51 protein-coding genes, 1 tRNA gene and 1 pseudogene (1 of these 53 cut by a window edge) are annotated in these 57,671 nt (G+C 67.1%); 25 read left to right on the top strand and 28 right to left on the bottom strand.

The genetic code is table 11. The features are described 5' to 3' along the window. Positions 1–90: 90 nt before the first annotated feature. The 6 genes from A5688_RS10650 to clpB all read right to left on the bottom strand — a co-directional run bounded on the left by A5688_RS10650 (position 91) and on the right by clpB (position 6,887). On the bottom strand, positions 91–738 hold the full coding sequence (locus A5688_RS10650; RefSeq protein WP_067839007.1) for a TrmH family RNA methyltransferase: 648 nt from the start codon (positions 736–738) through the stop codon (positions 91–93). Then, positions 735–1,637, bottom strand: a complete 903-nt coding sequence (locus A5688_RS10655; RefSeq protein WP_067839005.1) for a hypothetical protein — start codon at positions 1,635–1,637, stop codon at positions 735–737. The genes A5688_RS10650 and A5688_RS10655 overlap by 4 nt, the downstream gene beginning before the upstream one ends. A gap of 228 nt (positions 1,638–1,865) precedes the next feature. Beyond that, positions 1,866–2,405, bottom strand: a complete 540-nt coding sequence (pyrE, locus tag A5688_RS10660) for an orotate phosphoribosyltransferase (RefSeq protein WP_067914099.1) — start codon at positions 2,403–2,405, stop codon at positions 1,866–1,868. After that, entirely contained in the window at positions 2,392–3,168 is a 777-nt protein-coding gene (locus tag A5688_RS10665) for an SDR family NAD(P)-dependent oxidoreductase (protein WP_067914052.1), read from the bottom strand. Before A5688_RS10665 ends, pyrE begins: the two co-directional genes overlap by 14 nt. A 57-nt stretch (positions 3,169–3,225) precedes the next feature. Further along, a complete protein-coding gene (ttfA, locus tag A5688_RS10670) occupies positions 3,226–4,104 on the bottom strand; it encodes a trehalose monomycolate transport factor TtfA (protein WP_067838999.1) in 879 nt (292 codons plus the stop codon). Positions 4,105–4,340: 236 nt separating this feature from the next. Further along, complete coding sequence (gene clpB, locus A5688_RS10675; protein WP_067838996.1) at positions 4,341–6,887, bottom strand: ATP-dependent chaperone ClpB; 2,547 nt, start codon at positions 6,885–6,887, stop codon at positions 4,341–4,343. 133 nt (positions 6,888–7,020) lie between these two features. Here clpB and A5688_RS27725 point away from each other — a divergent pair, with 133 nt between their 5' ends. Genes A5688_RS27725 through A5688_RS10690 form a run of 3 tightly spaced genes read left to right on the top strand, consistent with a single transcriptional unit; the run spans position 7,021 to position 9,574 of the window. Next, positions 7,021–7,461, top strand: a complete 441-nt coding sequence (locus tag A5688_RS27725; RefSeq protein ID WP_067914049.1) for a DUF3060 domain-containing protein — start codon at positions 7,021–7,023, stop codon at positions 7,459–7,461. 32 nt (positions 7,462–7,493) lie between these two features. Then, positions 7,494–8,669 (top strand): FAD-binding oxidoreductase, encoded by a 1,176-nt coding sequence (locus A5688_RS10685; protein ID WP_067914046.1) that lies wholly within the window; start codon positions 7,494–7,496, stop codon positions 8,667–8,669. Positions 8,670–8,671: 2 nt separating this feature from the next. After that, positions 8,672–9,574, top strand: coding sequence for an aldose 1-epimerase (locus A5688_RS10690; RefSeq protein WP_067914043.1), 903 nt, complete (start codon positions 8,672–8,674; stop codon positions 9,572–9,574). A 145-nt stretch (positions 9,575–9,719) separates the two neighbouring features. On the opposite strand, the gene A5688_RS10695 is transcribed toward A5688_RS10690, so the two are convergent. The 5 genes from A5688_RS10695 to A5688_RS10715 form a co-directional block, all read right to left on the bottom strand. Further along, the gene (locus A5688_RS10695) at positions 9,720–10,103 is read right to left on the bottom strand and encodes a heat shock protein transcriptional repressor HspR (RefSeq protein ID WP_067838984.1); all 384 of its coding nucleotides are present in this window, start codon (positions 10,101–10,103) and stop codon (positions 9,720–9,722) included. Then, a complete protein-coding gene (dnaJ, locus tag A5688_RS10700; protein ID WP_067838981.1) occupies positions 10,103–11,281 on the bottom strand; it encodes a molecular chaperone DnaJ in 1,179 nt (392 codons plus the stop codon). Before dnaJ ends, A5688_RS10695 begins: the two co-directional genes overlap by 1 nt. 49 nt (positions 11,282–11,330) lie before the next feature. Then, entirely contained in the window at positions 11,331–11,990 is a 660-nt protein-coding gene (grpE, locus tag A5688_RS10705; RefSeq protein WP_067914040.1) for a nucleotide exchange factor GrpE, read from the bottom strand. Then, a complete protein-coding gene (dnaK, locus tag A5688_RS10710) occupies positions 11,987–13,858 on the bottom strand; it encodes a molecular chaperone DnaK (RefSeq protein ID WP_067838975.1) in 1,872 nt (623 codons plus the stop codon). The genes grpE and dnaK overlap by 4 nt, the downstream gene beginning before the upstream one ends. Positions 13,859–14,025: 167 nt before the next feature. Then, positions 14,026–14,931, bottom strand: coding sequence for a LysR family transcriptional regulator (locus tag A5688_RS10715; RefSeq protein WP_067838972.1), 906 nt, complete (start codon positions 14,929–14,931; stop codon positions 14,026–14,028). 87 nt (positions 14,932–15,018) lie between these two features. Here A5688_RS10715 and A5688_RS10720 point away from each other — a divergent pair, with 87 nt between their 5' ends. The 3 genes from A5688_RS10720 to A5688_RS10730 all read left to right on the top strand — a co-directional run bounded on the left by A5688_RS10720 (position 15,019) and on the right by A5688_RS10730 (position 18,197). Beyond that, entirely contained in the window at positions 15,019–16,503 is a 1,485-nt protein-coding gene (locus tag A5688_RS10720; protein WP_067914096.1) for an aldehyde dehydrogenase family protein, read from the top strand. A 5-nt stretch (positions 16,504–16,508) separates the two neighbouring features. Beyond that, entirely contained in the window at positions 16,509–17,459 is a 951-nt protein-coding gene (locus A5688_RS10725; RefSeq protein WP_068268148.1) for an amidohydrolase family protein, read from the top strand. A gap of 150 nt (positions 17,460–17,609) precedes the next feature. After that, a complete protein-coding gene (locus A5688_RS10730) occupies positions 17,610–18,197 on the top strand; it encodes a hypothetical protein (protein ID WP_068268150.1) in 588 nt (195 codons plus the stop codon). Between the two features lie 39 nt (positions 18,198–18,236). On the opposite strand, the gene A5688_RS10735 is transcribed toward A5688_RS10730, so the two are convergent. Then, complete coding sequence (locus A5688_RS10735) at positions 18,237–18,767, bottom strand: DUF488 domain-containing protein (RefSeq protein WP_067910717.1); 531 nt, start codon at positions 18,765–18,767, stop codon at positions 18,237–18,239. Positions 18,768–19,010: 243 nt separating this feature from the next. Between A5688_RS10735 and A5688_RS10740 the strand changes: the two genes are divergently transcribed. From A5688_RS10740 to A5688_RS10750, 3 genes are read left to right on the top strand one after another with little or no spacing between them, the layout of a single operon-like run. Continuing rightward, on the top strand, positions 19,011–20,219 hold the full coding sequence (locus A5688_RS10740) for a hypothetical protein (protein WP_067910720.1): 1,209 nt from the start codon (positions 19,011–19,013) through the stop codon (positions 20,217–20,219). Positions 20,220–20,230: 11 nt separating this feature from the next. Further along, entirely contained in the window at positions 20,231–20,791 is a 561-nt protein-coding gene (locus A5688_RS10745) for an LpqN/LpqT family lipoprotein (RefSeq protein WP_067910723.1), read from the top strand. Beyond that, the gene (locus tag A5688_RS10750; protein ID WP_067838959.1) at positions 20,791–21,519 is read left to right on the top strand and encodes a hypothetical protein; all 729 of its coding nucleotides are present in this window, start codon (positions 20,791–20,793) and stop codon (positions 21,517–21,519) included. The genes A5688_RS10745 and A5688_RS10750 overlap by 1 nt, the downstream gene beginning before the upstream one ends. A 41-nt stretch (positions 21,520–21,560) precedes the next feature. On the opposite strand, the gene A5688_RS10755 is transcribed toward A5688_RS10750, so the two are convergent. Both A5688_RS10755 and A5688_RS10760 read right to left on the bottom strand, forming a co-directional pair. Beyond that, positions 21,561–23,009 carry a sugar porter family MFS transporter gene (locus tag A5688_RS10755; protein WP_431602645.1) on the bottom strand — a complete coding sequence of 483 codons (1,449 nt, stop codon included), beginning with the start codon at positions 23,007–23,009 and terminating at the stop codon, positions 21,561–21,563. 308 nt (positions 23,010–23,317) lie between these two features. After that, positions 23,318–23,971: a DUF1345 domain-containing protein gene (locus A5688_RS10760; protein ID WP_067909016.1), complete on the bottom strand. Its 654-nt coding sequence runs from the start codon at positions 23,969–23,971 to the stop codon at positions 23,318–23,320. A gap of 72 nt (positions 23,972–24,043) precedes the next feature. Between A5688_RS10760 and A5688_RS10765 the strand changes: the two genes are divergently transcribed. The 5 genes from A5688_RS10765 (at position 24,044) to A5688_RS10785 (ending at position 32,348) form a co-directional block, all read left to right on the top strand. Further along, positions 24,044–24,622: a hypothetical protein gene (locus tag A5688_RS10765; RefSeq protein ID WP_082951351.1), complete on the top strand. Its 579-nt coding sequence runs from the start codon at positions 24,044–24,046 to the stop codon at positions 24,620–24,622. A 133-nt stretch (positions 24,623–24,755) separates the two neighbouring features. Beyond that, positions 24,756–26,438, top strand: a complete 1,683-nt coding sequence (locus A5688_RS10770; RefSeq protein WP_067909013.1) for an Hsp70 family protein — start codon at positions 24,756–24,758, stop codon at positions 26,436–26,438. Positions 26,439–26,698: 260 nt separating this feature from the next. Beyond that, positions 26,699–29,722 carry a heterodisulfide reductase-related iron-sulfur binding cluster gene (locus A5688_RS10775; protein WP_067838945.1) on the top strand — a complete coding sequence of 1,008 codons (3,024 nt, stop codon included), beginning with the start codon at positions 26,699–26,701 and terminating at the stop codon, positions 29,720–29,722. Between the two features lie 32 nt (positions 29,723–29,754). Then, on the top strand, positions 29,755–31,047 hold the full coding sequence (locus tag A5688_RS10780) for a pyridoxal phosphate-dependent aminotransferase (protein ID WP_067838943.1): 1,293 nt from the start codon (positions 29,755–29,757) through the stop codon (positions 31,045–31,047). 32 nt (positions 31,048–31,079) lie between these two features. After that, the gene (locus A5688_RS10785) at positions 31,080–32,348 is read left to right on the top strand and encodes a YibE/F family protein (RefSeq protein WP_067909010.1); all 1,269 of its coding nucleotides are present in this window, start codon (positions 31,080–31,082) and stop codon (positions 32,346–32,348) included. Here A5688_RS10785 and rfbA read toward each other — a convergent pair. From rfbA to A5688_RS10800, 3 genes are read right to left on the bottom strand one after another with little or no spacing between them, the layout of a single operon-like run. Continuing rightward, positions 32,290–33,165 (bottom strand): glucose-1-phosphate thymidylyltransferase RfbA, encoded by an 876-nt coding sequence (rfbA, locus tag A5688_RS10790; protein ID WP_067909006.1) that lies wholly within the window; start codon positions 33,163–33,165, stop codon positions 32,290–32,292. The two genes, A5688_RS10785 and rfbA, sit on opposite strands and share 59 nt — an antisense overlap. Before the next feature lie 26 nt (positions 33,166–33,191). Beyond that, positions 33,192–33,563, bottom strand: coding sequence for a nuclear transport factor 2 family protein (locus A5688_RS10795; protein ID WP_067838933.1), 372 nt, complete (start codon positions 33,561–33,563; stop codon positions 33,192–33,194). A gap of 28 nt (positions 33,564–33,591) precedes the next feature. Beyond that, positions 33,592–34,347, bottom strand: coding sequence for a maleylpyruvate isomerase family mycothiol-dependent enzyme (locus tag A5688_RS10800; RefSeq protein ID WP_068268157.1), 756 nt, complete (start codon positions 34,345–34,347; stop codon positions 33,592–33,594). A gap of 119 nt (positions 34,348–34,466) precedes the next feature. On the opposite strand from A5688_RS10800, the gene A5688_RS10805 reads away from it, so the two are divergent. Next, positions 34,467–35,003, top strand: coding sequence for a hypothetical protein (locus A5688_RS10805; protein WP_067910590.1), 537 nt, complete (start codon positions 34,467–34,469; stop codon positions 35,001–35,003). Positions 35,004–35,031: 28 nt separating this feature from the next. Next, complete coding sequence (locus A5688_RS10810; protein WP_067833444.1) at positions 35,032–35,337, top strand: hypothetical protein; 306 nt, start codon at positions 35,032–35,034, stop codon at positions 35,335–35,337. Here A5688_RS10810 and A5688_RS10815 read toward each other — a convergent pair. Next, entirely contained in the window at positions 35,334–36,659 is a 1,326-nt protein-coding gene (locus A5688_RS10815) for a UDP-glucose dehydrogenase family protein (RefSeq protein WP_067833447.1), read from the bottom strand. The two genes, A5688_RS10810 and A5688_RS10815, sit on opposite strands and share 4 nt — an antisense overlap. A gap of 92 nt (positions 36,660–36,751) precedes the next feature. Between A5688_RS10815 and A5688_RS28545 the strand changes: the two are divergent. Then, a pseudogene (locus A5688_RS28545) lies at positions 36,752–36,852 on the top strand (hypothetical protein); the annotation flags it as partial. Between the two features lie 8 nt (positions 36,853–36,860). On the opposite strand, the gene A5688_RS10820 reads toward A5688_RS28545, so the two are convergent. From A5688_RS10820 to A5688_RS10845, 6 genes are all read right to left on the bottom strand, one after another. Beyond that, entirely contained in the window at positions 36,861–38,315 is a 1,455-nt protein-coding gene (locus A5688_RS10820) for a DUF7159 family protein (protein ID WP_431602661.1), read from the bottom strand. Positions 38,316–38,479: 164 nt separating this feature from the next. Then, positions 38,480–39,625: a DUF7159 family protein gene (locus A5688_RS10825; RefSeq protein ID WP_067910595.1), complete on the bottom strand. Its 1,146-nt coding sequence runs from the start codon at positions 39,623–39,625 to the stop codon at positions 38,480–38,482. A gap of 143 nt (positions 39,626–39,768) precedes the next feature. Then, positions 39,769–41,238: a DUF7159 family protein gene (locus A5688_RS10830; RefSeq protein ID WP_082951185.1), complete on the bottom strand. Its 1,470-nt coding sequence runs from the start codon at positions 41,236–41,238 to the stop codon at positions 39,769–39,771. A gap of 244 nt (positions 41,239–41,482) precedes the next feature. Next, positions 41,483–43,630, bottom strand: coding sequence for a DUF7159 family protein (locus A5688_RS27900; protein ID WP_068268152.1), 2,148 nt, complete (start codon positions 43,628–43,630; stop codon positions 41,483–41,485). Positions 43,631–43,738: 108 nt separating this feature from the next. Then, the gene (gene dcd / locus A5688_RS10840) at positions 43,739–44,311 is read right to left on the bottom strand and encodes a dCTP deaminase (RefSeq protein WP_067833459.1); all 573 of its coding nucleotides are present in this window, start codon (positions 44,309–44,311) and stop codon (positions 43,739–43,741) included. Between the two features lie 29 nt (positions 44,312–44,340). Then, positions 44,341–44,976 carry a hypothetical protein gene (locus A5688_RS10845; RefSeq protein WP_067907312.1) on the bottom strand — a complete coding sequence of 212 codons (636 nt, stop codon included), beginning with the start codon at positions 44,974–44,976 and terminating at the stop codon, positions 44,341–44,343. A 213-nt stretch (positions 44,977–45,189) separates the two neighbouring features. On the opposite strand from A5688_RS10845, the gene A5688_RS10850 reads away from it, so the two are divergent. The 3 genes from A5688_RS10850 to A5688_RS27545 all read left to right on the top strand — a co-directional run bounded on the left by A5688_RS10850 (position 45,190) and on the right by A5688_RS27545 (position 46,755). Beyond that, a tRNA-Gly gene (locus A5688_RS10850) sits at positions 45,190–45,263 on the top strand. Between the two features lie 152 nt (positions 45,264–45,415). Beyond that, the gene (locus A5688_RS10855; protein WP_131812109.1) at positions 45,416–45,703 is read left to right on the top strand and encodes a hypothetical protein; all 288 of its coding nucleotides are present in this window, start codon (positions 45,416–45,418) and stop codon (positions 45,701–45,703) included. Further along, the gene (locus tag A5688_RS27545) at positions 45,700–46,755 is read left to right on the top strand and encodes an LPO_1073/Vpar_1526 family protein (RefSeq protein WP_131812110.1); all 1,056 of its coding nucleotides are present in this window, start codon (positions 45,700–45,702) and stop codon (positions 46,753–46,755) included. Before A5688_RS10855 ends, A5688_RS27545 begins: the two co-directional genes overlap by 4 nt. A 605-nt stretch (positions 46,756–47,360) precedes the next feature. Here A5688_RS27545 and A5688_RS27550 read toward each other — a convergent pair. From A5688_RS27550 to A5688_RS10880, 4 genes are all read right to left on the bottom strand, one after another. Beyond that, the gene (locus A5688_RS27550; protein ID WP_131812444.1) at positions 47,361–48,818 is read right to left on the bottom strand and encodes a hypothetical protein; all 1,458 of its coding nucleotides are present in this window, start codon (positions 48,816–48,818) and stop codon (positions 47,361–47,363) included. 17 nt (positions 48,819–48,835) lie between these two features. Continuing rightward, positions 48,836–49,954 (bottom strand): caspase family protein, encoded by a 1,119-nt coding sequence (locus A5688_RS10865; RefSeq protein ID WP_082954988.1) that lies wholly within the window; start codon positions 49,952–49,954, stop codon positions 48,836–48,838. A 12-nt stretch (positions 49,955–49,966) separates the two neighbouring features. Continuing rightward, positions 49,967–51,220, bottom strand: a complete 1,254-nt coding sequence (locus tag A5688_RS10870; RefSeq protein ID WP_131812445.1) for a hypothetical protein — start codon at positions 51,218–51,220, stop codon at positions 49,967–49,969. A gap of 630 nt (positions 51,221–51,850) precedes the next feature. Next, entirely contained in the window at positions 51,851–53,179 is a 1,329-nt protein-coding gene (locus A5688_RS10880) for a lipase family protein (RefSeq protein WP_067907330.1), read from the bottom strand. Between the two features lie 554 nt (positions 53,180–53,733). On the opposite strand from A5688_RS10880, the gene A5688_RS28325 reads away from it, so the two are divergent. The 5 genes from A5688_RS28325 to A5688_RS10900 form a co-directional block, all read left to right on the top strand. Beyond that, the gene (locus A5688_RS28325) at positions 53,734–53,859 is read left to right on the top strand and encodes a hypothetical protein (RefSeq protein WP_278184155.1); all 126 of its coding nucleotides are present in this window, start codon (positions 53,734–53,736) and stop codon (positions 53,857–53,859) included. A gap of 36 nt (positions 53,860–53,895) precedes the next feature. Next, positions 53,896–54,651, top strand: coding sequence for an SDR family oxidoreductase (locus tag A5688_RS10885; RefSeq protein WP_067907332.1), 756 nt, complete (start codon positions 53,896–53,898; stop codon positions 54,649–54,651). Between the two features lie 80 nt (positions 54,652–54,731). Next, positions 54,732–55,340, top strand: a complete 609-nt coding sequence (locus tag A5688_RS10890; protein WP_067907338.1) for a nitroreductase — start codon at positions 54,732–54,734, stop codon at positions 55,338–55,340. Between the two features lie 184 nt (positions 55,341–55,524). Then, on the top strand, positions 55,525–56,328 hold the full coding sequence (locus A5688_RS10895) for a mycofactocin-coupled SDR family oxidoreductase (protein ID WP_067833481.1): 804 nt from the start codon (positions 55,525–55,527) through the stop codon (positions 56,326–56,328). 148 nt (positions 56,329–56,476) lie between these two features. Further along, positions 56,477–57,671 carry the 5' portion of a serine/threonine-protein kinase gene (locus tag A5688_RS10900; protein ID WP_067907335.1) on the top strand. 2,009 nt of this gene lie beyond the right edge of the window, so the window shows 1,195 of its 3,204 coding nt (coding positions 1–1,195); the start codon lies at positions 56,477–56,479; its stop codon lies beyond the right edge, outside the window.

Below are 57,671 nucleotides of genomic sequence, written 5' to 3' on the forward strand. Positions count from 1 at the left end.
CTCGATGCCTCCGAGTTGCACTCACCCCTTGAGCCCAAGCCGCGCGAGGCCGCCGTCGGTGCACAGTCAAAGCCGTGGGCTCACACTCGATCACCAAGCGCGGGACAGATCGGCGTGCTGCTGGACCCAGGCGTGCATGGCGATCCCGGCGGCGACGCCGGCGTTGATGCTGCGCGTCGAGCCGAACTGCGCGATCGACACCGTCAGCCGCGCGCCAGTGCGGGTGTCGTCGGTGATGCCGGGCCCCTCCTGACCGAACACCAGCAAGCACTCGCGCGGCAGCGCGGCCCGTTCCAGGCGTGCCGCGCCCGGGACGTTGTCCACGGCGACCACGGTCAGCCCGGCGTCCGCCGCGAAGTCCAGCAGTTCGGCGGTGCTGTCGTGGTGGCACAGCCGCTGATAGCGGTCGGTCACCATGGCGCCGCGGCGATTCCACCGTCGCCGACCCACGATGTGCACGGTGTGCACCGCGAAGGCGTTGGCGGTGCGCACCACCGAACCGATGTTGGCGTCGTGCCCGAAGTTCTCGATCGCCACGTGCAGGGGATGCCGGCGCCGGTCGATGTCGGCGATGATCGCCTCCCGCGTCCAGTACCGGTAGGCGTCGACGACATTGCGAGTGTCGCCCTCGCGCAACAGGACTGGGTCATACCGCGGATCGTCGGGCAACTCGCCCGGCCACGGTCCGACGCCGGCCGGCGGCGTCACCGCCCACTCGGTGGGCCCGGGCCCGCTCATCGCTGGGTCCACACCCCGGCGTGCGTACCGTCGATCGCCAGCGTGGCGTACAGCAGCGCGTCGTTGATCTCGCCCTGGGTGCACAGCGACGCGTTGACGTGCACGGCGTCCAGTGAGGCGTCGGGCAGGATCAGCACCGACGACCCGTACGTCGCGCAGGCAGGATTCAACCCCGGGGCGGGCAGGGTCGGCGACGCCAGCAGCATCATCGGGCCGCCGCGCTTGGCGGACTCGTCGCGATAGCGGGCCGCGATGGCGGTGGCTTCCAGCCCCAGCAGCATGTAGCCGTTGCCGGTGAACGCTCCCGGATCCCCCAGCTGCATCTTGGTCACCGGGATGCCGTCGGCCCGCCACGCCGACAGGCTGGCGGTCTTGACCGCCAGGCCGCCGCTGTCGTTGGCGTTGGTCGGCAGCAGGCCCACCGGGAAGGCGACCGGGTAGGCCGACGAACTGTCCGGGATCCGGTCGCGCGGCGAGTAGACGTAGACACCGCGCGCCTGGCTTCGATCCTTCAGCGGCCCAAGGCAAACCGTGCCGGTGAGCCGGTCGCGCGGCGCCGAGAGCGGTGCGGGGATGTCCCGCACGCTGGCCTTCGCGCTGTCACAGCTGCCCAGGCCCGCGGTCTCTATCGGGTGTGCCAGTGCGCCGTAGAGCCCGAAGCGGATGTCCTCGGGTTTGGCGTGCGGCTCCTTGGCCGACGCCGGGCTCGCGTCGACGTCGACCAGCACAAAGTCGCCGTCCCAGCGCAGATTCGACACCGACATGTTCCAGCCCAGCAAGGCCAGCGACTCGCCGAGTCGCGCACCCTGGGCGCCGTAGGGACGCACGGGTTGGTTCGGGGACGAGCAGCCGGCCACGCACAGCGTCAAACAGGCTGCTATCGCAAGGAAGGTGCGCATAGTTCAGCGACTCGCGGTCGGGCCGGGACTCCCCTGCCACGCCGGCCACATCCGGCACAGCAGCCCCGGGCCGAAGGGAGGGACGAATTGCCCGCCTTTCAGCGACAACTCGGGCGCCCCCGTGCTGCGGCGCTCTTGTCGCTGTGAGGCGGGCACAATGAACATCGCCCGCGCCAGGGATTCCTGCGGCCTATGTGACAACGGGTGCATACGAGGACTCGCCGGCAACTAGCTCAGCCCCAGATCGGCGAGGCCGAGCACGCTCCGGTAGGGCAGCCCCTCGGCCTCGATGGCCTCGGCGGCGCCGGTGGCGCGGTCCACCACGGTGGCCACCCCCACCACGTCGCCGCCGGCCTCCTGGACGGCGCGCACCGCGGTCAGCGCCGAATTGCCGGTGGTACTGGTGTCCTCGACGACCAGCACCCGCTTGCCGGAAACCTCTGATCCTTCGATAAGACGTTGCAGCCCATGGGTTTTCGCCGACTTACGCACGACAAAGGCGTCGATGGGACGGCCCGGCGCGTGCATGACGGCGGTGGCCACCGGGTCCGCGCCCAGCGTCAGGCCGCCGACCACGTCGTAGTCCCAGTCGCTGGTCAGTTCCCGCATCAACGTGCCGATCAGCGCCGAGGCGCGGTGGTGCAGGGTGGCCCGGCGCAGGTCGACGTAGTAGTCGGCCTCCTTGCCCGAGGACAGCGTGACCCGCCCGTGCACCACCGACAGCCGCCGCACCAGCTCCGCCAGCTCTTCGAGGTCAGGTCCGGCCACGGCCACTCCCGATTCGTTTGGTGACCGCTCGCATCAGGCTCCGCGGCATCAGGCGCTCGGCGGCGATGATCGCCTTGTACTGCAGGCCCGGAATGCTGATCACCTTGCCGCGGGCGACATCGGCCAGGCTTTGGCTGACGACGTCGTCGACCTCGAGCCACATGAACGACGGTGACTTGGCCATGTCGATCCCGGCGCGGTCGTGAAATTCGGTGTGCACGTAGCCCGGGCACACGGCGTGCACGGAAACCCCGGTGCCCTGCAGGCCGACGGCCAGGCCCTCGCTGAACGAGATCACCCAGGCCTTGGACGCCGAATAGGTCGACCCGCGCCCGGGCACCAGCCCGGCGACGCTGGCGATGTTGATGACGGTGCCGGCGCCGGCCTCGAGCATGGCCGGCAGGGCCGCCCGGGTCAGGTGCATGACCGCGGTGACGTTGACGTCGAGCTGGGACTGCAGCAGCGCGGGGTCGGCGGACCAGAAGTCGCCGGAGGTGCCGAAGCCGGCGTTGTTCACCAGGACGCGCACTCCCCCGGCGGCGAGCCGGTCGCAGACCCGTTGGCGGCCGACGGGATCGGCCAGGTCGGCGGGCAGGATCTCGACGGCACCGGCGTGTTTTTGCAACTCGGCCGACAGCCGGCTCAGGCGGTCGACGTCGCGGGCGACCAGCACCAGGTCGTAGCCGTCGCTGGCATAGCGTCGCGCGAATCCGGCGCCGATTCCCGACGTTGGCCCAGTGATCAGGGCGACGGGGCGAGGCATGAGCGACATCTTAATGACGGCGGCCGCACCGGCCTCTGGGCTACCCGGGGCCCGCCGTCAGCGCTGATAGTTGCTGGCCTGGTGGCCGTTGCGTCCGGAGGGCGGTGGGCGGCGGATGGTCTCCGGGCGCCCTTCGGGTCGCGGCTGCTCCCGGCGCAGCGGCTCGGCGGCGCGGCGACCCGGCGCAAGATCGGGGCCCATCAGCCCCGCCACATCCTGCTGCGGACGTCGGGGCGGCAGCTCGGCGCGGCCCGCGGGCGCCAACGGCCGGCTGGGCGAGGCGTTGCGCGGTCCCGACGGCGCCCCGGTTTCCTGGGGGGCCTCTTCGGGCAGCGGCGGCAGCACCCGCAACAGGTCGTTGAACTGACGTACGGTGCGCAGACCCTCGTCCCACTGGGTGCGGGTGCTGGTGATCGGCATGGCGACCAGCGTCCAGTTCTGTTCGTTCCACATGATCTCGGCGCTGTCCGGTGCGGTGTGCGCGAAGGTGACCATGCGGCGGTCGCAGGCCCGGCGGGCGGCGTCCAGATTGGTGGAGTAGACCATCCGCGGCCCGATCGCGCCCAACAGCCAAATGTCGCTCTCCCGAGGCTCTTTCAGTCCCTTGAGCCGCAGGTCCACCACAACGTTCGTGCCCACCTTGCGGTGCAGTGCGATGACCGTCGCGACCTCTTCCAGGTCGAAGATGTAGACGGCCTCGCCACGGATCTGACCCAGCACCACGTTCTGGGCGGTGACGTCGCCCACCGTGGACATCACGCCGCGCTTCCAGCGCTTGAGGATGTCGGTCGATTCACGCTCGTAGTCGAACCCGTGCGATCGCGCCCACGACTTGCGGCGCCTGCTGCGCCCGCGCCGCCGATCGATGTCGACGTACAGCAACACCCCCGCGCCGACGAAGCACAGCGCGGAGAGCGTGAACCAGAGGGGGACCATCCAAAACAGGGTATCTGCTATTGGCCCGGAACACAGAAGGCGACCAGGTCACAACCCCATCACAGCTGGCTGGCCCCGGATCGGCGAGCCGGCGTTCGGGGGTGACGCGCCGAACGTGCGCTCAGTGCGAACAAATCGCTCGATTTTCACCGTGAGTGCACGTTCGGCGCCGGCGATCTGGCTAGGCCGACGGTGACGACCCGCTTCGCCCGGCTACGCCGCGCTCGCGATCGTCACTAGCCCAGAATCAGCGAGTCGCCGTCGGGGCTGACGTTCACCGGGACGGTGTCGCCGTCGTGCACGTCGCCCGCCAGCAACAGCTTCGCCAGCTGATCGCCGATGGCCTGCTGCACCAAGCGGCGCAGCGGCCGGGCGCCGTAGACCGGGTCGAACCCGCGCTGCGCCAGCCACTGCTTGGCCGGCAGCGACACCTCCAAGATGAGGCGGCGCTGCGCCAGCCGCTTCTGCAGCTGGGCCAGCTGGATGTCGACGATCGACACCAGCTCGCCGGGCTCGAGGCCGTGGAAGATGATCACGTCGTCGAGCCGGTTGATGAACTCCGGCTTGAACGCCGAGCGCACCGCGGCCATCACCTGCTCCTCGCTGCCACCCGATCCCAGGTTGGACGTCAGGATCAGGATGGTGTTGCGGAAGTCGACCGTGCGGCCCTGCCCGTCGGTGAGCCGGCCCTCGTCGAGCACCTGCAGCAGCACATCGAACACGTCCGGGTGCGCCTTTTCGATCTCGTCGAACAGGATCACCGTGTAGGGGCGCCGGCGCACCGCCTCGGTCAGCTGGCCGCCCTGGTCGTAGCCGATGTACCCGGGCGGGGCGCCGACCAGGCGTGCCACCGAGTGCTTCTCGCCGTACTCGCTCATGTCGATGCGGACCATCGCGCGCTCGTCGTCGAACAGGAACTCCGCCAGCGCCTTGGCCAGCTCGGTCTTACCGACACCGGTCGGCCCGAGGAACATGAACGACCCGGTCGGCCGGTTGGGGTCGGCGACCCCGGCCCGGGAACGGCGCACCGCGTCGGACACGGCCGTCACCGCCTTCTTCTGGCCGATGACGCGCTTGCCCAGCTCGTCCTCCATGCGCAGCAGCTTGGCGGTCTCGCCCTCGAGCATCCGCCCGGCGGGGATGCCGGTCCACGCCGACACCACGTCGGCGATGTCGTCGGGTCCGACCTCCTCCTTGAGCATCACGTTCTCGCGGGCCTCGGCGTGCGGCACCGCGGCGTCGAGCTTCTTCTCGATCTCGGGAATGCGCCCGTACCGCAGCTCGGCGGCCTTGGCCAGGTCACCGTCGCGCTCGGCGCGCTCGGACTCGCCGCGCAGCGTGTCCAGCTGTTCCTTGAGTTCGCGGACCACGTCGATGGCGCTCTTCTCGTTCTGCCAGCGGGTGGTCAGCTCGGACAGCTTCTCCTTCTGGTCGGCCAGCTCGGAGCGCAGCTTCTCCAGCCGCTCCTTGGACGCCTCGTCCTCCTCCTTGGCCAGCGCCATCTCCTCGATCTCGAGGCGGCGCACCAGGCGCTCGACCTCGTCGATCTCGACGGGCCGCGAGTCGATCTCCATCTTCAGGCGCGACGCGGCCTCATCGACCAGGTCGATGGCCTTGTCCGGCAGGAAGCGGGCGGTGATGTAGCGGTCGGACAGCGTGGCCGCGGCCACCAGCGCGGAGTCGGTGATGCGCACACCGTGGTGCACCTCGTAGCGGTCCTTCAGGCCGCGCAGGATGCCGACGGTGTCCTCCACCGACGGTTCGCCGACCAGCACCTGCTGGAAGCGGCGCTCCAGCGCGGCGTCCTTCTCGATGTACTTGCGGTACTCGTCGAGCGTGGTGGCACCGACCAGCCGCAGCTCGCCGCGGGCCAGCATCGGCTTGATCATGTTGCCGGCGTCCATCGCGCCCTCGCCGGTCGCGCCGGCGCCGACGATGGTGTGCAGCTCGTCGATGAACGTGATGATCTGCCCGGCGGAGTTCTTGATGTCGTCGAGGACGGCCTTGAGGCGCTCCTCGAACTCGCCGCGGTACTTCGCGCCGGCCACCATCGAGCCCAGGTCCAGGCTGATGACGGTCTTGTCGCGCAGGCTCTCGGGCACGTCGCCGGCGACGATGCGCTGGGCCAGGCCCTCCACGATCGCGGTCTTGCCGACGCCGGGCTCACCGATGAGCACCGGGTTGTTCTTGGTGCGGCGCGACAGCACCTGCACGACGCGGCGAATCTCGTTGTCCCGCCCGATGACCGGGTCGAGCTTGCCCTCGCGGGCCCGTGCCGTCAGGTCGGTCGAGTACTTCTCCAGCGCCTGATAGGTGGCCTCGGGCTCGGGGCTGGTGACGCGGGCGCTGCCGCGGACCTTGACGAAGCCGTCGCGCAGGGCCTGCGGCGACGCGCCGTGGCCGGTCAGCAGCTTGGCGACGTCGGAATCCCCGGTGGCGAGGCCGACCAGCAGGTGCTCGGTCGAGACGTACTCGTCGTCCATCTCGGTGGCCAGTTGCTGTGCGGTGGTGATGGCGGCCAGCGATTCGCGCGACAGCTGGGGCTGCGAGCTGGCGCCGCTGGTCTGGGGCAGCCTTTCCACCAGGCGCTCCGCCTCGGTGCGAATGGTCGCGGGCTGGACGCCGACAGCCTCCAACAGCGGCCCCGCGATCCCGTCCGCCTGGGTCAGCAGGGCCATCAGCAGGTGCGCGGGCCGGATTTCGGGGTTGCCGGCGGCCGAGGCCGCCTGCAGCGCCGAGGTCAGCGCCGCTTGCGTCTTGGTTGTCGGGTTGAAAGCGTCCACGACGACCTCCGTTCGGTTCCAAAAGGTTGGGAAAAATGCTCGTCCGCTTGTTCAACGTCGTCAAGGTTGAGTCTGTTCCGCTCAACCCTATCGAGTTTTGGGCGATTCCGGCGTACGGGGTACCCCCCTATCGATGACGCAGACGACGCAGCACCCCGACCAGGCCACCGCCGACCCCTCCAAGCCCCGGCGCCGCGTTCCCCGGATCTTCTGGCCGGCCGCCGTGGCCGTCGGACTCGCGCTGGCGGGCCTGGTCGCCGTCGGGTCGCGCACGGACCTCGGCGGCGACAGTCAGTCGGCGGTTCCGGAGTCCGGCACGCTGCAGGTCAGCGGGACCGGTGCGACCAAGACGATTCCCTGTCACGACGGCTATCTGTCGGTGAGTGGGAAGCAGAACACCATCACCCTGACCGGGCACTGCACCAGCGTCAGCGTCGCCGGCAGCGGCAATCACGTCGCGGTCGACAGCACGGACGCGGTGAGCGCGTCCGGGACCGGCAACGTCGTTCTCTATCACTGGGGTTCACCCAAGATCGCCAACGCCGGGACGGCCAACATCGTCCGGCAAGGCTGAGTCGCCGGCCGCCGAGCCTAGAATCGGGGCCCGTGAGCCTGGAGGACGTCGAAGCGCTGCGGGTGCTGCGCGATGCCTTCGCACCCGACGGCCCGGTCGGCGAATCCGAGGAACTCGTCCATCGCTTCTACACCCAGTGGTTCGCCCTCGACGGCTCCGTGCGCGACCTGTTCCCGCCCGAAATGAGCGCCCAACGGCTCGCTTTCGGCCACGCGTTGCACTGGGTGTACGGCGAGCTGGTCGCGCGGCGCGCCCAGGAACCGGTGGCCTTCCTGGCCCAACTCGGCCGCGATCACCGCAAGTACGGTGTGCTGCCGCACCATTACGAGACGCTGCGGCGAGCGCTGTTGACCACACTGCGCGCCCAGTTGGGTGCGGCCTGGACGGGCGCGGTCGACGAGGCGGCCCGGCAGTCGCTGAACCTGATCACCGGGGTGATGAGCGGCGCCGCGGACGCCGACGAGGGACCCGCCTGGTGGGACGGCACCGTCATCGAGCACATGCGGGTGTCCCGGGATCTGGCGGTGGTGCGGCTGCAGCTCGATCAGCCGATGGACTACCACGCCGGTCAGTATGTCAACGTCCATGTGCCCCAATGCCCGCGCCGCTGGCGGTATTTGAGTCCGGCCATCCCGGCCGACCCGGGCGGCGGGATCGAGTTTCACATCCGGTTGGTCCCCGGCGGTTTGGTCAGCACCGCGATCGTCAACGAAACCCGCATCGGCGACCGGTGGCGGCTGTCGAGCCCGCATGGCGGCCTACGGGTCGACCGCGAAGGCGGGGACGTGCTGATGGTCGCCGGCAGTACGGGTCTGGCACCGCTGCGGGCGCTGATCATGGACCTGTGCCGGTACGCGGTCAACCCGCGGATCCATCTTTTCTTCGGCGCCCGGTATCGCTGCGAACTCTACGACCTGCCGACCCTGTGGCAGATCGCCTCGCACAATCCGTGGCTGTCCGTATCGCCGGTCTCGGAATACAACAGCGACCCGTCGTGGGCCGTCGACTATCCCGACGTGACGCCACCGCGTGGCCTGCACGTGCACCAGATCGGCCGGCTGCCCGAGGTGGTGACCAAGTACGGCGGCTGGGGCGACCGGCAGATCCTGGTCAGCGGCGGGCCGGCGATGGTCCAGGCCACCAAGGCCGCCCTGATCGCCAAAGGGACTCCACCCGAACGCATTCAGCATGACCCGCTATGGAGGTAACCATGCATGTCGTCACCCTGCGCGATCCTTCTTCGCCGGTGGTCGCGCAGTTCGTCCCCGAGGCGGGGATGATCGGCACGTCGCTGCGCGACGCCGGTGTCGAGCTGCTGGGCCAGCGCCGCGGTCTGGACGCCTACATCTCGGACGGCAAGACGATGGGGATCCCGATTCTGTACCCCTGGGCAAATCGGTTGGGCGGCAACACCTATACCGCGCAGGACGTCGCCGTGACCCTGACGCCGGGAGAAAACGGGGTGCGCGCCGACCCCAACGGGCTGCCCATCCACGGTGTCCTGGCCGCCTACCCGGGATGGCGGACGACGGCCGGGACCGCCCACGAGCTGACCGGCGAACTGGATTTCGGTGCGGATCCCCGACTACTGGCCAGCTTCCCGTACCCGCATCTGCTGACGGTGGCGGTGCGGCTGGCCGACCGGACGCTGACGGTGCGGACGACGGTCACACCGACCGGTGACCGCGCGGTGCCGCTGTGCTTCGGGTTTCATCCCTACCTGCGGCTGCCCGACGCGCCGCGGGCCGACTGGATCATCGAGACGCCGCCGTTGCGGCATCTGGGCCTCGACGGCAGCGGGCTGCCGACCGGCGACTCCAAGCCGGAGTCGGCGCGGCGAGAAACGTTGGACAACAAGTCTTTCGACGATGCCTACGACGAAGTGGCCGAAGGCGCGGTGTTCGCGGTGTCCGGCGGCGGGCGCCGCATCGAAGTGCATTTCGAGCACGGCTATCCGGCGGCACAGATTTTCGCGCCACCGGTCGAGGACCCCGCGAAGGCGATCGTGTGCTTCGAGCCGATGACCGCACCGACCGACGCGCTGCGCCGGGGCGGCTACCGATGCGCGCGGCCGGGCGAACCGGCGGTCACGCAGTTTTCCCTTCGGGTCTGATCACAGTGACCACTGGGGTCACTGCAGCCGCCGCCTGGTGGCCATTAGGTGAATGCGAAAAGCGCTAGCAAATGCGCTAGCGCTTTTCGCGAACTTTGAATGCCTCCGGAGACAAGAACCCTTGGGGAGGAAGTAAACCGGCGGCCTAGCGTCCCCGGCGCGGCTGCCACACCACCACGGCGGTGCTCTTGGGCACCACCGCCAGATCGCGGCGCTGGCTGGCACGCGTCTGCGCCAGTTCCTCGGTCAACTCCTTGATCCGGGCCTGCAGCGCGTCGACCTGGTTGGTCAGCTCGATGATGCGCTTGATGCCGGCGAGGTTGACCCCCTCGTCCTGGGAGAGCCGTTGCACCTCGCGCAGCAGGTTGACGTCGTTCTCCGAATACCGCCGTCCCCCACCGGAAGTCCGGCGCGGGCTGACCAGGCCGAGGCGGTCGTAGGTGCGCAGCGTCTGGGCGTGCATGCCGGCCAGCTCGGCGGCCACCGAGATCAGAAAGGTCCGCGCATCCTCTTTGCGGTTCTTGGCCATCAGCGGTTACCCGCCCATCCGGCCCGGGGATCGAAGCCGCTGGAACGCTCGGCGGCGGCGTACGCCTCCAGCGCCTCCTGGGCGGCACCCTCCAAATTCGGTGGCACGGCGACCTTTACGGTCACCAGCAAGTCCCCGTTGCCGCCGCTGCGCTTGGGCACACCTCGTCCGCGCACCCGCAGGATGCGGCCGTCGGCGGTGCCCTTGGGCACCCGAACCCCGACCTTGCCGTCCAGCGTGGGCACCGAAATGGTTGAGCCCAAAGCCAACTCGGTGAAGCTGACCGGGACGGTCACGGTGAGGTCGTCGCCGTCGCGGCCGAACACCTTGTCCGGGCGCACATGCACGGTCACGTACAGGTCACCCGACGGCGCACCGCGCAACCCGGCCTCGCCCTGGCCGGGCAGCCGGATGCGCTGTCCGTCCTCGACGCCGGGCGGGATCCGCACGTTGATGGTGCGGGTCCGGGTGGTGACGCCGGTGCCCTTGCACTCGTCGCAGGGGTGCTCGATGATCGAGCCGCTGCCCCGGCAATCGGTGCAGGGTTCGGAGAAGCCGAACGCGCCCTGGTTGCGGTTGATCACCCCGGAACCGTTGCAGGTGGGACACACCTTCGGGCTGGTGCCCGGCCGCGCACCACTGCCGTGGCAGTTGGTGCACGGCGCCGGACTGGTCAGCCGCAACGGCATCGCCACACCCTTGGCGGCCTCGACGAAATCCAGCTGGGTTTCGGTCTCGAGGTCGTTGCCGCGGCGCGGCCGGCTGGGACGGGCACCCGCACCCCGGCCGAACAACCCGCCGAACAGGTCACCGATGTTGGTGCCGCCGCTGCGGCCGGCGGCGTCGAACAGATCGTTGAGGTTGAACTCAGCGCCGTCACCGCCGACGTTGAAGCCCCCGAACCCGCCTGTGTCGAACCGGCGCCCGCCAAAACCACCGCCGGCGAACAGCCTTCGGGTCTCGTCGTATTCCTTGCGCTTGGCCGGATCCGACAAGACGTTGTGCGCCTCGGAGACCGCTTTGAATCGTTCGCCCGCGGCGGGGTTGTCGGGATTGGCGTCCGGGTGCAGATCGCGCGCCAGCTTGCGGTAGGCGCGTTTGATCTCTTCGGGACTGGCGTCAGAGGAGACGCCCAGCTCCTTGTAGAAGTCCTTTTCGACCCATTCACGCTGGGCCATGTCGCGTCACCTCCTTACCCTCTCTCTTCTGTTGTGCTGATTGTGTGGGCTAGTCACCGGGTGTGCCGGCGTTATCGTCCGATTCGGCCGACTCGGTTTCCCCGGCCGCCGCGGCGGGCTCACCGGCAGTGGGCGCCGCGTCGCCGTCCCCGTCGACCGTGTCGACGACGCCGACCAGAGCGTGGCGCAGCACCTGCTCGCCCAGCTTGTAGCCCTGCCGCATGACAGTGCCGATCACCGGCCGGGAGCCGTCGCCCTCGTGCTGGACGGCCTCGTGCAGCACCGGGTCGAAGTCCTCGCCCTCGGCGCCGAACGCCGACAGGCCCAAGCCGGTCAGTGCGCTTTCCAGCTTGTCGGCCACCGACTTCAGCGGTCCGGACTCCAGGTCGCCGTGCTTGCGTGCCCGGTCGAGATCGTCGAGCACGGGCAGCAATTGGTTGACGACGGCGGCCTTGGCCCGGTCCGCCGCGGCCTGCTGATCGCGCAGCGCCCGCTTGCGGTAGTTGGCGAAGTCGGCCTGGACGCGTTGCAGATCACCCAGCAATTCGGCGGCCTTGCCGGCCTCCTCGGGAGATTCGCCCTCGAAAGGCCCGGCCGCAGCCCCTCCCGGCGTGCCGCCGGGAGGGACCTGCCGAACTTCGCCGGTGTCAGGATCGATTCGCCGCTTGTCGGTGACTGTCACCTGTTCGTGTGGGTTGCTTTCCGTCACTTGGACTCCCGGTCATCGTCGACCACCTCCGCGTCCACGACGTCGTCGGCGGACCCCGCCGACCCGGACGCGCCGCCGGCCGCACCGGCACCGGCCTGCTCGCCGGAGGCCTGGGTGGCCTCGTAGATCGCCTGTCCGAGCGCCTGAGACTCCTGGCCCAGCTTCTCCATCGCCGCCTTGATCGCGGTGATGTCGGTGCCGCCCAGGGCCGTCTTGGCCTCGGCGATCGCGGCGTCGACCTTGCTCAGCGTGTCCTCGGGGACCTTCGAGCCGCCTTCGGCTTCGCGCTGTTCGGTGACGAACTTCTCCGTCTGGTAGACCAGCGATTCGGCCTGGTTGCGGACGTCGGCCTCTTCCCGACGCTGACGGTCCTCCTCGGCGTGCGCCTCGGCGTCCTTGATCATCCGGTCGATCTCCTCCTTGGACAGGCCGGAGCCTTCCTGGATTTTGATCGTGTTCTCCTTGCCGGTGCCCTTGTCCTTGGCCGTGACGTGCACGATGCCGTTGGCATCGATGTCGAACGTGACCTCGATCTGCGGGACGCCGCGCGGAGCCGGCGGGATGCCGGTCAGCTCGAAGGAGCCGAGCAGCTTGTTGTGCGAAGCGATTTCGCGCTCACCCTGATAGACCTGAATCTGCACCGATGGCTGGTTGTCGTCGGCCGTGGTGAAGGTCTCCGACCGCTTGGTGGGGATGGTGGTGTTGCGTTCGATGAGCTTGGTCATCACGCCGCCCTTGGTCTCGATACCCAGGCTCAGCGGCGTAACATCAAGCAGCAGAACGTCTTTCACCTCACCCTTCAAGACACCTGCCTGAAGAGCCGCTCCGACCGCTACAACTTCATCGGGGTTGACGCCCTTGTTGGGCTCCTTGCCGCCGGTGAGTTCCTTGACCAACTCGGTGACCGCGGGCATGCGGGTGGAACCACCCACCAGGACCACGTGGTCGATCTCGGAGACCGAGATGCCGGCGTCCTTGATCACGGACTGGAAGGGCTGACGGGTGCGGTCCAGCAGATCCTGTGTGATGCGCTGGAATTCGGCGCGGGTCAGCTGCTCGTCGAGGAACAGCGGGTTCTTGTCCGCGTCGACGGTGATGTAGGGCAGGTTGATCGAGGTGCTCTGCGAACTCGAGAGCTCGATCTTGGCCTTCTCGGCGGCCTCACGCAGCCGCTGCATCGCCATCTTGTCCTTGGTCAGGTCGATTCCGCTGGTGCCCTTGAACTTGTCGACCAGCCACTCGACCACGCGGTCATCCCAGTCGTCCCCACCGAGGTGGTTGTCACCACTGGTGGCGCGGACCTCGACCACGCCCTCGCCGATCTCGAGCAGCGAGACGTCAAAGGTGCCGCCACCGAGGTCGAAGACCAGGATGGTCTGTTCCTTCTCGCCCTTGTCCAGGCCGTAGGCCAGCGCGGCTGCGGTCGGCTCGTTGACGATGCGCAGCACGTTCAGGCCGGCGATCTGGCCGGCCTCCTTGGTCGCCTGACGCTGGGCGTCGTTGAAGTACGCCGGCACGGTCACGACCGCGTCGGTGACGTCCTCGCCCAGGTACGCCTCGGCGTCGCGCTTCAGCTTCATCAGCACGCGGGCGCTGATCTCCTGGGCGGTGTATTTCTTGTCGTCGATCTCGATGGACCAGTCGGTGCCCATGTGCCGCTTCACCGAACGGATGGTGCGGTCGACGTTGGTGACCGCCTGGTTCTTGGCGGGCTGGCCGACGAGCACCTCACCGTTGCGCGCGAAGGCGACGATGGATGGGGTGGTCCGCGAACCCTCGGAGTTGGCGACGACGACCGGGTCGCCGCCCTCGAGAACTGCGACGACGGAGTTGGTGGTCCCGAGGTCGATACCGACCGCACGAGCCATAGTGATTCCTCCTGAATATGTAGAGCTTGTCTGGTGCCACTATGCTGAGTGAACCTCGCTCAAGCCTGCCCTTTGGGCCGGTGGGCTGTCAACCCAGTATTGAGTGTGCTTCGCTCAACTTGTCGATCATGTTAACGGCGGTTGATCCCGCCTTGTTCCCGGGGTGGCTAAATATTCTTGGCCTCGCCGGCGACTTCCTCGATCAGCGCGAGCAGCGCCCGGGTGGCCGCGCTGGCCTGCCGGGTCGCCGAGGTCGCGACATAGAGCCGCCACTGCAGATCGTGGCCGGTGATCCGGACGCTGACCAAGTCCGAGCTGTCGATGCCCTCGAGGATGGACCAGCTCAGAAAACCGATCCCCAGCCCCTTGCGGATGCAGGTCGCCGCGGTGCCGATGTCGGCAACCTCCACCGCGACGGTCCGCTCGACACCCGCGGCCGCAAACGCGTTGTCGACCACGGCGCGGTTGCCGTATCCCGGCGGCCCGTCGACGAAGGACATGCCCGCCAGGTCGGCCAGCGAAACCGCCTTGCGCCGGGCCAGCGGGTGCTCGGCGGGGACGACCAGCAGCAGGGGCACCGAGGCGACGAGCCGGGTGTGCAGGTCAGCCGGTGGCGGGCCGGTGAAGACCAGGAAGGCGACGTCGAGGTCGCCGTCGCGAAGTTGACCGGCCAGACCGGCCGACCCGGCGCTGGCCGCGCGCAGGTGAACCACGACTTCGGGGTGGCGGGCGTGCAGCTCGGCGAGCACGGTCGGCACGTCGATGACGCTGACCGACGTCAGCGTCCCGACCGTGACGGTGCCGCGCACGGTGCCCCGGGCGGCGCCCACGGCGTCCTTGGCCGCGCGGGCGGCGTCGAGCGTGGCCCGGGCGTGGGGTCGCAGCGCTTCGCCGGCGGGGCTCAGCGCCACGCCGCCCGCGGCCCGGACGAACAGCTCGGCGCCCAGTTCGCGTTCGAGCGCCTTGATGGTGGCCGACACGCCGGACTGCACGACGTGCAGGCGTTTGGCCGCCGCCGTGAAGCTCCGGCCGTCCGCGACGGCCAGAAAATATTCGAGGTGGCGAAGCTCCACACCAGCAATTATCACCGTTGATGATGGCAACCATCAGAAGATATCGTTGGTGCTGATCGTGCTGCCGGGCATACCGTGGCAATGCCCATGGATCAGCAAGCCCCAGCCGAGGTCAGCACCCGCTGGTCGTCGGCGTCCCCCGACGACAGGTTCGTCGTGGAAAACCCCGCCACCGGTCAGGTCGTCACCGTCGTGCAGGGGGCCGGTACCGAGCAGGTGGACCGGGCCGTGCGGGCCGCGCACGCCGCGCACCTGGACTGGAAGCAACGCCCGGCCCGCGAGCGCGGCCGCTACCTGCGGCAGATCGCCGACGTCATTCGCGCGCACGCCGACGAGATCGCCGCCCTCGAATCGCGCGAGATGGGCAAGCCGATCAGCCAGGCGCGCGGCTTCGACGTCGAAGCCGCGATCGGGATCTTCGACTACTTCGCCGCCATGGTCGAGGTGCTGCCGAGCCAGGCGCGTGACTACGGCCCGGTTTTCGACGTGACCACGCTGGAGCCCTACGGCGTGATCGCCGGCATCGTGCCGTTCAACTGGCCGCCGATTCACACCGCCGGAAAGGTCGCGCCCGCACTGGCCGTCGGCAACGCCGTCGTGCTGAAACCGCCGGAGCAGACGCCGTCGGTGGTGCTGCGACTGGCGGAACTGATCCAGTCGGTACTGCCCGACCCGGTCGTGCACGCCGTGCCCGGCGGCGGCGAGGTGGGCGCCGCACTGGCCGAGCATCAACTGGTGGGCAAGATCTCCTTCACCGGATCGCCGCTCACCGGTTCGGCGGTGCTGCGCACCGCGGCCGGCAACCTCACGCCGGCGCTGATGGAACTGGGCGGAAAGAACCCGCTGCTGGTGTTCGACGACGCCAACCTGAGTGACGCGCTGCTGGCCGCCATCGACGGCGGCTTCTTCAACCAGGGCGAGGCGTGCACCGCGGCGTCGCGAATCCTGGTGCAGGACAACATCTATGCGCAGTTCGAAGAGAGGCTGTGCGCCGCCGTGCGCCGGCTGCGGGTGGGCGACGGCGCCGATCCCGGCACCGATGTGGGCCCGCTGGTCACCCGGGCCCAACGCAAGCAGGTCCTGGACTATCTCGACATCGGCGTGGCCGAAGGCGCCCACATCGCCGCCCAGGCGCCGCTACCGCAGGATCCCCGACTCGCGGACGGCTTCTACGTCGCACCGACCGTGCTGACCGGCGTCACACCCGGCATGCGAGTGGCCCAAGAGGAGATCTTCGGTCCGGTGGTCGCTTTGATCCGGTTCAGCGACGAAGCCGAGGCCGTGCGCATCGCCAACGGCACACCGTACGGACTGGTCGCCGCGGTGTTCACCGCCGACGGCGACCGGGCGCTGCGGGTGAGCCGGCAGATCCGGGCGGGGGCCGTCTTCGTCAACAACTACGCGCGGGTGGCCATCGGCAGCGGATTCGGCGGCGTCGGCCACAGCGGGTTCGGCCGCGAGCACGCCCAGGAGACGCTCGCCGAATACGGCTACACCAAAACCATCCGCCTGACCGCCGACCGCGACGCGCTGCCGTACTGGAACGCGGCCGCCCGAATCCTCGAAGGATAACTCAGATGCGTGTCATTGCACTCGAAGAGCATTACGCCACAACGGAATTCCTGCAAGGCCCGGGCACCTGGCTGGCGTCGCGGGCCGGCATCGTGGAACCGGCCAGCGACCTCGGCGACGGCCGCATCGCGGCGATGGACGAGGCGGGGGTGGACCTGGCGGTGTTGTCGCTGGCCGCGCCCGGGGTGGAGCAACTGGAGCCGGACGAGGCGGTTCGTCTGGCCCGTGATTGCAACGACCAGCTCGCGGCGGCGGTCCAGCGGTATCCGGACCGCTTCGCGGGGTTTGCCACCCTGCCCATCAGCGCCCCCGAGCGGGCGGCAGAGGAACTCGAACGGGCGGTGCGCCAACTCGGCTTTCCCGGCGCGGTGATCAACGGGCACAGCCGGGGCCGCTACCTGGACGACCCGTTCTTCGAGCCCGTCCTGGCCCGCGCGGCCACCCTGCACGCACCGATCTACCTGCACCCGACCATCCCGCCGGCCGGTGTCATCGAGTCCAGCTACGCCGGCTTCGCCGAGCCGGTCACGTTCGCGCTGGCCACCGTGGGCTGGGGCTGGCACATCAACACCGCCACGCACGTGCTGCGCATGATCCTCGGCGGCGTGTTCGACCGTCACCCGTCGTTGCAGATGATCATCGGGCACATGGGCGAGGCAACATCGTTCATGTTGCCGCGCTTCGACGCGACGCTGAAGCCGGAACTGACCGGCCTGCAACGCCCCGTGAGTTCCTACCTTCGGGAGAACTTTCACTACACCTTCGCCAACTTCAACGACCCCGCGACGTACGCGAACCTGGTCGCGCAGGTGGGGATCGACCGGGTGGCCTTCTCCGCCGACTACCCGTTCGGGTCGATGGTCGCCGCCCGCGCCTTCCTCGACGGCTTGCCGCTCACCGACGACGAGCGGGCCGACATCAGCCATCGCAACGCCGAGAAGCTGTTGGGGCTCTAGCGCCGTTCCACACAACTGGCCCGGTGAGCCGGTCACGCGCCGATAAATCTGGGCCATCGACTCGGTATCGAAACCCGCGCCGAAGCGGCGGTTTTCGCCCGGCGGTGCGTAACCTGAGTGCCGCCATATGAATCGTCTTTGGAGCGGCGGGTGCGGTTTTCGGAGAATGCGCGGCGAAGTCTGGCCGGTGGCTCGCTGCTGCTCATAGCCCTGGCGGCCGGTTCGGAGACGGTGTCCGGCTGCAGCTCCATCATCGGGGGCCGGCCGGTGGCTTCGCCGGGAGCGGGACCCACCGAACCGTCTTTCCCCACGCCCAGGTCCACCCCGCCGCCGGGCACCGCCGCCCCCGCCCCGGGCCCGTCTGCCGCGCCGGGGGGCCCGGCCAACCCGGCCGGCGCCATCCCGCTGCCGCCCGACCAGAACGGTTACGTCTTCATCGAGACCAAGTCCGGCGTGACGCGCTGCCAGATCAACAAGGACACCGTCGGCTGCGAGGCGCCCTTCACCAATTCCCCGCTGCAGGACGGCGAGCACGCCAACGGCGTCAGCATCAACACCGGCGGCAAGGTGCAGTGGGTGCTGGGCAACCTGGGCGCCATCCCGACCGTCAAGATCGACTACCAGACCTACACCGCCGAGGGCTGGACGATCATCGCCAACGCGGACGGCACCCGCTTCACCAATGAGGCGACCAAGCACGGCATGTTCGTCAGCATCGACAAGGTCAACACGTTCTAGGCGCCTGAGGCGGATTGGGCTACAGCCGATCCGGCCGAGTTAACCGTCCCAGATCAGGTGGCCATCGGAGCGGCGGCGGGCACCCTCGGCTGGGCGGTGCGGACTGAGCCGGCCGTCCGGCATCAGGTGCCGCACCGGCACCCCGCGGCCGAGCGCCGCCACGTCGGCGATCAGCCGCCGGTGGCAGCGCCACCAGACGCTCTCGCTGCACATCACCGCCGTGGAGCGCCGGGCCGCATCGGCCAGGACCTCGTCCAGCGCCGCGTCGAACTCCGGCGTCCGGGTGTATGCGGCGTACGCCCGGAACGCGGCCACCGTCCACCAGCTGTCCGGCTCCGGTTCGCCGGCCCGGACATGCCGGCGCCCGCCGAGGCGCGGCTCCCACCGGTAGTCGATGCCGGCTTGCGGCAGCCAGTCTTCGAGGGCCTCCCGCCGCACGTCCGGATTGGTCCGGCTGGCCGGGTATCTTCGCACATCCACCACCAGCGCAACGCCCGCTCCGGCAAGCAGCTCCGACAGTCGCTCCCGGCGGGCCGCCCCGTGACCCACGGTCAGCAATTCCCGCTCCATGAAAACAGCTTGCCCGGAATAGCCGGCGTGAACATTTGGGCCAGTTCGAAATTGGCGGCCGGCTCGCGAGTGCGAGGTGAATTGATTACCAAGCTCGCGTCAGTAATCTGACCCATGAGCTCGGAAGGGGGTGGGCGATGCTTGTCGGTGCCGGTTGGCCGCGGTCGTCGGCCCGGGCGCCGCGCGCACTGCCCGCCAGCCCCGGAAGGTTGATCAGCATTCGGGCGAGCAGCTGACGATCCCATGCAACTGCAATATCTCAGCATCCCGGCGCTGATCGGCGCGGCCGGCGGCGACCCCTGGGCGATCAATGCGAGCCTGCAGGCGGGTAGCCCGCTGCAGATCTCCAATCTGGCTGAGGCCTTTCTCAAAGCCGGTCGATGCACAAAGGAGGCCAACGACGCGTTCGAGCAAGCCCGCACCCGTTTCGAAGCCGCCTGGAACCACCAGAATGGCGATCATCCGATCACCGGCTCCGACGAAGTGCAGCGGGTGACGAAAGCCCTTGGGGCGCAGTCTTTGCAGATACCGAAGATCGGTGCGGACCTGGAGAACATCGCCGCGACGTTGGCCGAGGCGCAGAAAACCGCGGCCGGCCAAATCGCGGCGCTGGAAGCAAAGCTGCAGGACCTCGACGATCTGATCGGCGAAGCCGACGAGATGGAAGACGACGACGACCTCAGCCAGGCCGACATCGATGCCCTCGAAGCGTTGATCGCCAAATGTGAAAGCGACGCCATCGGTGACACCAAAGCCGCCCTGACCCAACTGCAAGCGACGCGCGACGGCTATTCCGGCTCGTTTCAGAACGCGATGGGGACCCTGCACGCGGACGGATATGACTCGGTCGGTCCCCAGCCGGGACCGGGCCCGGCAGCGCCTGGCCAGCCGGGACCGGGCCCGGCAGCGCCCGGCCAGCCCGGCGAAGGCCCCAAGTTGACCCCGACGCCGGGGGATGTGGCGATCGCGGGTGCGGGCGCGGTGGCCGGAGGTACCGCCGACGGTGTGCGCCAGGCAACCACCAACCTGATCGCCGAGTCTCCAGGCACGGGCCCCGGAAAGGCAGACCCGGCCCTCTTGAGGTGGCTCGAGGATCCAACGATCGGCGGAGTCGAGCTGAAGGGATTCTCCCGAATCGGCGGGGTGGTTGCCGCGGCCAGCGCGGTACCCGCCGTCATGTCCGACGTCCATGACGGCAACTCCGTGCCGGAGGCCGTCACCCGGGAGGGTGTGGGCGTCGCCGCCGGCCTCTGGGCGGGTGCGGAGATCGGTGCCGCGGTCGGATCGGTCGTTCCGGGTGCAGGGACCGCTGTTGGACTGGTGGTCGGCGCCGGTGCCGGGGCCGTCGCCAGCTACCTGGCATCCAAGGGTGTCGAAGCGGCCTGGCACCCGGTCGCGGATGCGGTCGGTAGTGCAGTGCATGGCGTGGAATCGGTCTTCGGTTTCGGGTAGGGGCACGTTCGATGCGATTCGATGAGTTTGTGCAGGAGTCCGGCGTCTCGGTGTCCCCGGTCGATCGGTTTGTCGGGTTCGTGGTGGACGTGGGGGTGCCGCCGGGCTGGGAACCCTTCGACTCCGCGGTCGGAGCCCGCGTGTGGGTCTGCCGCAACGATCCGTGCATCGACGTGTTCTGCGCCAACGCGGTGCTGACGATGCATCGGGTCGAGGCCCCGCTGGACCCGGCGCAAGCGTTCGCCATGCTGGTCGAGCAGCAGTTGCAGTCGGTGCCGGGCTGTCGGGAGCTGCGCCGCGAACTCGCCGCGGCCACCGAAGGTTCCGGGATCGCGGGGTCGCTCGCGATGCGAATCGCGCATGACCTCGGCACCGTCGCCAGCGTGTCACGATCGAGGATCATCACGGCTGAACAGGAGACGCTCATCGCGCAACTAACGGTGACCGCGCTACATGATTCCCCGGTGGCCAGGGCACAGATGTGGCTCAAGGTCCGACCGGGTCCGGCGGCGGTCCCCGCGCCCGCAGGTCAGCACCGCGCCCCGGTGATCGTGAGACGAGACGGTCAGTGATGGCCGGTGGCGGGGCGAAAGGCCGTTGGGGGCGGGTGCTGCGCTACGCCTTCGGTGGTGCCTTGTGCCTGTTAGCGGGCATCAACGTGCTGATCGGATCGCCGTGGTACCTCTCTCTCGGCGTCGCCGTGACCGGCGGCATCATCCTCATCGGTCAGCGCCGGATTTTTCGTGCCGGGGTCAGCAGGTCCGGAAACGAGATCATCTGCCGCTACGTCCCCTGGTACGAGGGCAACGCGTACATCGCGCTGGCGCTGGTCCCGCTGTTGGGGGTCGCCTCTCTTGCGGCGGGGTATGCGCCCGGCAACCCGGCGTGGCTTCGTTTCACCGGCATCATCCTGTTGGGTGTGACCCCGCTGACCGGATACGGCATCGCTCGCATGTGGCGTCGCTGTCTTCTCGGCATTACCCCGTCCGCGTTGACCGTGCGGTTGGCCGAGCGCAAGAGCGAGACGACCGAAATCCGGCGTGAGCTGGTTGAGTCGATCGAGCCCAAGCTCATTTCGCAGCCGCGGGGCGGTCGCTCGCTGCAAGTCGCGATTGCCTATCGCCCCTTGGATGCCGGCAGCGACACCGCCACGACCGTGCTGCTCGGGCTGCGACTGAGCGTTCCGCCGGTCGACCTGCTCAACGCACTCATCGCCTGGAGAGACGGCGCCCGCGACGACCCGAGCGACCTGCTGGATCGGATCGAACGAACTCTCCGGGGCAGCACGGCCGGCGGGTAACCGCATCAAAGCCCGAACAACTTGCCGCGCAACCGAATTCGTCAGCGCGTGAAGTCCGACGGCCTGAACTTCCCCTCGGATAGCTTGTTTTCGATCTCCTCGAGGCTCTTACCGGTGAGGTCGGGCATGCGGAAGTACACGAAGATCCACGCCGCCACGTTGAACAACGCGTAGAGCCACATCGAGGGCCCTACCCCGATCGCCTTGATGAGCGACAGCATCGTCAACGTGATGATCAGGTTGGTCCCCCACAGTGTCGCCGACTGCACGGCGGTGGCGGCCGGTCGCACCGCCAGCGGATAGGTCTCCGAGCCGGTCAGCCAGCCCATCAGCTGCAGGCCGCCGCCATTGAACAGCATGAAGGCGATCAGGCAGATCATGATGTAGGGAATCACCGCGCGACCGCTGCCGCTGGTGACGAAGAGCAGGCCCAGCACGAACAGGCTGATCGCCGCACCCGGGACCATGATGAGGGTCAGCCGGCGGCGGCCGATCCGGTCGATGATGGCCAACCCGATCAGTTGGGCGACCAGGTACGCCGCGCCCAGGCCCACCGACAACCGCAGAGCCACGGACCTGTACACGCCGTCATCGGTCAATATGGTCGGCGCGTAGTAGATGATCATTTCGATGCCGCTGAGCTGGGTGAACACCGCAATGCCGCAACCCAGGACCAGGGCCGGGCGCACCCAGGCGTCGCGCAGCCCAGCCCACCCGCGGGTGCCGGCCGTGCGTTCGATGCGCGCGAGTTCGATCGCTTCGTCCAGCTCGGTGCCCACGTCATAGCCCTCGGGCCGGACGCGTTCCAACACGGCCTGTGCAGCGTTTCGATCCCCTTGCTTGACCAGCCAGCGCGGACTTTCCGGCAGGCGCAGCAATAGCCACAACATGATCGCGGCGGGTACGCAGGCGAGTCCGATCGGTCCTCGCCAGTTGGTCGAGTCGGAGACGCCGACCAGGGTCGCGGTGAGGACGCCCACCCCGATGGCAATTTGGAAGCACAGCACCAACCGTCCCCGGTAGGCCGGTGGCGAGAGTTCGGCGACATACATCGGTGCCGTCTGCGTCGCCCCGCCGACCGCGAAGCCCAGGACCAGCCGTCCCAGCGACAGCGCAACGGAATCGCGCGCGTCGGCGCACCACACCGCGCCGACGATGAACACCACCGCCAGCATCAACAGGGTGCCGCGACGGCCGCGCAGATCGGAAAGCCGGCTACACGTCAATGCCCCGATGATGGCGCCGAGCAGGATGCTGGCGGCGATCACCTGCTGCCAGCCCTCGGAGATGTTGAAGTCCTGGGTGAGCTGCAAGAGGGCCCAGGAGATGACACCGGTGTCGTAGCCGTACAGCATCCCCGAGATCGCCGCGACGAGCGCGATGATGACCACGGCGCTCGTCAGTTGCTTTCCCGACCCCGCACCGGTGTCAACTGGGCTTTGCGGGACTTGGTGACGAACCCCGGGCTGGTCGGCGGGCCGGCCGGGCATCGTCATCGCCTCCCTACCCAGTGCTCGGATTCCCTGGTCGCTCGCCGCGGTTTTCTCAGAGCCCGATGCCATAACCGGTATCGCATGGCGGTGCGTATTGGTCGCCGGTGCGGTCAACGTATCCGCGTATCCAGCTCACTCGGGTTGCTGGTTGGTCCGCCCATGCCCGGCAGGCGCGGCGCTTGTTACGGGCTGCCGCCTGACTTCCATAGCGAAACGGAACGCGAGCCTGCCACGAACTGCACGAAAGTCGAGGTGACGCGGCGATCGTTCGTATTGTACTAAAGCGATTTTCGGCCGAAGAAGGCTCACGAGAGCTTGGAGCCCAGCCCCGCGATCAGATTGATCGTCACGGCCAGGACGACGGCGCCGAGCAGGTAGGACAGCAACGCATGGCGCAATACCGTGGCCCTGATCGAGGTCAGTCCGATCTCGGTGTCCGACACCTGGTAGGTCATCCCGACGGTGAAGGCGAGGTAGGCGAAATCCCGGAAGCGGGGCGGCTCGGGGTCATGGAAGTTGATGCCGCCCGGATCATCGGCGTAGTAGAGCCGTGCGTAGTGCACGGTGTACAGCGTGTGCACCGCGAGCCAGGACGCCGCGACGGTCAGCACGCCGAGGACGGCGGCCGTCACGGCTGAATGGCCCGACCGTGAGCCCGCGGCCACCACGTAGCCGACACCGCCCAGGCTCGCGACGCTCGCCGACAGGATGACGGCGTCGGCGACCCACCGGGTCGGGTCCTCCCGCGTCGCCCATCGGCAGGTCTGCTCGGCGTCCATGCCGAGCAGGCTGAGGTGCGTCCACACCACGTACGTTCCGGCGGTGACGATCCAGCCGACCAGCGCGAATCGCCAACCGGCCGTGTTGCCCACGGCGACGGCGACGGCGACGCCGAGGGCCACGCAGACCGATATCCGGACCGCGACGGTGTCCCGAAACAACTTCACCAGCCAATCCACGACCTTGACCTAACCACCAACGCGGGTCGTCGGCCCACGTTCTGCCCCGCACAGCGCGCCACCCGGGTCTGCATGAGCAGATTGGCAGGTGCGGTCAGTACCATCGGTGCCGTGGCATCCAACGGCCCACGCGACGACTTCCACAATCGGCCGACGCAGCATGGCGACTTCGGGGTGAGCGAACAGCCGCCGACCGGTGAAATTCCACCCTCCGCTCCCCCGCCCGAGGGGTTCGAGCGGGCCGGCGAGGTCGACCCGTTCGACCAGGAAGCCGGGCCGACTCCCTGGTATCGCAAGCCCGGCATGCTCATCGCCTGGCTGGTCTCGGTCGTCGTCCTGATCGGATTGATCGTGTTCGGCATCATCCAGCTCATCAACGGGGAACAGACCGTCGGCCACACCCCCAAAACGACGACGAGCACGACGACCACCACCACCACGTCGACGACCCCGACGACCACCGCGACCACCACCACGACGTCGCCGGGCAGCAGCGCCGAACAACCGCCGGCGCAGCAGCCGACGCAGCAGCAGCCCACGGGAGGGCAGACGCAGCAGCCGTCGCATCATCACCATTTGCCGCAGCTGCCGTCGGTGATCACCATCCCGGGAGTGCCGAACCCGGTGACTGTGCCGCCGGGCCTGCGTTAGCGAGCGGGTGGCAAACCCGACCACGGTTCCACCGCGCGGCGCCGGCGACGCCCTACACTCGCTGCAATCCACGGTCGTTACGGTGAGGACCACCGGGCGACAGCAACGGGACGACTGACACAGGGGTGCGGACATGAGCGAGGCGCTCGGGCTATCGATCGGAGTGGCCAACCTGGTAGCCGCCCGGGCGGGCAGCGCTCCGATCACCCGCAGCTCCGTGCTGACCCTCTTCGAGCAGCGGCCCACCGAAGTTGGCCTGCCAGAAGAGAATCCGAACCTGACCGGACCCGGCCTGGTGCTGCGGGGCTTCGTCGAACGCGTCGGCGACCGGGCGCCGCTGGTGGCGGCCGACGGCACCAAGTACCTCGGTGCGGCGCTGACGGTGGAGGCGATCGAGGCCATGGCCCGCGCCGTGGGCTACGGCACACCGATCACCATCGCGGTGCCCGCCTACTGGTCCGACGCCCAGTTCACCGCGCTGCGTGAGGAGTTCTTTGCCCAGTCGGACCTGGCGCGTGGCGGGGTAGCGCCGATGCTGGTTTCCGACGCCACGGCCGCGCTGGCTGCGCTGCGGGGCACACCGGGATTCGGGGCCGACGGCGTTATTGCGCTGTGCGACTTCGGGGCCGGCGGCACCACCGTCACCTTGATGGACGCCAAGGCCGGGTTCGCGCCCGTCGGGCAGGCGGCGCGGTACACCGATTTCTCCGGCGACGCGATCGATCAGCTCGTCCTGGACCATCTGCTGGCCTCCGACGTCAGTACCGCCATGCTCGGCGGCACCGCGCGGGTCGGGTCGCAGGCCCGCCTGCTCGGCGCATGCCGGCGCGCCAAGGAGCAACTGTCGACGGCCGCGGTGGGCACCATCGCCGGGGCTTCCGGTGACGGCGCCCAGCTGTCCCGCTCCGATTTCGAGCAACTGCTCTCCGCGCCGCTGGACCGGTTCCTTTCGTCGATCGATGAGTCGTTGCGGCGCAACGGAATTCCCAAACTGGGCGCCGTGGCGATCGTCGGTGGTGGGGCGAGCATCCCGCTGATCAAGGCGCGCTTGGCGCAGCGCTTCGGGGTGCCGGTGCACAGCACCGCGCAGCCGGCGCTCGCCGCCGCCCTTGGCGCGGCGGCGCTCGGCCCGCATTACGCGTCGGGGGTTGCTCCGACCGCCGCGGCGGCCGCGGTGGAAACGCCGACCGCAATGGTCGGCACCTCCGGGCTGGACATGACCCAGGCGGCGTGGGCCGCCCAAGCCACCGATGTGGACGACGCCCTGGCCTGGTCGCAAGACGCCGACAACGACGAGCCGGTGCCCTACACCGGCCGCGACGCGACGGGCGAGTACGCCAACGAGGCAAGGCAATTCGACGACGCGACCGGCAGCCGCTACGCCGCCGCCCAGGGGCGCCTGCCCTGGTACAAACGCACGGCGCTGGTGTTGAGCGTGGCCGGGGCGGGCGCGGCGGTACTGGTGGCCCTGATTTTGGCGATCAACCTGTTGCTCACCAAGTCTCCTCCGGTCAGCCCCACCTCGCCGACCAGCCAGACTGCACCACCACAAACGGTGACCATCACCGGGCCGAACGACAGCACCACCGTCACCGTGGTCCCGGCGCCGCCGCCACCGTCCACCGAGGCGCCGGCCACCACCACGACACCCGCGCCGGCGCCGTCGTCGACGACGACGACCACCACGGCGCCGCCGAGCACCACGACCACGACCGCCGCGCCCACCACCACGTCGCAGGCGACCACCACCGCGGCGCCGACGACCACCCGCGTGCGGCCGCTGCCGCCGATCTTCCAACCGCCGTTCGGGCGCTGACGCGACGAATTACGCCGGCGCCGCGAATGGGTTACGGCAAGGTCCCGCGGCGGTCGGTTGGCGAATTTTGGTGGCGCTCATCACTTCGACCAATGTCACATTCGGTGAGTGGGTATTAACCGGCAGGCCAGAGGCACCGGCGAACCCCCAAGTTAGGGCAGCCTTTCTCGCGCCGAAAGCCGCGGAGATGTAACTATGAGCGGGGCTTAAGCAGGCAAATAGGCACAGGCCGAAATATCTATGCATTGGGGAGACTTTCTGTGACGACGCAGATGCTCATCAGGCTGATCGTGGGCATGGGCATGACGCTGGTCGTGGCCGCACTGGCCGGACGGCGTGTCCTGTGGCTGTTCAAATTGATCACGTCCGGCAAGCCGGCCCCGGGGCACACCGACGAACCCGGCAAACGCGTGTGGGCCGAGGTCTCCGAGGTCTTCGGTCAGCGCAAGCTGTTGAAGTGGTCCATCCCCGGCCTGGCGCACTTCTTCACCATGTGGGGCTTCTTCATCCTGCTCACGGTGTACATCGAGGCCTACGGTCTGCTGTTCCAGGACAACTTCCACATCCCGATCATCGGGCGCTGGGACGCGCTGGGCTTCCTGCAGGACTTCTTCGCCACCGCGGTCTTCCTCGGCATCGTCACCTTCGCCATCATCCGGTGGCGGACCGAGCCGAAGGAATACGGCCGCTCGTCACGGTTCTACGGCTCGCACACCGGCGGCGCCTGGTTGGTGCTGTTCATGATCTTCAACGTCGTCTTCACCTACGTGTTCGTGCGCGGAGCCGCGGTCAACAACGGCACGCTCCCCTACGGCAACGGGGCCTTCCTGTCGCAGTTGTTCGGCGCCATCCTGCGACCGCTGGGCCAGCCCGCCAACGAGATCATCGAAACGACCGCGCTGCTGCTGCACATCTTGGTGATGCTGGCGTTCCTGATCATCGTGCTGCATTCCAAGCACATGCACATCTTCACGGCGCCGATCAACGTCATCTTCAAGCGGCTGCCCAACGGGCTCGGCCCGCTGCTGCCGCTGGAACACGACGGCAAGCCGATCGACTTCGAAAACCCGCCGGACGACGCCGAATTCGGTCGCGGCAAGATCGAGGACTTCAGCTGGAAGGCCATGCTGGACTTCGCCACGTGCACCGAGTGTGGGCGCTGCCAGTCGCAGTGCCCGGCGTGGAACACCGGCAAGCCGCTCTCGCCCAAGCTCGTCATCATGGACCTGCGCGACCACTGGATGGCCAAGGCGCCCTACATCCTGGGCGACAAGGAGAGCCCGCTCGAGAGCACACCGGAAGGCGGGATCGGCGAGGAGCTGTCCGGCGAGAAGCACGCCGAGGCCCACCACGTTCCCGAGTCCGGCTTCGGCCGCATCATGGGATCCGGCCCCGAGCAGGCCAACCGGCCGCTGGTCGGGACCGAGGAACAGGGCGGCGTCATCGACCCCGACGTGCTGTGGTCTTGCGTGTCCTGCGGCGCCTGCGTCGAGCAGTGCCCGGTGGACATCGAGCACATCGACCACATCATCGACATGCGCCGCTACCAGGTGATGATGGAGTCGGAGTTCCCGTCGGAGCTGTCCGTGCTGTTCAAGAACCTGGAAACCAAGGGCAACCCGTGGGGCCAGAACGCCTCCGACCGGACCAGCTGGATCGACGAAGTCGACTTCGACGTGCCGGTCTATGGCGAAGACGTCGACAGCTTCGACGGCTACGAATACCTGTTCTGGGTGGGTTGCGCCGGCGCGTACGACGACAAGGCGAAGAAGACCACCAAGGCCGTCGCCGAGCTGCTGGCCATCGCCGGGGTGAAGTACCTGGTGCTCGGCACCGGCGAGTCCTGCAACGGCGACTCGGCCCGCCGCTCGGGCAACGAATTCCTGTTCCAGCAGCTGGCGCAGCAGGCCGTGGAAACCCTGGACGGTCTGTTCGAGGGCGTGGAGACGGTCGACCGCAAGATCGTCGTCACCTGTCCGCACTGCTTCAACACCCTGGGCCGCGAGTACCGCCAGCTCGGCGCGAACTACTCGGTGCTGCACCACACCCAGCTGCTCAACCGGCTGATCCGGGACAACAAGCTGGTGCCGGTCACCCCGGTGTCCCAGGACATCACCTATCACGATCCCTGCTACCTGGGCCGGCACAACAAGGTCTATGAGGCGCCGCGCGAGCTGATCGGGGCCGCGGGGGCGAACCTGACCGAGATGCCGCGCCACGCCGAGCGCAGCTTCTGCTGTGGCGCCGGCGGCGCGCGGATGTGGATGGAAGAGCACATCGGCAAGCGCATCAACCACGAACGCGTCGACGAGGCGCTGGCCACCGGGGCCACCACCGTGGCGACCGCCTGCCCGTTCTGCCGGGTGATGGTCACCGACGGTGTGAACGACCGCCAGGAAGAGGCCGGCCGCAGCGGTGTCGAGGTGCTCGACGTCGCACAGATCCTGCTGGGCTCCATCGAGTACGACAAGGCGACGCTGCCGGAGAAGGGCACGGCCGCCAAGGAGGCCGAGAAGAGGGCGGCTGAGGCGCCCAAGGCCTCGGCAGCCACAGCAACCGCGCCCGCCGAGGCGCCGGCCGAGGAGGCACCCGCCGAGGCCGCCGAGGCGGCTCCCAAGGCCGAGGCCGCTCCCGTCAAGGGGTTGGGCCTTGCCGGCGGCGCCAAGAAGCCCGGCAAGAAGGCGGCCGAACCCGCCGGGAACGGCAAGTCCGAGGCGGCCGCGCCCGCCCCCGCCAAGGGGCTGGGCATCGCCGGCGGCGCCAAGAAGCCCGGCGCCAAGAAGGCGGCTGCTCCCGCTGCGGCCGAGGCCAAGACCGAGGCCGCCGCGGAGCCTTCCGAGACGCCCGCCGCCCCCGCCAAGGGGTTGGGCATCGCGGCGGGCGCCAAGCGTCCCGGCGCCAAGAAGGCCGAGGCACCCAAGGTCGAGGCAACCAACGCCGAGGCGGCGCCGCAGGCCGAACCGGCCGCCGAGGAAACCACGGCCGAGGACAAGGCCGAAGCAAAGGCACCCGCCGCGCCGGTCAAGGGGTTGGGCATCGCCGCCGGAGCCAAGCGACCCGGCGCCAAGAAGGCGGCGCCGGCAACCGAGGCGCCCAAGGCCGAGACCCCCGAGGCCCAGGCACCCAAGGCCGAGGCGCAGCCCGCCGAACAGGCAAAGGCCGAATCCGAGCCGGCGCCGAAAGCGGAGCCGGCAAAACAGGCCGACGGCGACGGCGCCACGTCGCAGCCACCGGTCAAAGGCCTGGGCATCGCGCGTGGAGCGCGTCCTCCAGGGAAGCGCTGACCTGCGTCTTTGACGCGTGACAGCAAATCTCAGTGGACAGAGATGGCACCATTAGTGGTGTGACCACCCATCATCTGCCTCTGCACCCGTCGGCTCATCACCGGCCGCAGCGGACTTTCACGCAGTCGTCCAAGCTTCAGGGCGTTCTGTACGAGATCCGCGGGCCGGTGCACCAGCACGCCGCGCGGCTGGAGGCCGAGGGGCACCGCATCCTGAAGCTCAACATCGGCAACCCGGCGCCGTTCGGCTTCGAGGCGCCCGACGTGATCATGCGCGACATGATCCAGGCGCTGCCGTACGCCCAGGGCTACTCGGACTCGCAGGGCATCTTGCCCGCGCGGCGGGCGGTGGTCACCCGCTACGAGCTGGTCGAGGGGTTCCCCCGGTTCGACGTCGACGACGTGTACCTGGGCAACGGCTGCTCCGAACTGATCACGATGACGCTGCAGGCCCTGCTCGACAACGGCGACGAGGTGTTGATCCCGTCGCCGGACTACCCGCTGTGGACGGCGTCGACGTCCCTGGCCGGCGGCACGCCCGTGCACTACCTGTGCGACGAGACGCAGGCCTGGCAGCCCGACATCGCCGACCTGGAGTCCAAGATCACCGAGCGCACCAAGGCGCTGGTCATCATCAACCCCAACAACCCCACCGGCGCGGTCTACAGCCGCGAGGTCCTCACCCAGATGGTGGAGCTGGCGCGCAAGCACGAACTGCTGCTGCTCGCCGACGAGATCTACGACAAGATCCTCTATGACGACGCCAAGCACATCAACGTGGCCACGCTGGCCCACGACATGCTGTGCCTGACGTTCAACGGCCTGTCCAAGGCCTACCGGGTCGCCGGCTACCGCGCGGGCTGGCTGGCCATCACCGGTCCTAAGGACCACGCGGAGAGCTTCATCGAGGGCATCAACCTGCTCGCCAACATGCGGCTGTGCCCCAACGTTCCCGCCCAGCACGGGATCCAGGTGGCCCTCGGTGGCCACCAGAGCATCGAGGACCTGGTGCTGCCCGGCGGACGGCTGCTCGAGCAGCGCGACGTCGCGTTTGAGAAACTCAACGAGATTCCCGGGGTGTCTTGCGTCAAGCCCGAGGGTGCGCTGTACGCCTTCCCCCGGCTCGACCCCGAGGTCTATGACATCGAAGACGACGAACAGCTCGTCCTCGACCTGCTGCTGCAGGAGAAGATTCTGGTCACCCAGGGCACCGGATTCAATTGGCCGGCACCGGATCACCTGCGCATCGTGACGCTGCCGTGGGCCCGCGACCTGTCCGCCGCGATCGAGCGGCTGGGCAACTTCCTGGTCAGCTATCGACCGTAGGCACCCGCGCGACCGCCTCTACGGTAGAGCGGGTGACGCACACCCACACGCACTCGCATAGCTTGTCCGGCCCGGCCCCGATCGAGTCGCTGCCGGCCAGGATCGTCGTCGGGTTGCTGGTCGCGATCGGCGTAGCGGTGGCCGTCGGCGCGGTCCTGCTCTGGCCCAGCCGGCAGCACGTCGACATTCCGATGCCGCTGCAGAACGCGGCCGGCGGCGCGGTGAGCACGCAAGCCGGGCACGTACTGTCCAGCGGGATGGGCGACTGCGGCAGCCTGTCGGCCAGTCAGGTCCTCACCGGCACGCCGCAGCAGGCCCCGCCCGGCGCGGGGCGGTGCGTCTTGACCCAGGTCTCGATCGATTCCGGGCCCAACGCCGGTGCCCAGACACTCCTGGAGTCCTCACCCGGTCCCGGCCAGCCGAAATTCGCGGTGGGCGACCACATTCGGCTGGTCCGACAGGTCGACGAGCAGGGCGCCACCAGCTATGCGTTCTACGACTTCGAACGCGGCTGGGCGCTGGCCGGTTTGGCAATCGCGTTCGCGGTGGTGATCGTGGCGGTGGCACGCTGGCGCGGGCTGCTCGCGCTGGTAGGCATCGTGGTCGCGTTCGCGGTGCTGGTGACGTTCCTGCTGCCGGCCCTGCGCGATGGCGCGCCCGCGGTTCCGGTGGCGCTGGTGGCGTCGGCGGCCATCCTGTACGCGGTCATCTATCTCGCCCACGGGGTCAGCCTGCGGACCAGCGCCGCACTGCTGGGCACCTTGTCGGCGCTGCTGCTGGCGGCCGGATTGTCGTGGGCAGCAATCCAACTGGCGCAGCTGACCGGGCTGTCGGACGAGCAGAACAGCACCGTCAGCGCGTATCTGGGCAATGTGTCGATCGGCGGCCTGCTGCTCGCCGGCTTCATCATCGGCTCGCTGGGTGTGCTCAACGACGTGACGGTGACCCAGGCCTCGACGGTGTTCGAGCTCGCCCACCTCGGCGGCACCCGGCGGGCGATCTTCGTGGGCGCGATCCGGGTGGGCCGCGACCACATCGCCAGCACGGTCTACACGCTGGTGCTGGCTTATGCGGGTAGTTCGCTGCCGCTGCTGTTGCTGTTCAGCGTCGCCAACCGCTCGCTGACCGACGTGTTGACCAGCGAGAGCGTGGCCATCGAGATCGCCCGCTCGGCGGTGGGCGGCATGGCGCTGGCGCTGTCGGTGCCGCTGACCACGGCGATCGCCGCGGTGCTGGCCAAACCTACTGAAAGCGGTTCCGCTCCAACAGGTCCAGCAGATAGCCGCCGTAGCCGGACTTGAGCAGGCTCTGTGCCCGCTCGGCCAGCTCCTCGTCGGTGATCCAGCCCTGCTGCCACGCGACCTCCTCGGGCACACTGACCTTCAGGCCTTGGCGTCGCTCCAGGGTGCGCACGAAATCGCTTGCGTCCAGCAGCGAGTCGAACGTGCCGGTGTCCAGCCAGGCCGTTCCGCGGGCCATCACCTCGACCGCGAGCTGACCGCGGTTCAGATAGATCTGGTTGACCTCGGTGATCTCATACTCGCCGCGCGCCGACTTCTTCAGGCCCTTCGCGATTTCGATCACGTCGTTGTCGTAGAAGTACAGTCCCGGCACCGCGTAATTGGATTTCGGCGTCTTGGGCTTTTCCTCCAGCGACAGCGCCCTGCCGTCGTCGCTGAATTCGACGACGCCGTACGCCGACGGGTTGGCCACCCAGTACGCGAAAACGGCTCCCCCGCTGATGGATTGGAAGCGGCTCAAGCTGGTACCCAGGCCCGGCCCGTAGAAGATGTTGTCTCCCAACACCAAAGCCACCGAATCGGTGCCGATGTGGTCGGCGCCCAGGACGAACGCCTGGGCCAGACCGTCGGGCCTCTCCTGCGTCACGTAGGTGATGTTGATTCCGAACTGCGAACCGTCGGCCAGCAGCCGTTGGAAACCGGGCGCGTCATGCGGGGTGGTGATCACCAGGATGTCGCGGATTCCGGCCATCATCAGGGTGGACAGCGGGTAGTACACCATCGGTTTGTCGTAGACGGGCAGCAACTGCTTGCTGATGCCCGTGGTGATCGGATGCAGGCGGGTCCCCGACCCGCCGGCCAAGATGATTCCGCGCATGGATGGCTCCTAATGCCTCAATCGGCCTATTCGACGGCGTCGGACTCGGTGAGCTCGGTGGCCGCCAGCGCCGACGCCAGGCTGTCGTGCCGGAACACCGAGGTGACGTGGTCGCGGACGACGCGAAATGCCAAGGCGTTGGTGGCCGCCCCCGGACCGTCGGGGCCGCCGGGTTTCTGCTCGGCGACGACGATGCCGTCGTGCACGTACATCTGGCCGAGCTGGGTGGTCGCCCGCTGCGAGTTCGCCCAGTTGCGCAGCGCCTGATGGCCCTGCGCCGCGCCGTGCGCGTCGCCGATTTCGATGTCGTCACTGGACAAGGCCACCAAGGTGTCGATGTCGGCGGTGTTGAGGGCGTCATGCCATGCCAGAACGGTGGCGATCTCCGATGTGGTCATGGTGTGCAAAGTACCGTGCGGCCCGCGGCTAGAGAGGCGTACGGTCCAACCAGCGCTCCCACACCCCGTCGTCGCCGAACAGCTCCACACCCGTATCGGCCAGCGGTCGTCGGCGCAATATCGCCAGCAGCAGCTCGGTCGCGCCGCCCCGCAGCGCGGCGCTGCCCTTGCCGTGCTCGTGCGACCAGGTGATCCGGCCCTGCTCGACGGCGACGGTCCACTCGCCCGCTTCCCCCAGGCCGGGGTCGGTGGCGTGCAGGTGCAGGGTGTCGCCCTCCTCGAGCGGAAGCGGTGCCCCCTCGTTGCCCGCCTGGATCGCGACCCGCTCCAGCCATTCGGTGATGCCGTCGGCGGCCACGTCGGGCGCCAACGCGAACTCACGACCCAGCGCGATCGCCGCGTCGGCGCGATGCACGGCGACCTCGTGCAACCGCCGCCGGACCCACCAGTTCGCCGGGCGCGATCCGAGGAACGTCCAGACCGGCGTCTCGACCCCGGTCAGCTCGACGGCGTCGATCAACCGCTGAGCGCCGCCGCGCAGCCAGGAGATCGCGCCGGCGGGATCGGGCGGCGGCTTGCCGCCCTCGACCGTGCGGGGATCGAGGTAGCTGTCCAGTTTTTCCCGCACGATCTGCGCCGCCCAGCGGTCGCCGCGGCCGACGTGCCGCAACAGTTGCCGCAGTGTCCAGTCCGGGCAGGTCGGCACCGGCGTGGACTCGTCGGCATCGCGAAAAAGCTCCGCGAAGGCCCGGTTCTCGTCGAGGAATGCTCCGGCGTAGTCCACGCGGGTCAGGCTACTCGCCATTCCCACAACCAAGGACTGGCCAGAAAGAGCAATTGGTCCCTATCGGCGGACTGGGCGATGTGCTGGGATCCTAGGGTCACAGACCGCCGGAGACGACCATGGCTCTACCCTTCATCCGCACCAATCGGGAGCGCGAGAATGTCGCGCTTGAGCGCGAACGAATCGCCGAGGAGCGGGAAGGCATCGCGAACGAGCGCGAACACCTCGCGCAAGAGCGTGAACTGGTGGTGTCCCGGCGTGAGCAGCTGACCGAGGGCGTGGAGCGCTGGGTGCGCTACCTCGAGTCACGCGCCATTCTCGCCAATCGCCGCGAAACGCTGGCCGACGAGCGCGAACGGATTGCGGACGAACGCGAAGCGCTGGCCGACCAGCGCGAACGAATCGCGGACGAACGCGAACGCGAGGCCAACGAACGCGAATTGGAAAGCGGTGCGGATCATCCCGGAGGTCGCAACCGGAACCATAAGCGGCGGGCGGCCGAAAGGGGAGAACGACACCAGGAGGCGGCGCTTCGTGAGCAGGCCAACGTGGAACGGGAGCAGGCGGCCAGCGAACGCCGATTCGCAAGGCAACGGGCCGAATACGAAGGTGAGCAGGCGACACAACCGAGCGAAGGACGGCGTCGTGACGGCTGAACCATCCCCACCAACGATAGGGACAGCGATGTCCAGCGCCGATGAACTCGCCGAGGCCGAGCTCGCCGAAGCGGTTACCCGAGCCCGTCAAAAAGCCGAGGTCGCGCTCGAAGCGGCGCAGGCGGCCCAGCGCTCTGCGGCCCGGAGCGTGGAACAATCCGCGGCCAGTCACGACCGAACCGCGGACTCATACGAAGAAGCAGCCGAACGCGACAAGCGTCGCAGCGACGAATACCGCGAACACGCGGCCGTGCATCGCCAATACGCGCAAGACGACCGCGACATGGCTAAGCAGCTGCTGCGAATGGCGGAGAGCGACTCGACCAAAAACTAGGGCCGCGGGGCGCCCAGCCGGTAGACCCGCCAGCCCGCCTGGTGCCAGCGGGCGACGTCCAGGCAGTTGCGGCCGTCCACGATGACGCGGGCCCGCACCCGGTCGGCCAGGTCGTCGGGGTCCATGTCGACGAACTGGCGCCACTCGGTGAGCACCAGCACCGCATCCGCGCGCTCGCAGGCCTCTTCGACCGAGACCGCGTAGTTCAGCGTCGGGAACAGGCGTTGCGCGTTGTCCAGGGCCTTGGGGTCATAGACGTTGACCGCGGCGCCATTGAGCTGCAGTTGACCCGCGACGTTGAGCGCGGGTGAGTCGCGCACGTCGTCGGACTCGGGTTTGAAGGCCGCACCGAGCACGGCGATGTTGGCGCCCAGCAGCGAGCCACCGCAGGCCGCGCTGGCCAGTTCCACCATCCGGGTGCGGCGGCGCATGTTGATGCTGTCCACCTCACGCAGGAACGTCAGCGCCTGGTCGGCCCCCAGCTCGCCGGCGCGCGCCATAAAGGCGCGGATGTCCTTGGGCAGGCAGCCGCCACCGAAACCCAAACCGGCATTGAGGAATTGGCGTCCGATCCGGGGATCGTAGCCCAGCGCATCGGCCAGCAGGCTGACGTCGGCACCCGCGGCCTCGCATACCTCGGAGATCGCGTTGATGAACGAAATCTTGGTCGCCAGAAAGGCATTGGCGGAAACCTTGACCAGCTCCGCGGTCTGCAAGTCGGTGACCAGGAACGGCACCCCGGCGTCGAGCAGCGGCCCGTACAGCTCGCGAACGGCGACCTCGGCACGCGTCGATTCCGGTTTGATGCCCAGCACGATGCGGTCCGGGTTGAGGGTGTCCTGCACGGCGTAGCCTTCGCGCAAAAACTCTGGATTCCAGGCGATTTCGACGTCGACACCGTGCGGCGCCAGCGCGGCGGCCCGCTGGTTCAGCTCGGCCGCGGTGCCCACCGGAACCGTCGACTTGCCCACCAGCACCGCTGAACTCGTCAACCGCGGCACCAGCGCATCGATCACGGCGTAGACATGGCGCAGGTCCGCGCCGTATTCGCCCTTTTTCTGCGGTGTGCCCACCCCCAAGAAGTGCACATCGGCGAAGTCGGCCGCCATGTCGTAGTCGGTGGTGAACCGCAGCCGGCCCGCAGCCAGGTTCTCCTTCAACAGCTTTCGCAGACCGGGCTCGTAGAAAGGGATGTCACCCCCGGCGAGCTTGGCGACCTTGCCGGGGTCGATATCGATCCCGAGCACGTCGTGTCCCAGTGCCGCCATCCCGACCGCGTGGGTGGCGCCGAGGTAACCCGTGCCAAACACGGTGCATCGCATACAACCGGTGTAGGCGGCCGCGATGAGCTAACTGCATCGTGAGGCTAAGCGGGAGGCAAACGGCAGATGACAGGTGGCCGCCGTCAGGCTTCGTGGCGATCGCGAGCGCGGCGCAGCCGGGCGAAGCAGGTCGCCACCATCGGGACTAATGGCGATCGCGAGCGCGGCGCAGCCGGGCGAAGCGGGTCGCCATCATCACAACTAGTGGCGGCCGAAACCGCCGTGACCTCCGCCGAAGCCGCCGTGGCCGCCGCCGAAGCCCGGAATTCCGGGGAATCCGCCGCCGCCGCGCGGACCGTCGTCACCGCCACCGTGCCCGCCTCCCGGGGGTCCACCGAAGCCCGGCCCGCCAAGGCCCGGGATCGGCAGCGGGATGGGCACCGGGATCGGCGCCACCGCGGGCGGAGGTGGCGGCGGAGCCGCCGGCGCGGGAGCCTCCGGCACCGGGATAGGCGCGGGGGCCGCCGGGGCCGGCGCGGGAGCGGGAGCTGGAACGGCCGCCGGCGCGGGGGCCTGCTCTGGAGCCGGCGCCTCGGGAGCCGGGGCCGCGGGAGCCGGGGCGGGTGCCGCCGGCGCGGGTGCCTGCTCTGGAGCCGGCGCAGCGGGAGCCGGAGCGGGCCGGGTGGGCGCGACAACGACGTTCTGGTTCGGGCTGGGCTGCACGTTGGCCGTCGGCCGGATGGCGATGGCCAGTGACACGACCAGTGCAACCACGCCGATGACGAAGATCCCCGCCACCGCGCTTCCCACCAGCTTGAACGAGCGGCGCTCGGGGTAATCCGCGTTGACCAGGTCCGTCGGGGCGTACGAGCCGGTGAAGAACTCGTCCGGGTCGTCGGGCACCGCGCTGTACGCGAGCCCGTCCGCGCCGGCCTCGCCCGGGGTTTCGAAGTAGCCCGGCGCCACGGCCAGCGGGTTGATCGCGCCGGTGCCGGGATCCTGCGCGTAAGCCAGCGCCGCGGTGGACGACGAGAACAGCGGCGCATGCGCCGACGCCAGCGCCGCGCCGCGGGCCAGCGCCGTGTCCGGTTCCTCGGGCGCCGTCAGTGGCAGCGTGGTCGCCGCCTCCAGGGCGGGCTTGATCAGCGGGATGTCGATGCCGGAGCCGACGACGAACACGGCGTCCGGGCGGCTTTCCATATTCTCCGCGCCGGAGACCAGACGGGTCAGCTCGGCTACGGCCGCCTCGTCGTCTTCGGGGAGCACCTGGCGCCGGACGTCGGTGATGGATCCGTCCGCGCTGTCGACGACGGCCAGCGTGGCGGTGTCCGGCTCGATGTACAGCAGGGCCGTCTGCGCGTAGTTGGTCTGGTGACCGACCGCCTGGGCCAGCGCCGCCGCGGCCAGGAAGGCCGAGACGAGCATCACATTTTCCACCTTGTGGGCGGCCAGCTTGTCGCGCAACGCGGCGGCCTCGAGGGGATCGGTGAACGTGACCCCGGTCGACGCCAGTTGATAGCCGCCTTCCGCCGCGCCCTGACGGGTCCCCAAGATGGCCGAAACTACCTGGTCCGAGGCGGTTACCGTTGCTGCATCAGCGGCCGCGGCGACGTCGAAATTGTCTTCATCGACGGTCGCGCCGTCGCCGTTTTCCCCCTCGACCAGCACCATCCGGACTGCCGTCGGCGCCATCGACACACCAAGTACGGTGTCCAAAGCTCCTCCAATAGTCGGTTGCTAGCCGTTCACGGCGGGGGCGGGCTCGTCGCACAGTGTGATGGCGCGAAACATCGCTGAGTCCCCACCGATATTCCCCTAAAGACCCGATTTTACGCTTGTTCGGCACTCGAGTACCGGCCCGGGACCGGCCCGCGACGGCTCTATGGGGACGGAATTCCGGGAATTGCGGTGCCCAGGTGGCGGTGCAGCCAGTCATCCCAATGTTGATGGTCGTCGGATCGAGGCGAGGGTTGCGGCGGCGACGCCGGCGCCTGGGACGGTGGCGACGCCGGCGCCTGCGACGGTGGTTCCGGCGCTGCCGGCGGCGGGAGCGGGCCCGTCGGGCCGGCGTCCGGATTCTGCGGCGCGACGACGTTCGTGCTGACGTCGGGCGGCTGGTCCGTGTGCGGGCGGATACCGAAGACAAGGGCCAGCGCCAACGCCACGATGCCGCCGACGAAGACCGTCGACACGGCGGCGATCGTCAAGACCGACTTGCGGCTGCGCCGCCGGCGAGACGGGGCGTCGGCAAGGGCATCGGATGCCGGGTCGTCTTCGGCGCTGTACGCGAGTTCAACGGCGGCGACCGAGGCGGTATGCGCGGCCGGCATCGCGACCGTTCGCGGCGCGCCCAGTCGCGCGTTCGCCGCGGCCAGCGAGGCGCCACGTGCCAGGGCCATCTCGGGTTCCTCGGGCGTGGTCACCGACAGCGCGGTCGCTGCCTCGAGCGTCGGCATGATCGACGGAATGTCGACCTCCGAGCCGACCAGAAACACCCCGTCGGGTCGCGCGCTCATCGACTCGGCGTCCGAGACCATCGCGGTCAGCTTCGCCAGCGCGGCGTCGTCGCTGCCGGGCAGCGGGTGCTTGTGCACGTCGGTGACCGTCCCGTCGGAGGTGTCGACGACCGCCAGGGTGGCGCTGCTCGACTCGACGAGCAGCAACGCGGTGCGGGCCCAGTTCGTGGCGCTGCCCATGGCCTGCGCCAGCGCGGCCGCGGCCATGACCGCCGAGACCAGCATCACGTTCTCAATCTTGCGTGCCGCCAACGTGTCTCGCAGCGCCGCCGCCTTGATCGGGTCGGTCCAGCTCACCCCGCTGGATTTGAGCCGATACCCGCCCTGGGCCGCGCTGTCCCGGGTTCCGAGAATGGCTGCGACGACGTGATTCGCTGCGGCGACAGGGGTTTCATCGCCGGCGACATCAAAACCGTTCTGATCGACAGTCACCCCGCCGGCGGCTTCACCTTCGATGAGCACCATGCGGACTGTCTCAGGTGCCATAGACACGCCAAGTACGACGTCCACCGCTCCTCCAGATCATCCGAAAATTGGTTGCTGTGCCATGTTTTGGAAGGTAACCGAACTCACAGACAGTTCCGGCCGCGGCCACACCCCCAATTCGCCACCATAGCGCGCCGGCGGCGGTGCACCCGTGAACGGCGAACGCGCTACCCGTGGCCGTGCCCACCCCCGAAGCCGTGGCCGCCGAACCCATGGCCGCCACCGAAACCATGACCCCCGCCGAATCCGTGACCGCCGCCGAACGGTCCGTGACCGCCGCCGAACGGTCCGTGTCCACCGAAGAGGCCGTGACCACCGAAGAGGCCGTGACCACCGAAGGGACCCTGATTACCGAAGGGGCCGTGGCCACCGCCCAGCCCGGGGACCGGCAGGCGGGGTGGCGGGACGAACACCGGCGGCGGCAGGACTGGTATGGGCGGAGCGGCGGGAGGCGGCGGTGCGACTGGAGCCGGCGGTGCAACGGGGCGTGGCGCGGCCAATGGCGGCGGCTCAATTTTCGGCTGAGCCTGCACTGGCGGCCCAGGATTGGGCGGCGTCGGCGCGGGGGCCGGGACGACGATGTTCTCGTTGGGGCTGGGCCGTAAGGCGACGGTGGGGCGAATGCTGATCGCCAGCGCGATTTCCAGCGCCACCACCGCCGCGATGAAGATCACCGCCAGCGTGCTGCTGACCAGCAGGAGAGACTTGCGCCGGCGGGCGCGTTCGTCCAGGCCGACAAGGGTTTTAGCGTCGGCGTCATCGTCGGCCACGGCGCTGTAGGCGACGTTGGTCTTGCCCTGGTCGACGTCGGCGGCCAGGGCGGCGATGTGGCTGCGGTATTCGGGCTGATATCCCGGCACCAGGCCGGGATATTGTCCGGCGAGGACGAGCGGGTCGACCTCTCCGGTGCCGGGATCCAGCGCGTAGGCCAGCGCGGCCGTCGACGACGCGAACAGCGGTGCATTCGCCGCCGCCAGCGCGGCGCCTCGCGCCAAAGCCATCTCCGGCTCGTCGGGCGCGGACAACTCGAGCGAGGTCGCGGCCTCCAACGCCGGCTTGATCAGCGGGACGTCGACGCCGGAACCGACCAGGACCAGGCCGTCCGGATGCGCTTCGAGCGCCCCGGCGGCGGCGGCCATGTCGACGAGTTCGGCTACCGCTTCGTCCTCGTCCTCCGCGAGGACCCTGCGGCGCACTTCCGAGACCGAACCGTCGGCGGTGTCAACCACGGCCAGGGTTGCGCTGTAGGGCTCGACGAACAGCAGCGCGGTGCGCGTGTAGTTGGTGGCGTCGCCGACAGCCTGCGTCAGCGCGGCCGCGGCCATGAACGCCGAGACCAGCATGACGTTTTCGACCTTGTAGGCGGTCAGGGCGTCGCGCAGCATCGCCGCCTCGACGTGATCAGTCCAGGTCACACCCGTCGACAGCAGCTGGTAGCCGCCCTCGGTAGCGCCTTCCCGGGTGCCGAGAATCGCCGAGACCACTTCGTTGGGGGCGGTGCCGGGCGCGGCGGTGCGTTGGGTGTCGACGTCGAAGCCGTCCTCGTCGACGGTGACCCCGTCGGCGCATTCGCCTTCGACGAGCACCATGCGCACCTTCGTCGGCGTCATCGAGACGCCGAGCACGATGCCCACCACCGCTAGGCTCTCCTGCTCATTTTGCTGCGCTGCTCAATGCCCCCCCATAGGCAGCACCACTATTCAGCGATCACCAGGGATTTCCCGCCACAGCTAAGCGCGGCCCGCGTGCCCGCACATATTGCTGGGCTGATGAAATTCTGGCGGGTGAGGCGACATTTATTGGCCAGCCTCAATAAGCTCGACAGTACTCGTGATCTCGGCAGCGGTAAGCCAATTGCTGTGAGTTGGTTGGCAAACCGGGCTAGTGGTGGCCGCCGCCCCCACCACCACCGCCGAAGCCGCCGCCACCGCCGCTGTGCCCGCCGCCGAAGCCGCCACCACCGCCGAAGCCGCCACCGCTGTGACCGCCACCGAAGCCGCCGAGACCACCGCCGCCAGGAGCCGGAGCGTGCCCGCCACCGAAGCCGCCGAAGCCGCCGCCGCCAGGAGCCGGAGCGTGCCCGCCACCGAAGCCGCCGCAGCCGCCGCCGCCAGGGGCCGGAGCGTGACCGCCACCGAAGCCGCCGGGGCCACCGCCGCTGGGGCCGCCTGCGGGGGGTGTGGGAACGTGGCCGCCGCCCAAGCCACCCGGAATGCCGCCAGGCGCCGGGGCGTGACCGCCGCCCAAACCACCCGGACCACCCGAACCCGGTGTCGGAACGTGGCCACCACCCAGGCCGCCCGGTCCGCCCGAACCCGGCGTCGGAACGTGGCCACCACCCAAACCACCCGGTCCGCCCGAACCCGGGGTGGGCACGTGCCCGCCACCCGAACCCGGTGTCGGAACGTGGCCGCCACCCGAACTGCCCGGTCCACCGGGGCCGCTCTCACCCGGCGTGGGCACGTGGCCGCCCGGTCCGCCCGAACCCGGCGTGGGCACATGCCCGCCACCTGAACCGCCCGGGCCGCTCTCCCCGGGCGACGGGTTGTGGCCGCCGCCGTAGTTACCGGGGCCGTTCGGCTTGGGAGGGGTGCCTTCACCCGGGGGCGTCTGGTGCGGCGGTGATTGCGGAATGCCGCCGCCGGCCTGCGGGGGCGACGGCGGCTGCGGGATGTGCACCGGAGGCTGGGGGGCCACCGGTTGCGGGATGGACAGATGCGGTGGGACCGCCAGCTGCGGGGCGCTCTCGACCGGGTTGGGAAGCGGGATGCGGACCGGCACCGGCACCGGCACCGGCACCGGGGGGACCACAACGGGGGCCGGGGGAATCGGGGCCGCGGGCAGCGGAGGGGCCGCCGGTGGAGGAGCCGCGGGCAGCGGCGCGGCGACCGGCGGGTTCAACGGCTGGGGTGCCGCCACCGGGGCGGGCTGGCTGAGCTTCGCCAGCGGTTCGGACGCCTGCACCGGCGCCGGGGCCGGCGCCTGCTCGGGGACGATGAGGTGTTGGCCCGGGGTGGGCTGCAGCGCAACGGTTCCCGTCGTCCGGATGCCGATCGCCAGCGCGATCTCGAGTGCCAGCACCGCACTGATACCGACCACCGCCAGGCCGCTGCCGATGAGCAGGACCGGCCGGCGCTTCGGCTGGCTCTCTTCGGGAAGGAAGAGCTTCTCGATGACGACGGTCGGCGAATCGGCGTCGTCGTCTCGCACCGCGCTGTAGGCGAGCTCGTCGTCGCCGGACTCGGGCCCGAACGGGGCATAGAGGTATTCGGGAAGGGAGTACTGGTCGACCGCGCCGGTGCCGGGGTCCTGCGCGTAGGCCAGCGCGGCCGTCGACGAGGCGAACAGCGGCGCGTTCGCCGACGCCAGTGCCGCACCGCGGGCCAGCGCCGTCTCCGGCTCCTCGGCCACACTCACGTCGAGGAACGTCGTCGACTGCAACACCGGCTTCAACGGAGCGACGTCGATGCCCGAGCCGACCAGGAACAGCCCGCCCGGCAGGAGTTCCAGCTTCTCCATCCCGGCGACCATCGCGCTGAGCTGCTCGGCGGCGTCGCCGTAGGACTCGGCGTGGATCTGTTGCTTGTAGACGTCCGGAATGGAACCGTCGGACGTTTCGACCACCGCCAGCGTCGCGGTGTCGGGCTCCACCAGCAGCACGGCGGTGCGCTCGTAACCCATTGCCCCACCGACGTTTTGCGCCAGCGCCGCCGCGGCCAGAAAGGCCGAGACCAGCATCACGTTGTCGATCCGGTGAGCGGCCAGCGCGTCGCGCAACGCCGCGGCTTCGAGGTGATCCGTCCACGTCACGCCGATGGACGACAGCTCAAGGCCCGCCTCGACCGCGCCTTCGCGGGTGCCGAGGATGGCCGAGATCACCTGGTCGGGCCCGGTCGCGGTGGCCGGATCGTCGGCGTCGGTGACGTCGAACGTGTCCTCTTCCACCGTGGCGCCGTCGGCGTATTCGCCTTCCAGGACGACCATTTGGATCGATGACGGTGCCATCGACACCCCGAGCACGATATCCAATACAAACCCCTCCAAAGGTATTGCACGATGAACCATGGCCAGGCGGAGGAAAAAAACCATGGCTAACTAAGTATCGCGCAGAAGGGGTGCGTGAGAGCGCTGTAGAACCTATGTAGTCCTTATGAAGTTCTGATAGGAGCGCGACGGGGTCGGTCCTCGCTGGCCCTGATACTTCGAACCTACTTGCTTACTGCCGTAAGGGTGTTCGGCGGGACTGGTCAACCGCAGAATGCACAGCTGACCGATCTTCATGCCCGGCCACAGCGTGATCGGCAGGTTGGCGACGTTGGACAACTCCAGCGTGATGTGACCGCTGAAGCCGGGGTCGATGAACCCGGCGGTCGAGTGCGTCAGCAGGCCGAGTCGGCCCAGCGACGACTTGCCCTCCAGGCGTCCGGCGAGGTCGTCGGGCAAGGTGATGAGTTCCAGCGTCGAGCCGAGCACGAACTCGCCGGGATGCAGCACGAACGGCTCCCCGGCGACGGGTTCGACCAAGCTGGTCAGCTCGTCCTGCTGCTTGGCCGGGTCGATGTGGGTGTAGCGGGTGTTGTTGAACACCCGGAACATGCAGTCGAGCCGCACGTCGATGCTGGACGGCTGCACCAGGCTCGCTTCGAACGGGTCGATGCCCAGCCGCCCGGTGGTGATTTCGGCCCTGAGGTCCCGATCGGAGAGCAGCACGCGACGAGCCTAGCCGCTGCCCATGGCGTTCAGCGGAGATAGACCTCGTTGCCGCTGGGATATCCGCCCCCGAAAGTCGTGACGTGCACGTGGTCGTAGTGCCCGAGCCGGCTCGCTTGCGCTCCGCCGGGCGTGTAGTAGACGCCCCGCCAGATCGCATCCTGGATGGCGAACCGCTCGGCGTGCGCCAGCACGTAGGTCACGACCGCATTGCCCAGCGCGATGCCCTCGGCCGACTGCGGGTTGGGAATCATGACATCGAGCGCCAGGCCGAGGGGGTGCCACGGCAGCGGATCCGGTCGCACTCCCCCGATCTCGTGGATCTGGGGGAAGTCGGCGGTGATGCTGCGCGCGGTGAGGATCGTGCGGATCTGCAGGCCCTGTTCAGATGCGATGTCGGCGGTCAGGAAGCGGGCCCGGGTGTGATACCGCGAGGCCGCGGCAGGCTCGCCGTCAGCGAATCCCTTAATGAGCCGATTCGATGCCGCGGTCACGATTTCCACGCAGCAGGGAGCGGCGTGCTGGACAACGGATTTGGCCTCGTCGTCGTGCGCAAATGGGTGGACGTCTGCGGATACCGCGAAGAACGCCAGGGCGGGTGCGAGCACCGCAGCCAGGGACACCGACGGTTTGCGCCGCTTCCTGGCTAATTCGTGTCGACCCATCCCGAGCACATTACGTTGCGATAACGAAATAATAAATGCGGGCCCGTTAAGAATCGCGCCATACCCGCTTAGATTCCGGGCACGGTGTCGTAGCAAGTAGGCGGCGATGTTTGGTCGTGGCGCTGGCACGACCCCGCGCGCGATGGGGGTCGCGAGGCCGCCCGTACGGACCGGCATCCGCCGCGCCGGATGCTAGCCTGCTGAGGCGACTGTGCCGATGTAGTTCAATGGCAGAACATCAGCTTCCCAAGCTGAATACGCGGGTTCGATTCCCGTCATCGGCTCCACGAAATCGCAGGTTAGAGCGATTTGGTTCACTCGAAATCTCTACGTTGACTTGAGACTTGTCGCTACTTTGTCGCTCTTGCGAGGTTGCCACCCGCGGAAACCCGTTTGCTGACGCGTGGGACCACTGGGATACTTGGGTCCGGAGGTACTCATGGGCTACGAGCGACTGGCGTGGATCGGCACGACGATGATCGCACTGACAGGAATCATCATCGGGGTCCTGCCACTTGATGCCGGACCGCGATGGGTGTGGTTGATCGTCGGGATTGCGCTCGGGATCGCGGTCGCGGTCACGTACCCGCGTGTCTGGCCGAAGGGGTCATCACGCGGGACCCCACAGAAGCCAGTCAAGCAACGCCTGACAACTGGAAAGGGCTCCCGGGTAATCCAGGCGGGTGGCGACGTCGACTTGAAGGGCGGGATGGGTGACCATAAGTGAGCGGCTGGTGGCAACGTTTAAGGGCGGGTGACCGAAGCACGGTTATCCAAGCTCAGAATGTCGCCATTTCGACCAACGTCACGTACTCCGACGTGCGCGATATCAGCAAAGATGTAGTACAACATGAGATGGAAAAATTCAGTTCCACAGCCATTGAAATATTTTCGCAACGATTCGAAGAATTTGTTTTAAACTATTACACCCGGCAAGCTACAATCGCGCCCGAGGGATTGAATTCACTCAATGATCCGTTCATGCAACGTGCTTTAAGAACAGCCCATGTCGAGTACGGAGCTTCAGGCAATGCCGATACCGGCGAAATGCTAGCCGATCTATTAGTGACGTTATCCACATATGAGCCGCAGCGCTTCCAGGCAATTTGCCTAAATGAGGCATTGTCTGTAGTTCCCAAGCTTAGGAAGAATCAGATTGCGGCGCTCACCGCTTTACTAATCACCAGCGGTGTCCAATTAAGCGCTGGATTTCTCGCAGATTACTACAAGCTGCTGCGGGATCACCTGGCACCGTTATCTACTTTGGTTCCCGATGATCGATTGTCTTACCGGCACATGCAGTTCGCTCAGGTTGGCTGGATGAATACTTCTAAAATCAGATCGTTCGGAGGAATGATACAAAATACCCTTCCTGGCCTGTTTACCGAAGGCATCCTCCAAGCTGACGTGCCGGAACCGCTTCGCGTCAATCCCCCTATTTGGGTCAAACACGAGCGTTATAACGAGCGTGTGAGGATAAATGCACCAAACTACGCTGCGATTGACGCTCTCGCGAATGCCCATCCGGTTATCGTGCCATGGGTGAGTAACTTGAAAGAGCAAATGCGCCGCGCGCTCACGAAACCGGAAGACATCGAGAAGCAGATTATCACTGAAATCCCCGAAATGGAGCGCTTGATCAGGATTTGGAACAATGCCGAACTTGGTTATTTTGAACTCACATCGATCGGGATCGTGATCGGCCACGCCAATTGGAAGCAGATGGGCACCGGCCCGATTGTTGACCTTGATAGCGCGTTTCCCTCGTCAGACGCTTAGCCCCGTCGTCGCATCGCAACCACCTTGTCACAACGCCGCCAGGGCGTCTTGTGGTGTCGGCTCGCCGGGTTGGCGTTTTAAGGCGATAAGCTCAGCGATTCACGACGGTTTTGCCCGATAGCCGATTCGTCCTCACAGACGAGGTGCCGGCAAGACCGCACTTCTCGTGGAGGCCCGGGCGCAACGGACGACCTGCAACAGCATGGGGTGTCCATGTGTGGCGGTTGCGCTATCGACCCGGCGTGGGAGATAGGGTCACGCCGGATGCGGCGAACTGATTGGACCGTAGAAACCGTCGGTCGCAAGGCGAGACGCCTGGCGGGCCGCTCCGCGACTTTGCAAATCGGTTGGTCCTGAATACCCCCTCAGTACCCCCAGCACGACCGAACCGGAGCCGTACGAGCGCCGCACCATATCCGTGCGCCAGACGTACCGAAACCGCACTTCTAGCTGAAATTCCAGGTAGCCGCTCGGACTCTGAGCAGGCCCGGTAGAAACTCGGCTCGCGCAGAACATCAGCTTTCAAGGTGAATAACTGCCATCCCGGGGGATTGTGAAACCCCAGCCTTGCGAGGACTTCACCGCGGGGTCGGCGAGTTCTCTGTTCAACCTTCCGCGTTCCACCATTTCTGCTCCGCGGGTGGTTCCTGACGATGCAAAGTCAGATCGCCAGCAATGACCGAAGGTACTCGGAGACGTCGTAGTGGTAGTAGTAGACGCTTACGGAGACGGAGAGCCGTTTTTGCATCGTGGGTATCGGCGCGGCTGTTGTACACGACTACCTGCGTGAAGTCGGTTTTGCTATCAGTTGGAGGTCCGGTGTAGGTCTCTAGCGTGGGGTTGTCGGGTCGATCCGCCCAATATGTGGTGTATGGGGCGCTCCAGTCGCACGCTTCGGCATAACGCTTGATGCGGCATAGCGACGCTCGCAGGTCTGGATCTTCGCTCGGCCGAGGCAGTGCAAGGTCAGGTCCGGGCTGTCCAAGCAGTTGAAGTCCTTGGTACAGCAGTCGCAGTCCCTCCGTGTATCGCGGGGGGGGCATCTCGGCCGCTGATAAAAGCAGATTCCGTACGCTATCTCTATCGGGTCGTTCGCGGCCGTTAATCATGTCCCACGCCTTAATGATCGCCGAATCCGCAAGTGCCGGAAGTTCGCGCGGTATGTCGGCAATCCACGGCGCGGATTGGCCAGTGCGCAGCGCGTAGTAGCTGGCGACGAGCACGTCTTCGAAAGCCGAATGCGATCTGTTACTAAGGGCCTGGTCAATGAGCCTTGGCGCGATGACCGACGCGTAGTCCAGCTGCCCCGTGCAAAGGTAGCCAAGCATCGCAGTGGCCAATGGAGACTGACCTACGACCCGGAATGTGACTCTGTCATCGACCTCGACGCGACCAGAGGCTGGCAACAGAGTCATCGTCACATTTCGCGCAGGCGGCAATTGGACGACTCGCCAAATAGTGTGCATGCCACCGAATTGGATGCAATCATCCACCCCATCGAGTTGACTGTCGTTATCCCTGTCAGCGGTAATGCGGATGACCGGGCGCCCATACCGTCGTTCAATCATTTCGGGGTCTAGCTCACGTGGCTTACTAGTACTGGCCTGCCAGCGCCGAACCCACAAATGCTCGTCGGACAACGATCGCCATCGCTTGATTCGGTTCAAACTGAGGGCCGATAGATACTCGGACATCTGTGATGGCTGGACCGACCGGAGCATGCGTTCAAGTCGCCACTGTAACGGAGGGGTGATTTCGCTAAATCGGTCAGCGAAACCACCTGGGTCATATGCCCGTTCTGGCAAAGATTCTGCGAGGCTCGGAATTTGTTTGGGTGCTGTCAGATCAATGTTGATGGTCTCATCGGCTGACAAATGCGCAGTCGCCGTGCGGTATTGACCTGAAGGAAGAGCCGCGCGAATGAGATAGGTACCCGGTGGTACTTCTAATTCAGTTCGGTTGCCGGCAGTCAGCAGTTGGGAGGGTACACCCGCCTGCGATTCACCCAGCAACTCGCATGCGACGACTTCCCCAACGGCGAGATCAGTCGGGTCCAGATACACGCGGAGACTACTGGTCATTACGAGACCACCACCGCGGTGTTGTACCCGGGAGGCAATGCGGGCAGGTCTGTCTCGCTGTGTTGATAGCTGCCATTTGGAAAGTCAATTTTCAGGTTATAAAAATCGGCCGGCAACTCGTACGACCATCCGCTGGGGCGCACACTCGGTGCTGGTGTGGGGTCGCTCGAATCTCGATAACGGCTCAGCGCGAGATTTGCTTGGGGAACCGCCGCGCTGGGGTCACAGTCGATGATGACCGGGACGGTCGGCGAGCACGGGAGGATATGAAAGGGGCTGATCCCGACACAATTACGCATTTCAGCGCGCTGCTTCTCCGGAGGCAATAGCTGAGTGACAGCCCGCATGACGTCGGGCATAGTGACTACCCAGTTAGCGGCATCCTTGCGGCTGCCAAGTCCGTCTAGCGCCCGGACCAGCGATTGCGTGAAAAGTGTCGGCATGTCCGGGTCGGGGTCACCGTACGCCGTCCCGCCGCCGGACGTTGCCAATAAGAGCGCAGCGTTGTTGCGTGATTCTGCGTCGAGCCACGGGTCAAGCAGATCAGGGGCGTCTCCCGAAAGCATTTTGTAGAACTTTGGGAGAATGTCGCGACATGTGTCCATGAAGTAGTATTGCGTGCGAGCTTTACACCTATTCATCGCGAGATAAAGTTTACCGACGTCGACGGTATTCTCAAGAAGCCGATTTTTGGACTTCCCGAAGTCTTCGAGCAAAATGAACTGAGACTCACGTTCGACGCCGTGGCCGCAGCAATAGAACACCGCAACATTGTTCGTGTTGCTGTCACAGCGGTCTTTCCAGCGATCAAACGCATTCTTCACATTTGCGGCAGAAGGCTCTGCGACTTTGGCTATCTTTCCGTCTGGTTTGGCGTAATTCAACTGAGGGGACACCAGCAGTTCAACTGTTCCAAGGGTGGCAGAAGGGTGGTTAATACGGGTGATCCAGTCAACAAATGCGAGAACCGAGCGTGGTGGACTCGTCAGCTGCTTGAGGCCGAAGGTGAAGTGGCGTACCGGTTTGCGGCCACCTACGAGGTGTCTATAGCTGCCGACACCGATGGCAAGAACGTGGACCTGCGGGCCGCTTTTCGGTCGATTAATAATCAGCGTCATGCCATGGGGTCCTCATGATTTACTGAGAACGCGGGCCGCCAGTCGCTGGTGAAAGCCCGGTTGCAAAAAATACTGACCGTGAGCGTTTAGCAATGAGCCTGTCGGGAAGTCAAAATCTTCGACGCCGTCAATGATTGGGGCAACCCGAAAACCGAGAAGGTCACTGTAATCGAAGACGTTGATCCACCGTTCTATGTTGGAAGGCATTTCGACTTTTGGTCTGGATTTCGTTGGAACAGCTTCGTCGCTCTTCGCAAAAAGCTTCAGCTCTTCGAAGAATCCGACTTGGGTTCCTGCGGTGATCAACAGCGGCACTTGCGTAGTGGTGAGATCGCTGGTGAGCAGATCATAGACGATGTTGCCACCCATGCTATGCGCGACGATGACCAATCTGTCATCTTCCTCAACGGAAGCTGCGGCGCTTTTGATGGCTTTGGACACCTCTTCGCGAATAGAGCCAGCGGAATTCTGCTGGTGGAGGTAGACAAAAACATCACCCAAAAACCCCACGACGCCGGGCACGAATGCCGGCCGGATCAAGTCAGAAGCTTTTCGGCCAACACCTCCTGTCGCGGCTGTTTTCAGCTTCGTGGCGCCCGCGCGAATAGTCCCCCAAACGCCCTTGACTTTGCTGCCCAGTCCTAGGGTTTCCGTGTTGTCCGCATGCTTGCGACTTGCGTACGTTGCCACCTCAATTTCAAGCCGATCCAGCAGGTCGTCGTCATCGGCGACCGCTGCAAGCCAGTCCGGCGATGGGTTGGCGGACGCATACGCATACGCGAAAGCGCCTAATGCGGCAAAGTCGTCGACCTCGTCAAAATCGTCGGGGTCAGCGTCGATAACAGACGCCGCCCATAGCAGATCGACCGCATCGGACAGCGATCGTCGCGCTACCGGCAGGATGGCATGGTCGGACGGTTCGAAATCGCCCATAAGAAGCGCACTCGCGTAGAGTTCCGCCAACGCCTCTTTTTCCGATCCGAGCTTCTCGACATTGTCACCGGCCGGTAAGGACGCTCCATTCCAGCGCAGCCTACCGCCGAGATGTCCCCAGTAGGGGTTGACGATCTGAACCGCCGTTCCGTCGGAGCGGCGGTGTGAACCCAGTAGGAATTGACGGAAGAGCGCGTCTCGCGCCTTTACTCCAGCGTCATACTTCGGACCTCCGCGGTTGGCGACGCCATGAATGAATACGAGCGGCATGTTTCCTTTACCTCGCTTCTCGTAGATCGTGTGCACAGGCAGATCGCACAACATCGAACTCACCTGGTAAGACTTGGCTGGGGAATAGCTGAATGGATTGGTACGCTGCTGCACCACCACACGACCAATGCGTGGATTCCGATGCCGCCGGATTCATAATGCCGCCCGCTCACACACCGAACATGCCACCGCGATGCGGGCCCCGACCCCCAATTCATCGGCCACGGCCACCTCCTACCGACGTATAGATCACGCTAGCAACCGAGCTAGCGCGATCGCTCGGCTTTCAGCTGATGCACAGGCGCCGCAATTCTGGATCGATGGTCTCGATCTCGCGCATCCGCGGAGCATATGGGTTGCATGCCACGCTGCAGCACTTCACTTGACGCGCTCCTCCTTCGCAAGGCCCTCCTTGGCTGTAATGGCCGAACAGTTCGCACGTACCCCGTCAGTACCCCCAACCCAATCGAACCGGGACCGTACAGGCGCCGTACCTCATCCGCGCGCCAGACGTACCGAACAGCCTTCTAGCTGGAATTCCAGTTGACCACTAGAGCTTCTTGACCTAGCGGAGCAGAAAATCTGTTCGAGCGTGGAATCAGCTTCCCAAGCTGAATACGCGGGTTCGATTCCCGTCATCGGCTCCACGATCCATCTGGGAAATACGTTCGAATGCCCCCGCGGCGTCGGCGGCTAGGTGCGAGGGCTGTCCGCAGACGACGGAACCTGAATCGGTGGGAGTTTGTTGCCCGGCTTGATCGACGAACAGTTCTGCGGCGCCGGCAGTCCGGCGAAGCGCTCCTTTATCCAGGCGATCGCATTCGGCACCCACATCCGGATGCTCCAGATGTGGCTGAGCGAGTCGTACTGTTCGTAGTGGACGGTCGTGCCCTTCTTGCAGTAGTCGCGGGCGAGCGTGCGCACGTCGCCAGCGATCATCACACCGTCGCCGGGGCCGATGTCCGGTTTGTCGCCCGGTGTGCCTTCCCACTGAGCACCATTGGCGCCCTGGCCGATGAACAACGGGATCGTCGGCACATCGCCGGTGCCCATGATCAGCTGGTTGGCCAGCACGGCGAAGAACGGCAGTTTCTCGGGAGTCGGGTAGGCCGGCTTGGCGAGCTTCCGCCACGTCAGACCCGGGTAGTGGCCGAGGACATCGATGATCGACGCGGTCCGCAGCTTGTTGTAGAGCTGCACGCCGTAACCACTGAGATCGTTCCTGAAATCCCTTTTGAACGCCCGCCCGAGGCCGACGAGCGCCATCGGCATGACGCCCGGCCAGAACAACGAGCCGTCGACGTAGTGCAGATTGCGCGCCGGGTGGACCAGCACGCCGCCCATCGCCGCGCCGATCAAGCGCGCGTTGACATCGGGCGCGTACCTCGGGGCGAGCTCGGCGGCCCACTCGGTGGCGATCGCACCGCCGGAGTAGCCGAGCATCGCCACCTTCGCATCGCTCGGGAGCCCGACAGTCGGCGAATTGAAGGCGGCGCGGATCGAGTCGAGCGTGTTGTGTCCGTACTCGCGGACCGCGGCGAAGCGCGCCTCCTGGCCTTCGGTGTCAGGGACGATGACCGTGTATCCGTCGGCGAGGAATGGACCGAAGACACCCGCCTCGACGTCAATGATCATTCCGCGGAGCCTGAATCCGCCCGAGATCGAGTACGACGGCTCGTCGTTCTGGTTGAGCGAGTCGTAGGCAGACTGGTACGAAATCACCCTCTCCGCATCGAGTAGCTCGTTCGGCGGCTGAATGACCGAAGTGACGTTGACGGTCGGGTCGCCGGTCTGGCTGGTCGACCGATAGAGCAGCTGTGTTGTCTTGAGCAACGTCGGGATGCCGAATACGTGGTAGGGAACGCTGCGAGTCTTCAGTACCGTTCCCGGCGCGATGTCCGCCAGCGGCTTGCTGGCGGTGTATTTGTAGAACGGATCATTCTTCGGCTGCGGCGCCGCCACCCCAACGGGCGCGCCACTCGGAATGGGATACCAATCCGTTGGTCGCAGTGGTCCGGTCATAACTGCCCCCTTAATCGTGGGCACCATGTTGCGCTCCGGGCGCAGCCCACAACAGGGACTTTGGACCTGCGATGGGCGTACCGTGACCATATTGGGAACAAGCAAAACCATCTGAACCGAAACCGCAGCTGCAGTTGGCATTTGAATCTGCCGACAGTCACACCGGCCAGCTTTCGGATAGCGACCACCGGGCCTGGAATAGCTTTTCATGCTGGATAAGCGCGTTCGATTCCCGTTATCGGCTCCACGATGAGCAGCGGTAGCGCTGCGCGAACCTTTCGAACATGCAGTTGCACGACGTGTTCGAATGCGTTGGCGGCGAACATAAGGCGGTCCGCCGACTATTCGAGACAGCGTCCGCCAATCGAGTTCGGTTGCCAAGTCCGCGCCGGATCGCCGAATGCCTTCTCCAAGCTCGAGTTGTCGCCAGTCGAGTCGATCGATGTGTGCCACTTTTTCGGCCGGGGTCGCCAAGGACTACGGACTTTCCATGGTGCTTGGCGACCCCGTTGCGTGACAACGTCGTCGTAGATCCAATACGGAAGGAAGCACGCATGAACGACATGACCGTCGCCGCCACCGTCACCATGCTCTGTCGCCCCGGCACCGAGATGTTCGTTCTGGTCGACGCCGACGAGCTCGAAGCCCGCAAGGACCGCCGCGTCCCGCGTCCTGAATAGTCCACTCCCCAACCCTCGTCAGAAAAGGAACTCCCCATGAGCACTTCGAAGAACATCACGGTCGTCGGCGCCACGGGCATGATCGGCGCTCAGGTCGTCGACCTGCTAACCGCCGCCGGGCATCGGGTGACCGCCGCATCGCGCTCCTCAGGGGTCGACGCGGTCACCGGCGACGGCGTTGACACCGCATTCGCGCATGCCGACGTCGTCGTCGACGTCCTCAACTCACCCAGCCTGGAAGACGGCCCGTCGCGGGACTTCTTCACCAATTCGGCGACCACTCTGCTCTCGGCCGCCCAACGGGCCGACGTCGGGCACTATGTGCTGCTATCCATCGTCGGCGTCGACAAGCTGAGGGGTCGCGGTTACCTGGAGGGCAAGCACAGCCAAGAGGAGCTGGTCGCGTCGTCCAATCTGCCGTACACCATCGTCCGGGCCACCCAGTTCCACGAGTTCACCGACGGCATCGCCGCCTCGCTGATCGTCGACGGGCAGGTCCAGGCTCCGGACGCGTTGATCCAGCCGGTCGCCTCGGCAGAGGTCGCCGCCGTCGTGGCCCGGGTCGCCGGCGACACGCCGCTGCAGGGCGTCCTCGACCTCGGCGGCCCGGAGAAGATGACGTTCGCCGAGATGGCCCGCGCCGTTCTGGCCAAGCAGGGCAAGGACGTGCCGATCAACGTCGACCCAGAGGCCACCTACTTCGGCACGCCCGTCGAGCACAACAGCCTGGTGACCGGCGAGGGCGCCGAGATCGCGCCGACACGACTCGGCGATTGGCTGGATCAGCGATGACCGCCCAACTGAACGACGCCAGCCCCTCGTCACTGGGTCACCGTTTCGACGACGTCGTGCTGCGGCGGCATTCCACGCGAATGTTCCTGCCCGACAAGCAAGTCCCACGCCGACTGTTGCAAGAGGCCCTGACCCTGGCGATGCGGGCACCATCGAACTCCAACGTGCAGCCGTGGCACGTGTTCCTGACCACCGGCGCCCGGCGCGAACGCCTCGGGGCCGCACTCGCGGCGGCGGTGCGCGCCACTTCGCCGCCCTCGCTGGGTCTGCCGGAATCGCACAACCAGCTGCGCCGTCAACTCGGCGCACTCCTCTACGGCGCGATGGGTGTTGCCCGCGACGACGCCGCTGGCCGCCGGACCGCACAGCTACGCAATTGGGACTTCTTCAACGCCCCGGTCGCCGGAATCGTCTGCATGCACCGCGACCTCGGCCTTCCCGATGCGATCGGCGTGGGCATGTTCCTGCAGACGTTGCTGCTCGCGCTCACCGATCGCGGCCTCGACAGCTGCGTCCAGGTGTCCACGGCGCTCTATCCCGACGTCGCCCGCGGCCAACTCGGCATCCCCGACGAGCTGGTTGTCCTGTGTGGGTTGTGCATCGGCTACGAAGACCCCACGTTCGTGGCCAACCACCTCGACATCCCTCGCAACCCCGTCACCGACAATGTCGTATTTTTCGAGGACTGACCCACACCGACACCGCGGGCAGCATCCTCGAAAAGGGCCCACGGTGACCAGGGGATCACGCGGATTTAATTCGCGTCCTCACCTCCGCACTGTGGGCGCCCTCGACGCCCGCCAGTACCCGAGCATTAACCGTATTGAAAGTTGCCGCGCATCAGCGGCTTTCGCCGGCTGATAGCTTTACCCCATGGGTGCCTTGGATGGACGCGTGGCCTTTATCACCGGCGGGGCTCGAGGGCAGGGCCGCGCGCACGCGTTGGCGCTGGCGAGCGAAGGAGCCGACATCGTCGTCGGCGACGCCCCGAATGCGATGGCGGACCTGACCTACCCGCTGGGCACCGAGGACGATTTGCGGCAAACGACCAAGCTGGTCGAAGAGCTGGGCCGGCGTTGCCTGCCGCTCACCCTGGACGTGCGCGATTCGACCGCCGTCGGCGCCGCGATCCAGCAGACGGTCGCCGACATGGGCAGCCTCGACATCGTGGTGGCCAACGCCGGAATCGTCAGCACCGGGCTGCTGGAAGACGTCAGCGACGTGGTGTGGCAACAGCTGATCGACACGAACCTGACCGGCGCATTTCACGTCCTGCGGGCCGCCATACCGGTGATGCGGCAGCAGCGGTTCGGCAGGATCGTGGTGACCTCCTCGATGGGCGGGCGCATGGGCATCCCGGAGCTGGCCGCGTACAACGCCACCAAGTGGGGTGTCATCGGCCTGGCGAAGTCGGCCGCCCTGGAGGTCGCCAAGGAGGGCATCACGATCAACGTCGTCTGCCCGACCACCACCCAGACACCGATGGTGCAACCCACCGGAAGCGATGACGTCCCCGACGACTTGGTGCGCCGGATGACGAAAGCCAACCCAATACCGCAGCCCTGGCTGCAACCCGAGGACGTCAGCCGCGGCGTGCTGTATCTGGTCACCGATCCCGGGGTCATCACCGGAAGCGTGCTCGAGATCGGCCTCGGCGGCAGCGCGCGCATGCACTGACGAACGGCTGAGAAAAAGCGCCCGCGCGAGTTGGGCGGGCGGCACGTCGCGCCGTCAAATGAGGTGTCCTGAACGCTACTGACGGCGGCTGAATGTTCGCTACGCTTGACCCCGATCCATACGTCGCCTGGGAAGTTAGGGCCAGGTAATGGCTGAAAGACCCAAGGCTCGCGCCCGGGCGCCGGGACCGAGCGAGATCGTGGCGGAGTTAGCCGCGGCCGGATTCGACAATGCGCGCCAAATCGCCCGGGGCGCCGCCGGAGTGGTCTATTGCTGCCGGGAGACGGCGCTGGGGCGCAACGTGGCCATCAAGGTGCTACCGACCTTCATCGACGACGCGGGCCGGGAACGTTTTCTCCGCGAGGGCTATGCGATGGGCGGCCTTTCGGGGCATCCGAACATCGTCAATATCCTGCGGGTCGGCGTGACCCCGGGAGGCCGCCCCTACATCGTCATGTCGTACTGCCCCGCGGGTTCGCTGGGTCTACGGGTCCAGCGCGAGGGACCCATCGCCTGGCCGGAGGCGGTGCGGATCGGGGTGAAGCTTTCCGGCGCACTGGAAACCGCGCACCTGAGCGGCACCCTGCACCGCGATATCAAGCCGGCGAACGTGCTCGTCAACGACTACGGCGAACCGCAACTGACCGACTTCGGGACCGCCCACGTCGCCGGTGGGTATGAGACGGCGGCCGGATTGTTCTCCGGCACAATCGATTACCTTGCGCCCGAGGTGATGGCGGGCGATCCCGCGACGGTCGGCAGCGACGTGTATTCCCTTGGCGCCACTCTCTATTCGCTCATCGCCGGCAACGCCGCCTACGAGCGCCGCGGCGGCGAAGACCTGCTCGCGCACTACACCCGGATCAACAGCTCGCGGGTCCCGGACTTGCGCCCCAGCGGAATCCCCGACGCGGTCTGTCTGGCGATCGAGATGGCGATGTCGCCCGACTCGGTTGAACGGCCGGCCTCGGCGGCGGAGTTCGGTCGCGGGTTGCAGGAAAGCCAGCGCCGCAACGGATTGAAGCCCGACGCCATGGCAATCACCGCCGCCGGCGCCGGATCGGGGCGCGCGATGGGGACCTGGTCGGGTCTCTCGAAGGCGCGGACACTGTCGCCGGGCGGCCGTGGCGGGACAACGGCCACACCGGCGTCGAGACCGCCGCGGATCGCCAAACCGGGCCAACGGAGTTCCGACTCCGAAAGCGCCACCTCACTGATCAGCCCGCTCAACGATCACAAAAACACGGCTGCATCGTCGCGGCCCGCCGGCGCGCAGCACTCCAGTCGGCACGGCCCATCCTCGGACACACGTAGGCCAGTTCCCGCTGCGCCCAACACATCTG

It is taken from the genome of Mycobacterium mantenii (assembly GCF_001667865.1).
GTDB lineage: Bacteria > Actinomycetota > Actinomycetes > Mycobacteriales > Mycobacteriaceae > Mycobacterium > Mycobacterium mantenii_A.

Bases quoted from the DNA above. Each gene is read 5' to 3' on its own strand.
- A5688_RS10650 (WP_067839007.1), bottom strand. From the start codon at position 738: ATGAGCGGGCCCGGGCCCACCGAGTGGGCGGTGACGCCGCCGGCCGGC.
- A5688_RS10655 (WP_067839005.1), bottom strand. From the start codon at position 1,637: ATGCGCACCTTCCTTGCGATAGCAGCCTGTTTGACGCTGTGCGTGGCC.
- A5688_RS10665 (WP_067914052.1), bottom strand. From the start codon at position 3,168: ATGCCTCGCCCCGTCGCCCTGATCACTGGGCCAACGTCGGGAATCGGC.
- ttfA (WP_067838999.1), bottom strand. From the start codon at position 4,104: ATGGTCCCCCTCTGGTTCACGCTCTCCGCGCTGTGCTTCGTCGGCGCG.
- A5688_RS27725 (WP_067914049.1), top strand. From the start codon at position 7,021: ATGACGCAGACGACGCAGCACCCCGACCAGGCCACCGCCGACCCCTCC.
- A5688_RS10690 (WP_067914043.1), top strand. From the start codon at position 8,672: ATGCATGTCGTCACCCTGCGCGATCCTTCTTCGCCGGTGGTCGCGCAG.
- A5688_RS10695 (WP_067838984.1), bottom strand. From the start codon at position 10,103: ATGGCCAAGAACCGCAAAGAGGATGCGCGGACCTTTCTGATCTCGGTG.
- dnaJ (WP_067838981.1), bottom strand. From the start codon at position 11,281: ATGGCCCAGCGTGAATGGGTCGAAAAGGACTTCTACAAGGAGCTGGGC.
- dnaK (WP_067838975.1), bottom strand. From the start codon at position 13,858: ATGGCTCGTGCGGTCGGTATCGACCTCGGGACCACCAACTCCGTCGTC.
- A5688_RS10720 (WP_067914096.1), top strand. From the start codon at position 15,019: ATGGATCAGCAAGCCCCAGCCGAGGTCAGCACCCGCTGGTCGTCGGCG.
- A5688_RS10725 (WP_068268148.1), top strand. From the start codon at position 16,509: ATGCGTGTCATTGCACTCGAAGAGCATTACGCCACAACGGAATTCCTG.
- A5688_RS10735 (WP_067910717.1), bottom strand. From the start codon at position 18,767: ATGGAGCGGGAATTGCTGACCGTGGGTCACGGGGCGGCCCGCCGGGAG.
- A5688_RS10740 (WP_067910720.1), top strand. From the start codon at position 19,011: ATGCAACTGCAATATCTCAGCATCCCGGCGCTGATCGGCGCGGCCGGC.
- A5688_RS10745 (WP_067910723.1), top strand. From the start codon at position 20,231: ATGCGATTCGATGAGTTTGTGCAGGAGTCCGGCGTCTCGGTGTCCCCG.
- A5688_RS10750 (WP_067838959.1), top strand. From the start codon at position 20,791: ATGGCCGGTGGCGGGGCGAAAGGCCGTTGGGGGCGGGTGCTGCGCTAC.
- A5688_RS10755 (WP_431602645.1), bottom strand. From the start codon at position 23,009: ATGCCCGGCCGGCCCGCCGACCAGCCCGGGGTTCGTCACCAAGTCCCG.
- A5688_RS10765 (WP_082951351.1), top strand. From the start codon at position 24,044: ATGAGCAGATTGGCAGGTGCGGTCAGTACCATCGGTGCCGTGGCATCC.
- A5688_RS10770 (WP_067909013.1), top strand. From the start codon at position 24,756: ATGAGCGAGGCGCTCGGGCTATCGATCGGAGTGGCCAACCTGGTAGCC.
- rfbA (WP_067909006.1), bottom strand. From the start codon at position 33,165: ATGCGCGGAATCATCTTGGCCGGCGGGTCGGGGACCCGCCTGCATCCG.
- A5688_RS10795 (WP_067838933.1), bottom strand. From the start codon at position 33,563: ATGACCACATCGGAGATCGCCACCGTTCTGGCATGGCATGACGCCCTC.
- A5688_RS10805 (WP_067910590.1), top strand. From the start codon at position 34,467: ATGGCTCTACCCTTCATCCGCACCAATCGGGAGCGCGAGAATGTCGCG.
- A5688_RS10810 (WP_067833444.1), top strand. From the start codon at position 35,032: ATGTCCAGCGCCGATGAACTCGCCGAGGCCGAGCTCGCCGAAGCGGTT.
- A5688_RS10815 (WP_067833447.1), bottom strand. From the start codon at position 36,659: ATGCGATGCACCGTGTTTGGCACGGGTTACCTCGGCGCCACCCACGCG.
- A5688_RS10845 (WP_067907312.1), bottom strand. From the start codon at position 44,976: ATGGGTCGACACGAATTAGCCAGGAAGCGGCGCAAACCGTCGGTGTCC.
- A5688_RS10855 (WP_131812109.1), top strand. From the start codon at position 45,416: ATGGGCTACGAGCGACTGGCGTGGATCGGCACGACGATGATCGCACTG.
- A5688_RS10865 (WP_082954988.1), bottom strand. From the start codon at position 49,954: ATGACGCTGATTATTAATCGACCGAAAAGCGGCCCGCAGGTCCACGTT.
- A5688_RS10880 (WP_067907330.1), bottom strand. From the start codon at position 53,179: ATGACCGGACCACTGCGACCAACGGATTGGTATCCCATTCCGAGTGGC.
- A5688_RS28325 (WP_278184155.1), top strand. From the start codon at position 53,734: ATGAACGACATGACCGTCGCCGCCACCGTCACCATGCTCTGTCGCCCC.
- A5688_RS10885 (WP_067907332.1), top strand. From the start codon at position 53,896: ATGAGCACTTCGAAGAACATCACGGTCGTCGGCGCCACGGGCATGATC.
- A5688_RS10890 (WP_067907338.1), top strand. From the start codon at position 54,732: ATGTTCCTGCCCGACAAGCAAGTCCCACGCCGACTGTTGCAAGAGGCC.
- A5688_RS10895 (WP_067833481.1), top strand. From the start codon at position 55,525: ATGGGTGCCTTGGATGGACGCGTGGCCTTTATCACCGGCGGGGCTCGA.